This window comes from Phytobacter diazotrophicus, assembly GCF_052061655.1.
Classification (GTDB): Bacteria; Pseudomonadota; Gammaproteobacteria; order Enterobacterales; family Enterobacteriaceae; genus Phytobacter; species Phytobacter diazotrophicus.
The window spans coordinates 569,638-626,014 of the sequence record NZ_CM125428.1 but is presented as its reverse complement, the minus strand read 5'-3'; the positions used below and the strand labels follow the sequence as shown (position 1 = coordinate 626,014).

The following is a 56,377-nucleotide window of genomic DNA, read 5'->3' as shown; positions in this document are numbered from 1 at the left end:
AACTGGTCAACAACCATTGCACGTTCAGCTTCGCGCACTTTCTGCACGATAACCTGTTTTGCCGTTTGGGTGGTAATACGGTCAAAGGTGACAGATTCAATCTGGTCTTCAACAAAATCACCAACATTCATGCTTTCGTCTTCGAAGCGAGCCGCTTCCAGCGTAATTTCGCGCGTCGGCTGGGTAACTTCTTCGACCACAACCCAACGGCGGAACGTATCGAAATCACCGCTCTTACGATCGATCTCTACGCGGACATCAATCTCTTGCTCGTATTTTTTCTTGGTTGCTGTAGCCAGAGCACTTTCCAGCGCTTCGAAGATTTTTTCACGCGGCAGCGCTTTTTCGTTAGAAACAGCTTCAACAACAGCCAAAATTTCTTTATTCATCGGGGGCCTTTCACCTCAATCCAGACTGTTAAAAGTGGGGGACCAGGTTCGCTTTCTGAATGTTGCTCAATGCGAACACTTCATCTTTACCTTCGACCGTAACGGTGATCATCTCGCCATCGACACCTTTGATAACGCCTTGCCATTTGCGACGGTTCTGTACCGCCATACGCAAGACCAGCGACACCTCTTCACCCGTAAAACGCGCGTAGTGTTCCGCTGTAAATAAGGGACGATCAAGGCCTGGTGAGGACACTTCCAGGTTATAAGCAACGGTAATAGGATCTTCAACATCCATCACCGCACTGACCTGATGGCTGACATCGGCACAATCATCAACATTGATGCCATCTTCACTATCAATATAGATGCGCAGTGTAGATGTGCGACCACGCACAAATTCAATACCAACCAGCTCGTAGCCCAGTGCTTCAACCGGTGCTGTGATCATCTCTGTTAATTTTTGCTCTAATGTGGACAAGCCCACCCCCAAGACATAAAAAAAGGGCGTAAAGCCCAGTTATTCCGTAGTCAGATAACAAAAAACCCCGATAAATCGGGGCTTTAAATAACTGAACCCTATAGCCGCAACTGCGGCCTGGAGAACCTTCCGGGAGTATTTTTTTCAAATCCAGCGACGAAGGCGTTAAGTCTTCATAGTATATTTGAAAAAGAACACTTAGGGAAAGTGGTTGCGGGGGCCGGATTTGAACCGACGACCTTCGGGTTATGAGCCCGACGAGCTACCAGGCTGCTCCACCCCGCGCCTGAAACGTGGCAAATTCTACTCGGTTAGCAGAAGATTTGCAAATAATGCTGGGATTTGGTACCGAAGACGGGACGTATAATCTGCGTACATTATATTGATAAACATAACTATCTGTCAACCCTGACAGGTTTGCCTTTTATGCGCCCGGACTTGTATTATCATGCGCAATGGCGGATGCATTTTCAGAGGGCATTATCAGCCATTATTGCGATGAAAATTGCACTCTTCTCTTCCTGTCATCGCCAAAAGATGTTTAAATGAAAACTCATTTATTTTGCATAACCATTCACTATCGTAACAACGGTGAATGGTATTAAACATCATGGCGTGGCTGTTAAGTCTCTCACCATAGGTATATTAAGCAGGGATTTATTTTATGACGACGATTCTCAAGCATCTTCCGGTTGGTCAACGTATTGGTATCGCCTTCTCCGGGGGCCTGGATACCAGCGCGGCATTGCTGTGGATGCGCAAAAAAGGTGCCGTTCCTTACGCATACACTGCGAATCTGGGTCAACCGGACGAGGACGACTATGACGCAATTCCTCGTCGTGCAAAGGAATATGGCGCGGAGAATGCCCGCCTGATCGACTGCCGTAAGCAGCTGGTTGCCGAAGGCATTGCCGCAATTCAATGCGGTGCGTTTCATAACACAACGGGCGGCCTGACCTACTTCAACACCACCCCGCTCGGTCGTGCGGTAACCGGTACCATGCTCGTTGCTGCAATGAAAGAAGATGGCGTTAACATCTGGGGCGATGGCAGTACCTATAAAGGTAATGATATTGAGCGCTTCTATCGTTATGGCCTGTTGACCAACGCCGAGCTGAAAATCTATAAGCCGTGGCTGGACACCGATTTTATTGATGAGCTGGGCGGCCGTCAGGAAATGTCCGAATTCATGATCGCCTGTGGTTTCGACTACAAAATGTCCGTGGAAAAAGCGTATTCCACCGACTCGAACATGCTCGGCGCAACGCATGAAGCGAAGGACCTCGAATTCCTGAACTCCAGTGTGAAGATCGTAAACCCGATCATGGGTGTTAAGTTCTGGGATGAAAATGTAAAAATCCCGGCAGAAGAAGTGACCGTACGTTTTGAGCAAGGCCATCCGGTTGCCCTGAACGGTAAAACGTTTAGCGATGACGTTGAGCTAATGATGGAAGCTAACCGGATCGGTGGTCGTCACGGTCTGGGCATGAGCGACCAGATTGAAAACCGTATCATCGAAGCGAAAAGCCGCGGCATCTATGAAGCGCCGGGGATGGCATTGCTGCATATCGCCTATGAGCGTCTGCTGACCGGTATTCACAACGAAGACACTATTGAGCAGTATCATGCGCATGGTCGTCAGTTGGGTCGCTTGCTGTATCAGGGTCGCTGGTTCGACTCCCAGGCACTGATGCTGCGTGACGGTCTGCAACGCTGGGTTGCAAGCCAGATTACGGGCGAAGTGACGCTGGAACTGCGTCGCGGTAACGACTACTCCATCCTGAATACTGTGTCTGATAACCTGACTTATAAGCCAGAACGTCTGACCATGGAGAAAGGTGATTCCGTGTTCTCTCCGGATGATCGTATTGGTCAGCTGACAATGCGTAACCTGGACATTACCGATACACGTGAAAAACTGTTCGGTTATGCGCAGTCCGGTCTTCTTTCATCCTCTTCTGCGACAGGTCTGCCGCAGGTAGAAAATCTGGAAAAAAAAGCTAAATAAGCGCTGATCAAAAATGAGAAAAGCCGCGAAAGCGGCTTTTTTTATGCCACGCATTTATGCAGTAACATCACGCCGTGGAGACGATAGCCATCAACCCGTGTCCGAGTCACATACATTCAGGTGCATGGACTTTTCTACAGACGAAAAAAAAGACGCTTATTAGCGTCTTTCTTTCGGAATATTGGTACCGAGGATGGGACTCGAACCCACAAGCCCGTTAGGGCACTACCACCTCAAGGTAGCGTGTCTACCAATTCCACCACCTCGGTACGACGACTTCTTATTTCGGGATATCGCTGCTCGGCTGCGCCGGAGCTGCTGGCTGAGTCTGCTCAGTTTGAGCCGGAGCACTCAGTCTTTCCCACTCACTTCCTTTATTGGTTTTGTTGGTATTAATGTTACCCAGCACCAGACTGATGATGAAGAACAGTGTCGCCAACACAGCGGTCATACGGGTCATGAAGTTACCAGAACCACTTGAACCGAACAACGTTGCAGAAGCGCCTGCGCCAAATGAGGCTCCCATATCAGCGCCTTTACCTTGCTGCAGCATGATCAAACCAACAAGGCCAATTGCCACAATAAGGAAAACAACTAAAAGAGCTTCGTACATAATCAACCTGTTCCTTGCGGGGTTGCCGCATGCCAATGCTTCAAACCAATAAAAGTGGGGTTGTTAATGTTTCCCACTGAAGCGGGTGTGAATACTAACCAAAGCGAATCACCTTCGCAAGGCCATTTTAATCGCATTTTATCAAGTGAGGAAAAAAACAGCAAAAATGGAGATGCCGCGCATTAAAAAGGCAGCAAACGCCGCCTTTTTAGACACTTAATGACCGTTAAACCGCTTTAACCGCATCGGCGATACGGTTGGCAAACGCGACAACGTGCTCTTCAACCTCGCCTTCCACCATGACGCGAATCAGTGGTTCAGTGCCGGATTTACGCAACAGCACGCGGCCTCGATTCCCCAGTGCCGCTTCAACCTCCGCGGTCACGCTTTTAACCTGCTCATTTTCAAGCGGATCAATATCACTGGAGGTATAACGCACATTCACCAGTACCTGAGGGAACATTGTCATACCGCTGCACAAATCATGCAGACTCATATGATTACGCACCATCGCCGCCACAACCTGCAAGCCCGCGACAATGCCATCGCCTGTCGTGGTTTTGTCCAGCAGAATGACGTGGCCCGAATTCTCCGCACCAAGGCGCCAACCTTTCTCCTGCAATTTCTCCAGGACATAGCGGTCGCCCACTTTCGCACGTGCAAACGGAATACCGAGCTGTTTGAGCGCCAGCTCCAGCCCCATATTGCTCATCAGTGTACCGACAGCGCCGCCGCGCAGTTGGCCCTGACGCAGGGCTTCGCGAGCGATGATATAGAGAATTTGGTCACCATCGACTTTGTTGCCTTCGTGGTCAACCATGATCACGCGGTCACCGTCGCCATCAAAAGCGATGCCTAAATCTGCTTTTTCATTCAGGACGCGTTGCTGCAATGCCCGGACATCCGTTGCGCCGCAGTTTTCATTAATGTTGACGCCATCAGGCTCGCAACCCATTGCGATCACTTTCGCCCCCAGCTCACGGAAGACACTCGGGGCAATGTGGTAGGTAGCGCCATTCGCGCAGTCCACAACGATTTTAAGCGTGTTCAGGCTGAGCTCGTTCGGGAATGTGGCTTTGCAAAATTCGATATAACGGCCAGCGGCATCCACAATACGGCTGGCTTTCCCCAGCTCTGCAGAATCCACGCAGGTCAGTTCTTTCTCCATTTCAGCTTCAATGGCTTCTTCTACCGCGTCCGGTAGCTTGGTACCGTCGATAGAAAAGAACTTAATGCCGTTGTCATAGAAAGGGTTATGTGATGCGGAGATGACAATCCCCGCCTCCGCACGAAACGTACGGGTCAGGTATGCCACTGCGGGAGTGGGCATCGGCCCGGTAAAAGAGGCTGATAATCCCGCAGCAGCGAGACCCGCTTCGAGTGCAGATTCCAGCATATATCCGGAAATTCGGGTGTCTTTGCCAATAATAATTTTGCGTGAGCCATGACGGGCCAGCACCTTACCAGCCGCCCAGCCCAGCTTAAGCACAAAGTCAGGGGTAATTGGCGCATCACCAACGCGACCACGGATGCCATCGGTGCCAAAATATTTACGATTACTCATAGCGTTTGTTTTCCTTCGCTGACGCTGACAGTGTGGCTTCCACCACCCGCATGGCTTCAACCGTTTCTTTTACATCGTGGACACGAATAATGTGCGCACCTTGCATGGCGGCAATCACCGCACATGCCAGGCTACCACTCAATCTTTCGTTCGGGCCAACATTCAGTAACTGGCCAACCATCGATTTACGCGACATTCCTACCAACAGAGGCAGGTTAAAATGATGAAACTCCGCCAGGCGGGCGAGGAGCGCGTAGTTGTGTGAGAGATTTTTACCGAAACCAAATCCAGGGTCGAGTAACAATTTCTCTTTTGAGATACCTGCCCGCTCGCAACGGGCAATATGATTTATAAAGAAGCTGTGCACATCCGTAAATACGTCATCATACTTAGGTGCTTCCTGCATCGTTTTTGGTTGGCCCTGCATATGCATCAGGCAAACAGGCAAACCTGTTTCTGCAGCGGCTTCCAGCGCGCCGGGTTCAGTCAGCGAACGGATATCATTGATGATATGCGCCCCTACTCTTGCCGACTCACGGATAACGTCGGGTTTAGAGGTGTCGACAGAAATCCACACTTCAAAGCGCTGCGCTATCGCTTCGACGACCGGAATAACGCGCTCGAGCTCTTCCTCTACACTGACATCTGCCGCCCCCGGACGCGTAGATTCGCCACCGACATCTACAATCGTTGCGCCAGCATTAATCATCAGATTGGCATGCCTGACCGCCTCGACCAACGTGTTATGCGTTCCGCCATCGGAAAAAGAATCCGGCGTTACATTGAGAATTCCCATCACATGCGGATGAGAAAGATCGAGGGTGGTGCCCTGGGCATGCAATTTCATGACGTAAAACCTTTTTGAATATTTAGTTGTGCAAAAAAGAAAAACCCCGGAGCAAGCCCCAGGGTTTCAGCAAAAGAACACATTATCGACAATAAAAAACTTACTTGTCGCCCAACTGTTCAGACATCGTGTTACCCGGGTTCGGCGTACGCGGTTCATCTACCGGACGCGGTGCACGCGGAGTGCCATTGCTGTCAGAATTGTTGGTGCCTGGTTCTTCCCAGCCAGCAGGCGGGCGAACATCACGGCGAGCCATCAGATCATCAATCTGCGGCGCGTCGATGGTCTCATATTTCATGAGCGCATCTTTCATCGCGTGCAGGATGTCCATGTTTTCATTCAGGAGCTGACGCGCACGATTGTAATTACGTTCAATCAGCGATTTCACTTCCTGGTCGATGATACGCGCGGTCTCATCGGACATATGTTTGGCTTTCGCGACGCTACGGCCGAGGAATACTTCACCTTCTTCTTCGGCGTACAGCAACGGACCGAGTTTGTCAGAGAAGCCCCACTGCGTCACCATGTTGCGTGCCAGGTTGGTCGCGACTTTAATGTCGTTCGACGCGCCGGTAGAAACATGTTCAACGCCGTAGATGATCTCTTCTGCCAAACGACCGCCGTACAGCGTGGAGATCTGGCTTTCCAGCTTCTGACGGCTGGCGCTGATTGCGTCACCCTCAGGCAGGAAGAAGGTCACACCCAGCGCACGACCGCGCGGAATAATCGTCACTTTATGCACCGGATCGTGTTCCGGCACCAGACGACCAATAATCGCATGGCCCGCCTCGTGGTAAGCGGTAGATTCTTTCTGCGCTTCCGTCATCACCATGGAGCGGCGTTCCGCACCCATCATGATTTTGTCTTTCGCTTTTTCGAACTCAACCATTGAAACGACGCGCTTGTTGCCACGAGCAGCAAACAGCGCTGCCTCGTTCACCAGGTTCGCCAGATCAGCACCGGAGAAGCCTGGTGTACCACGCGCGATAATTGCCGCATCAATATCCGGAGAGAGCGGTACGCGACGCATATGCACTTTCAGGATTTGCTCACGACCGCGAACATCCGGCAGACCCACAACGACCTGGCGGTCAAAGCGGCCCGGACGCAACAGCGCAGGGTCAAGAACGTCCGGACGGTTAGTCGCAGCAATAACGATGATACCTTCGTTACCTTCGAAACCATCCATCTCAACCAACATCTGGTTCAGCGTCTGCTCGCGTTCATCGTGACCACCGCCTAAGCCAGCGCCACGCTGGCGACCGACGGCGTCGATTTCATCGATGAAGATAATGCATGGTGCCGCTTTTTTGGCTTGTTCGAACATGTCACGCACACGGGATGCGCCAACACCAACGAACATTTCCACAAAGTCAGAACCGGAAATGGTAAAGAAGGGAACCTTCGCTTCACCCGCGATAGCTTTTGCGAGCAGCGTTTTACCGGTACCCGGAGGGCCGACCATCAGGACGCCTTTCGGGATTTTACCGCCCAGCTTCTGGAAGCGGCTCGGCTCACGCAGGTACTCAACCAGTTCACCCACTTCTTCTTTCGCTTCGTCACAGCCTGCGACATCGGCAAAAGTGGTTTTGATCTGATCTTCCGTCAACATTCGCGCTTTGCTTTTACCGAACGACATGGCGCCTTTGCCACCGCCGCCCTGCATTTGGCGCATAAAGAATATCCAGACCCCAATCAGCAACAGCATCGGGAACCAGGAAATAAAGATTGAAGCCAGCAGGCTCGGTTCTTCCGGCGGCTCGCCAACCACTTTGACGTTTTTAGTCAGCAGGTTATCAAGCAGTTTCGGATCGTTCACCGGGATGTAAGTCGTGTAACGGTTACTATCTTTCTTGGTAACGTTGATCTCACGTCCGTTGATACGCGCTTCGCGAACCTGGTCCTGATTGACCTCCTGCAGGAAGGTAGAATAATCCACCTTACGGCCATTAGACTCGCTGGGCCCAAAGCTCTGGAATACTGACATCAGCACAACGGCAATGACCAGCCAGAGTATTAGGTTTTTCGCCATGTCACTCAAGGGATTAACCTCATATTACAACTGTGTTAAAAACAGCGTCAGGTTACTATAGTTTTCGCCCGGTCGCTACAATGTACACTTCTCGTGAACGGGCACGGGAAGAGTCCGGCTTACGAACTTTCACTTTCGTAAACAGAGAGCGAATTTCCCTAAGGTACTCATCGAAACCTTCGCCCTGAAAGACTTTCACAACAAAACCACCACCAGGCGCTAACACATCCCGGCACATCTGCAGCGCCAGTTCCACCAGGTACATAGAGCGGGGAATATCAACTGCTGGAGTTCCGCTCATGTTTGGTGCCATATCTGACATGACAACTTGTACTTTACTGTCCCCGACTCGATCCAGTAATGCTTTCAGGACTAATTCATCACGAAAGTCACCCTGAAGAAAGTCCACACCAACGATTGGATCCATAGGTAAAAGATCACACGCGATGATACGGCCTGTGCCCCCGATTTGCGTGACCGCATATTGCGACCAGCCACCTGGAGCAGCACCGAGATCGACAACCGTCATTCCCGGCTTAAAAAGTTTGTCACTTTGCTGTATTTCATCAAGTTTAAACCAGGCACGGGAACGCAACCCTTTTTTCTGCGCCTGTTGAACATATTTATCGCTAAAGTGTTCCTGTAGCCAGCGACTCGAGCTGGCAGAACGCTTCTTACCTGTCATTTCACATTCCGTCTGGGTTCATCGTATACAGCAACGTAAAATTACACGCGGCGATTTGGTGATATATGGGAGATGGCGGTAGAATGACCCGTTTTCAATCCCAACGTAAGCAAAATATACGATGAATCTGAGTACTAAACAAAAACAGCACCTGAAAGGTCTGGCACATCCGCTCAAGCCTGTAGTTATGCTTGGCAATAATGGTTTGACCGAAGGGGTACTGGCCGAGATCGAACAAGCGTTAGAGCACCATGAACTTATCAAGGTCAAAATCGCTACCGAAGACCGCGAGACTAAGACCTTGATCGTGGAAGCTATTGTACGCGAAACCGGCGCCTGTAACGTACAGGTCATCGGTAAAACGCTGGTGCTTTATCGTCCTGCTAAAGAGCGCAAAATCTCGCTGCCGCGCTAAGAATATCCTTAATTGAACACAAAATCTGTGTAAAACGAGGGGTTTTCGCTAACAGACGAGCAAAATGCCATGCTCACTGAGTTGTTAAAAGGCCGCAATGCGGCCTTTTTCTTTTCTTTACAATACGTCAACAACTGCGGTTACCGAAATTATTCAGAGGTATTCCACTTTGATAATTTCGAATTCGACATCACCGCCCGGGGTGCGAATGACAACCACATCGTCTTGCTCTTTACCAATCAGACCACGCGCGATCGGAGAATTTACGGAGATCAGATTCTGCTTAAAGTCAGCTTCGTCGTCACCCACGATGCGATAAGTTTGCTCTTCCTCGGTATCCAGATTAAGCACACTTACCGTACTACCAAAAATCACACGTCCATTGTTCGGCATTTTAGTGATATCGATAACCTGTGCGTTGGACAGTTTCGCTTCGATATCTTTGATACGCCCTTCACAAAAGCCTTGCTGTTCGCGGGCAGCATGGTATTCCGCATTTTCTTTCAGGTCACCATGCTCACGCGCTTCCGCGATCGCGGCAATAATTTCAGGGCGGCGCACTGATTTCAAAAAATCCAGCTCTTCGCGCAGTTTTTCGGCACCACGTAAGGTCATCGGAATAGCTTGCATTTGTTATACCTCTTAAACATTCCTGTAAGGAGCAGTCTCCCGCCCCGGCTGCTATGTCTGCCCGGATTCAGGCGCATAACCCCCGACCAGAAGCAAAAGAAAACTGACCCGGAGACAAAGCCCCAGGTCAGCAGTAATTTTTCAATTTGATACGCATTTTACCCGGAAGTTCACTATGGGTCATCGTTTACTTTCCGGGTCGATGCGCCGTAGTATGACGGCTTGTTTCCAGGTTGTTAGCGCGAGATTATGCGATTTTCCAGATTTTTCATCGGATTGACCACAAGTATAGCCCTGAATGCCCAGGCCGCGAATGTCGACGAGTACATTAACCAACTACCGGACGGCGCAAACCTTGCCCTCATGGTGCAAAAGGTGGGTGCACAAGAACCGGACATTGATTATCACGGCAAGCAAATGGCTTTACCGGCGAGTACGCAAAAAGTCATTACCGCGCTGGCTGCTTTATTACAGCTTGGCCCTGATTTCCGTTTCACCACCACGCTGGAGAGCAAAGGTACGGTTACCGATGGTGTGTTGAAAGGGGACTTAGTGGCGAGATTTGGCGGCGATCCGACGTTAAAACGTCAGAATATCCGCAATATGGTCGCAATCCTGAAAAAATCCGGTGTGCAAAAAATCGAGGGTAATGTTCTTATCGATACATCGATTTTTGCCAGCCATGACAAAGCCCCCGGCTGGCCATGGAACGACATGACCCAGTGTTTCAGCGCCCCGCCCGCCGCCGCTATTGTCGACCGCAACTGTTTCTCTGTTTCGTTATACAGCGCGCAGAAACCCGGCGACCTCGCCTATATCCGCGTCGCATCGTACTACCCCGTGAACATGTTCAGCCAGGTTCGTACGCTGGCACGCGGCTCATCCGAAGGGCAATACTGCGAACTGGATGTTGTACCAGGCGATTTAAACCGCTTCACGCTCACCGGTTGCCTGCCACAACGTACTGACCCGCTTCCCCTGGCTTTTGCTATTCAGGACGGCGCCAGTTATGCGGGGGCCATAATCAAGGCAGAACTTAAGGATGCTGGCATTACCTATACGGGGACCCTGCTGCGCCAGACCCAAGTCAACGAACCTGGTACAGTTATCGCCAGCACGCAATCGGCTCCTTTGCACGATTTGCTGAAAATCATGCTGAAAAAATCGGACAACATGATTGCCGATACCGTTTTCCGCATGATTGGTCATGCCCACTTTGGCGTACCGGGAACCTGGCGCGCCGGTTCTGATGCTGTTCGTCAAATTCTGCGTCAGCAAGCCGGTGTGGATATCGGAAACACGATTATTGCGGATGGCTCCGGCCTGTCGCGCCATAATCTGATTGCTCCTGCCACCATGATGCAGGTACTCCAGTATATTGCCCAGCATGACAGCGAGCTTAACTACATCTCCATGCTACCGCTTGCGGGCTATGATGGCTCATTGCAGTATCGCGCGGGCCTGCATGAGGCTGGTGTGGACGGCAAGGTATCCGCCAAAACAGGTTCACTGCAAGGTGTTTACAACCTGGCAGGCTTTATCACTACCGCCAGTGGGCAGCGAATGGCCTTCGTGCAATATCTGTCAGGTTATGCGGTAGAACCCGCCGATCAGCGTAACCGCCGTATTCCACTGGTTCGCTTTGAAAGCCGTCTGTACAAAGACATCTACCAGAACAATTAATAAAAAAGCCGGGTAGCGTTAACGCTTTCCCGGCTCAGAGTGCCTGTAGCCCCGTCAGGCTTGCGCATGCGGGGAAGTAGCAGAATCAGTGCTTGTAGATGAACTCAACGCCTTCTTCGTCATCTTCATCCCAGTCATCATCATCCAGATCGTCTTCTTCAGTTTCTTCAAGCTGCTGACGGTGGTAATCGTCCCACATAAACTCGACTTTCTCTGGCTGCTTCTCTTCCTGCGCCTGAGTGATCGGATTTTCGATGATAAAGGTCATCACATCCCAGCAGAGATCCTTAACACCTTGCTGACTGGCCGCAGAGATAAGGTAATATTTATCTTCCCAGCCCAATGCTTCGGCGATCTCTTTGGCTTTGGCTTCTGCTGTGGCTTTGTCCATCAGGTCAATTTTATTGAAGACCAGCCAACGCGGTTTAGCCGCCAGTTTTTCGCTGTATTTTTCCAGCTCGCCAATGATGATCCGCGCGTTATCAACCGGATCAGAGCCGTCAATCGGATCGATATCGATCAGATGCAGCAATACGCGGCAGCGCTCAAGATGCTTGAGGAAGCGAATGCCCAGACCGGCGCCTTCGGATGCCCCTTCAATCAGCCCCGGGATGTCCGCGACAACAAAGCTTTTTTCGTTATCCATACGCACGACGCCAAGGCTTGGCACCAGTGTGGTAAACGGATAGTCAGCCACTTTAGGTTTTGCCGCAGAAACCGCACGGATGAACGTCGATTTGCCCGCATTCGGCATACCCAGCATCCCCACATCCGCCAGCAGCATCAGCTCCAGCATGAGGTCGCGTTTATCACCCGGCGTACCCATCGTCTTCTGACGCGGCGTACGGTTAACGGATGATTTGAAACGGGTATTACCCAGACCGTGCCAGCCGCCTTTCGCCACCATCAGACGCTGTCCGTGTTTGGTCATATCGCCCATGGTTTCGCCAGTGCCCTGGTCAATCACACGCGTCCCCACAGGTACTTTCACCGTCACATCTTTACCGCGTTTACCTGTGCAGTCACGGCTTTGACCGTTCTGCCCACGTTCAGCGCGGAAAGATTTTTCAAAGCGGTAGTCAATCAGGGTGTTCAGGTTCTCGTCTGCTTCAAGCCAGACGTCGCCACCATCACCACCGTCACCGCCATCCGGGCCACCGTTGGGAATGTATTTTTCGCGACGGAAGCTCACACAACCGTTACCACCGTCACCCGCCACGACCAGAATGACCGCTTCATCAACAAACTTCATTTTACTCTCCGTAACTCATTCGCCTGAGCGGGGCAAAGTGACAATCACTTCACGCTTGCGCCAGAGTCCCCAAAGACGATGGCCAATGGCGGAATACATTGCTCCCGCAACCACGACAAACGCACCGAGATAACCGATAAGGTTTAACATCGGTCTGGCGAAAACATCGGGCCAGGCCATTGATAATAAATCTGAAAACAACAGCGTAAACAGCGGCGTCAGGGTGATGAGCGCGCTTACCTGCGCGGCCTGCCAGCGCGCCATTGCTTCTGCCAGTGCGCCATAGCCAACCAGTGTATTCAGGCCACAAAAAAACAGACACGCAAGTTGCCAGTTGCTGAGCTGGGAAATCACTCCGGGCCTGGCCAACGGCAGTAACGCTATTGTACATAAAGTGTACAGCAAAAAGAGTATCTGTTGTGAAGCCAGACGCCTCAATAATACTTTTTGCGCGACACCATAACTGACCCAAACCGTTGCCGCCCCGACACCGAAAATAACGCCCCAGGTGTAGTCGGTCAGTTTGGTAAAAATCTCTATCAGGCTGGTATTGAAAAACATGACCAGCCCACAAAGCAACATAATTGCGCCTATCACCTGCGTCCCGCGCATCTTCTCTTTCAGGATAAAGACGCTGGCTACCATCATGCCGACCGGTGAAAGCTGACCAATCACCTGGGACGCCGTGGGGCTAAGATATTGCAGGGAAGAGCTAAACAGGATGAAGTTACCGAACAGACCGCCCGTCGCAATAGCCAGCATTACCAGCCAGCGCGGCTTACGAAAGATACGCAGCGGTGGAAGCTTGCCTTTAACGGCCAGAATGGCCCCCAGACCAATACTCGCCATTAGAAAGCGATAAAACACTACCGTCGGGGGTTCCATCACTGTCAGCACCTGTTTCATTGCAATTGGCAGTGCCCCCCAACACATTGCGGTGGTGAGCGCCAAAAGGATACCAATGCCAGCCTGCTGCTTCATGCCCGTTTACCCTACAGAAACTTTTCCGGACTTCTAATGTAAAAAGCCCCGCAACGTGTTGCGGGGCTTTCATCCGTTACCGGACCACGAAAAACTTACTCAGCAACGATGCTGATGTATTTACGGTTGTTCGGGCCTTTAACTTCAAATTTCACTTTACCGTCTGCTTTAGCAAACAGAGTGTGGTCACGACCGCAACCTACGTTAGTACCAGCGTGGAATTTGGTGCCACGTTGACGAACGATGATGCTACCCGCCAGAACGGATTCGCCACCGAAACGCTTAACGCCGAGGCGTTTAGCTTCTGAATCGCGACCGTTACGAGTTGAGCCGCCAGCCTTTTTATGTGCCATTTAAATCTACTCCTCAGGTCTTAGGCGCTGATGCCAGTGATTTTCACATCAGTGAACCACTGACGATGGCCCTGTTGCTTACGATAGTGTTTACGACGACGAAACTTAACGATTTTAACTTTCTCGCCACGACCGTGAGCAACAACTTCAGCTTTGATTACGCCGCCATCAACGAAAGGAACGCCGATTTTGACTTCTTCACCGTTTGCGATCATCAGAACTTCAGCGAATTCAACAGATTCGCCAGTTGCGATGTCCAGCTTTTCCAGGCGAACGGTCTGACCTTCGCTTACTCGGTGTTGTTTACCACCACTTTGGAAAACCGCGTACATAAAAAACTCCGCTTCCGCGCACATCATCGTGTGATTCAGAGTGCGCTATAAATATTCACAATAGGGCGCGAATATTACGCAAAACGCGAGCCTTTGACAAGAGCGATCGTCAATCCATGCAGAAAAAAAACACAATGCGTAGGGTAACGTTTATCTGGCGCGTTTTTTCAGTACAATCAACAATACTATTCTAACCCGTAACCCTTCGTTATCCCATTTTGATATGTGGTAAACAGGACTGAAAGCCCGGCTTTTGCGATGAATTTAGAAAAAATCAATGAGTTAACCGCGCAAGATATGGCGGGTGTTAATGCGACAATCCTGCAACAGCTCAACTCTGATGTTCAGCTAATCAACCAGTTGGGTTATTACATTGTTAGCGGCGGCGGTAAACGTATCCGTCCAATGATTGCCGTACTGGCAGCGCGTGCCGTTGGCTACGAAGGCAACGCGCATGTGACCATCGCCGCGTTAATCGAATTTATCCACACGGCGACGCTGCTCCACGACGATGTTGTGGATGAATCAGATATGCGCCGCGGCAAAGCCACCGCTAACGCTGCGTTTGGTAACGCGGCCAGCGTACTGGTCGGTGATTTTATTTACACCCGCGCCTTTCAGATGATGACCAGCCTTGGCTCGCTAAAAGTACTGGAAGTCATGTCCGAAGCGGTGAATGTAATAGCCGAAGGTGAAGTTCTGCAGCTGATGAATGTCAATGACCCGAACATCACCGAAGAGAACTACATGCGCGTAATTTACAGCAAGACCGCGCGTCTGTTTGAAGCGGCAGCCCAGTGTTCTGGTTTGCTGGCGGGTTGCAGTGACGCACAAGAAAAAGCGTTGCAGGATTATGGTCGCTATCTGGGTACTGCCTTCCAGCTCATCGATGATTTGCTGGACTACAGTGCAGATGGTGAAACGCTGGGTAAAAACACCGGCGATGACCTCAACGAAGGTAAACCGACTCTCCCCTTGTTGCATGCGATGCACAATGGCACTGCAGAGCAGGCACAGATGATTCGTGAAGCCATCGAGCAGGGCAACGGACGACATCTTCTGGAACCTGTTCTGGAAGCTATGGCAGCCTGTGGTTCACTGGAATGGACGCGTCGTCGCGCTGAGGAAGAGGCGGATAAAGCTATCGCTGCTCTACAGATTCTTCCGGACTCCCCATGGCGCGAAGCCCTCATTGGCCTGGCCCATATCGCGGTCCAGCGCGATCACTGATCATCTCGCTTTCCCGCTAACAACGGGAAAGCGCCATTAAGTTCCTATAAAAATCAATTTACATTCAAAAAACCACGCTTTGCAGCCCTGGTGAATTCTTAAAGCTATCGTTCTTACTTGAACTTTTTAGAGCAAAAGCTCTTATATAAGCATGATAAGTACTCAACATATTGCCATCACGTTTTAATGGCTTTCACCAGGGAGAGAAAATGGAAAGTAAATTCATTGACTGGCACCCGGCGGATATCATTGCCGGACTGCATAAAAAAGGGACATCACTGGCCGCAGAATCACGCAAGTGTGGTTTGAGTTCATCGACGCTGGCGAACGCGCTAACACGCTCCTGGCCAAAAGGAGAGCTCATCATTGCCCGCGCGCTGGATACCGATCCCTGGGTGATATGGCCATCGCGCTATCACGATCCCGTAACCCATGAATTTATCGACAGAACCAGCATGATGCGGCAAAGGAAGCCAAAATAAACAGGATAACCCCCTTCCCGAAACGGGTTGGGGGTTTTAGTGCAAAGAGGGATTATTCGCCTTTTACGCGCTCAATATGGGCGCCCAGCGCACTCAGCTTGTCTTCAATGCGTTCGTAACCGCGATCGATATGGTAAATACGATCCACGATTGTCGTCCCTTCCGCAATACAACCCGCCAGCACGAGGCTTGCAGACGCGCGCAGGTCGGTCGCCATCACTTGCGCGCCGGAGAGTTTTTCAACGCCGTGACAAATCGCGGTGTTGCTTTCGATTTCCGCATGCGCGCCCATACGAATCAGTTCCGGGATGTGCATAAAACGGTTTTCGAAGATCGTCTCGGTGATCACACCCGTGCCTTCCGCAACCAGGTTCAGCAATGTGAACTGTGCCTGCATGTCTGTCGGGAACGCCGGGTGCGGCGCAGTGCGCACGTTGACGGCCTTCGGACGCTTACCATGCATATCCAGGCTTACCCAGTCGTCGCCCACTTCGATTTCCGCACCGGCTTCGCGCAGCTTAGCCAGCACGGCGTCAAGGGTATCGGGTTTCGCGTTACGGCAGACGATTTTGCCACCAGAGATTGCGGCAGCCACCAGGAAGGTACCTGTTTCAATGCGGTCCGGCAGCACACGATAGACACCGCCGCCCAGACGCTCAACCCCTTCAATGGTGACATGGTCGGTACCCTGACCACTGATTTTCGCCCCCAGCGCATTGAGGAAGTTCGCAGTATCAACGATTTCCGGCTCACGCGCAGCGTTTTCGATGATAGTTGTCCCCTCAGCCAGGGTTGCCGCCGTCATAATGGTGACGGTCGCGCCGACGCTGACCTTATCCATGACGATATGCGCGCCTTTCAGGCGACCATTAACGCTCGCTTTGACATAACCTTCTTCCAGCTTAATTTCTGCACCAAGCTGTTCCAGACCCGTGATATGCAGATCTACCGGACGCGCGCCAATGGCACAGCCCCCCGGTAAGGAAACCTGCCCCTGACCAAAACGCGCGACCAGTGGTCCCAGCGCCCAGATAGAGGCACGCATGGTTTTGACCAGATCGTAAGGCGCGCAGAATACGTTAACCTTGCTTGCATCGATCCAGACTGACCCGTTGCGTTCAACTTTGGTACCCAGCTGGCTCAGCAGCTTCATGGTGGTATCAATGTCTTTCAGTTTCGGAACGTTGCGGATCTCTACCGGTTCTTCTGCCAGCAGTGCGGCAAAAAGGATCGGTAACGCGGCGTTTTTAGCACCTGAAATTGTGACTTCGCCCTGGAGCCGGGTTGGCCCCTGTACACGAAACTTATCCATTCATCTGATCTCTGTTAAGAATTCACACGCGCTGCGGGCGTAATACCCGTAGCTCAAAAACCGTTTAGTTTGCGATCGCGTGCCCACTCTTGCGGGGTATACGCTTTGATCGAGAGAGCGTGAATGCGGTTGTCCGCTATATATTCCGCTAATGGACCATACACGGCCTGCTGTTTTTTGACCCGGCTCATGCCGTCAAAAATCTCACCCACAGCAATAACCTGAAAGTGACTGCCGTCGCCAGTGACGTGGGCTTCCTGGAGAGAGAGTGCGTTCATCAGCACTGTCTGAATTTCATGATTTTCCATGGGCGTTAATTTCATCTGATAGTGAAAACAGCCCCACATCTTAGAGGAAAGTGAGGCGGTCTTAAATAAGCAAAAAGCCCCGTTGGTATACCAAACGAGGCTTTAAAGAGTAACGTACTGAAAAAATTAGCGAGGCAATACGTCCGCAGGCAAATTATATAATGCTGCAAGCGTCTGCAAATTCTCGCTGATCCCTTCGAGTGAAACCTGATGACCCTGAATTTTCCCCTGAGCAATCAGGTGAATTAATAGTGCCACACCAGCAGTATCAACGCGCGATACGGCGTGAAGATCGATGCAGGTTGTCCCTTTCATTGCCTCCTGACGAGCATTCCACAGAGGATTCAGCACATCCTGATCAAGCTCGCCTTGCAACACCAGCCGTTCACCTTCACGCACCCAGCTTAATTGCGGCGTCATTATTTCTTCTGGTCCAGAGTAATTTTCTGGTGAGAAATGGACTGCAACTGCGCGGTCAGTCCATCAATACCTTTGGTACGCAACAGATCGCTCCATTCATTTTGCTTGGTGGTGATCATGCTCACCCCTTCGGCAATCATGTCATACGCCTGCCAGTTACCGGACTGCGTGTTTTTGCGCCACTGAAAGTCCAGACGCACTGGCGGACGACCGTTAGGATCGATAATGGTCACACGGATCGGCACGATCGTGGCATCACCCAGCGGTTGCTCCGGGGCAATCTCGTATGTCTGACCGTGGTACATTGCCAGCGCCTGGCCATAGGCCTGTTTCAGATATTCACGGAAAGCAGCGAAGTAGGCTTCGCGCTGCGCAGGCGTTGCGTCTTTATAGTAACGCCCCAGTACCAGAGCGCCGGCATATTTAATCTGGACGTATGGCAGTAATTCCTGGTCAACCACATCACGTAAATAATCAGGATTCGCGCGAATCTTCGGCTGCTCATTTTTGAGGCGATCAAATGTTTTCTTTGCCGCTTCCTGCATTGCTTTGTACGGATTAGCTTGCTCCGCCGCGTTGGCGAGCCCAAGTGGCGCGATAACCAGCATGGCAACCATTAATAGACGTTTAAACATGCGTCAACTCTCCTCGTTAATTCGTCTTACCAGCAGACGGTGCGCTGGAAGTATCATCCTGCGGTTTTGACTGCGCATCGCCAGAATTCTTATTGTCACTGCCTTTACTGTTGTAAAGGAATTGTCCGATCAGGTCCTCAAGCACCATGGCGGATTTCGTATCCTGGATTGTGCTGCCTTCTTTAAGCATAGAAGTTCCCAGCTCAGGATCCTCAAAACCTATGTTCAAAGCCAAATATTGCTCACCCAGCAAACCTGACGTGCGAATAGCCAGCGAACTTGTATCCGGAATCTGGTTATAACGTTCTTCGATATCCATCGCGACGCGCGGCAGATAGGTTTTCGGATCGAGTTCAATATCCGCAACACGGCCAACCACTACGCCACCAATACGGACCGGCGAGCGTGCTTTCAGACCGCCAATGTTGTCAAAGGTTGCGTACACGCGATACGTCGGTTCGGTGCGCATAGAGGCGACATCGGCCGCTTTCAGGCAGATAAACAGCCCCGCCAGCAGCGCCAGTAACAGAAAAATGCCTACCCAAATTTCACTTTTTTTCGTTTGCATGAACTCAATTCCCAAACATCAATGCGGTGAGCACAAAATCCAGACCAAGAACGGCCAGTGAAGAGTGCACAACGGTACGCGTCGTTGCCCGACTGATCCCGGCAGAAGTCGGGATCGCGTCGTAACCATTAAATAAAGCAATCCAGGTTACAGTGATAGCAAAGACGACGCTCTTAATCAGACAGTTCACCAGATCCAGTCGCCAGTCGACGGCATTTTGCATCGCCGACCAGAAGAACCCTGAGTCGATTCCTTTCCAGTTCACACCCACCAGCGAGCCGCCCCAGATACCAACTGCAACGAAGATAATCGTCAGTAATGGCAAGGAGATAACACCCGCCCAAAAGCGAGGGGAAATCACGCGCCGCAGTGGGTCAACAGCCATCATTTCAAGGCTTGAAAGTTGCTCAGTCGCGCGCATCAGGCCAATTTCCGCAGTCAGTGCAGACCCCGCACGCCCTGCATAAAGCAGCGCAGCGACAACGGGCCCCAGCTCACGCAACAAGGAGAGTGCCACCAGCATTCCCAGACTGGTTTCCGCGCTGTAGGTCGTCAGCACCAGATAGCCTTGTAAGCCAAGCACCATGCCGATAAAGACGCCGGACACGATAATAATGAGCATCGACAGGACACCCACATTATAGAGTTGGCGCACCAGCAACGGCGCGTGTTTGCCAAATTCCGGCTTACCGACCAGCGCGTTGAAGAGCATTAAACCAGCGCGGCCAAACGTCGCGATCGTCTTAATCCCGCGATGTCCAAGCGACGCCAGTGCATGTAACAACATGAGTGGCTTAACTCCCTGTCTCAAATAAATCGGATTGATATTGACCTGCGGGATAGCGGAACGGCACGGGTCCGTCAGCAATGCCGTCGAGGAACTGACGGACACGAGGGTCAGCGTTTTCCTGCAAGCCTTGCGCGCTGCCCTGCGCCACAATTTTCCGGTCTGCCACTATATACGCATAGTCGGCGATGCTCAGCACTTCCGGCACGTCATGGGAAACGACAACACAGGTTACGCCCAGCGCGCTATTCAGTTCAGAGATAAGCTTCACCAGCACACCCATGGTAATAGGATCCTGGCCGACAAAAGGTTCGTCGAACATGATTAAATCAGGTTCCAGCGCGATAGCCCTTGCCAGCGCCGCACGACGCGCCATCCCGCCAGAAAGTTCGGAAGGCATGAGTTTTGCCGCACCGCGCAGCCCTACCGCCTCCAGTTTCATCATGACCGTACTTTTCAGCAACGCAGCCGGTAAGTTCGTATGTTCGCGCAGCGGATAGGCGACATTATCGAACACGGTCATATCGGTAAATAATGCGCCGGACTGGAACAACATGCTCATCCGTTTACGCACGGTAAACAGCCGGGAGCGACTCATCTCGGGGATATTCTCGCCGTCAAAAAGGATCTCACCCGCGTCTGGCGGTATCTGTCCACCAATAAGACGAAGCAACGTTGTTTTACCAATCCCGGACGGACCCATGATGGCGGTGATTTTACCGCGCGGCACCGTCAGCGAGATATTGTCGAAAATACGCCGACTTCCACGGGAGAAACTCACGCCACGGATATCGACCAGATTCGCCACAGTCTGGCTCATTCTTTCTTCCTTATAAGCCTTGATTGGGTCTAAGCATGATGCCGGATAACAGCAAGAACCCACCATTTTTACAGAATATTACCCGTATGAGTTAGCGAAAGCTGGCATTTGTTTTACTTTTGAGCCGCATAAAGTCAAAATTAAGAATTCTCTACGCCGCTTAAAATTCCCGGTTTTCCCCGGCAATCGCAGCCTGCGGACCGGCAGATTATACCTCAAGAAAGGACTTTAGATGCTTTTAGCGACGGCGCTGTTAATTATTGGTTTACTGTTAGTAGTATACAGCGCTGACCGATTGGTATTCGCCGCCTCGATTTTATGCCGCAGTCTGGGCGTTCCACCGTTACTCATTGGGATGACAGTGGTGAGTATCGGCACCTCTCTTCCGGAGATGATTGTCTCCGTTGCTGCCGCCATGCATGGTCAGCTTGATCTGGCGATGGGTACGGCCCTCGGCTCTAATATCACCAATATTCTGTTGATTCTTGGACTCGCTGCGCTTCTGCACCCATTTACCGTCCATTCCGATATCCTGCGCCGTGAATTGCCGCTAATGTTAATAACCAGCATGCTGGCAGGGTTCGTCCTGTTTGACGGGCAACTTACCCGGCTGGACGGCCTGTTTTTACTTCTGCTGGCCGTGCTATGGCTTGTATACATTGTTAAAATCGCCCGTCTGGCTGAACTGCAAGGTAGCGATACGCTAACACGTGAACAAGTTGCAGAGTTGCCCCGTGGCGGCAGCCTGTCAGTGGCATTCTTGTGGCTTGGCGTTGCACTCATCATTATGCCGATGTCAACACGCATGGTCGTAGACAATGCCACGGTGGTCGCAAACTATTTCGCGATGAGCGAATTAACCATCGGCCTGACGGTGATTGCCATTGTGACCGGTCTGCCGGAACTAGCGACAGCTATTGCCGGGGCACGTAAAGGAGAAGACGATATTGCGATCGGTAATATCATCGGCTCGAATATTTTCAACATCACGCTGGTGCTGGGTTTACCCGCGCTGATAGCGCCGGGTCATTTTAACAGCCTGGCTTTTACGCGAGATTATGGCGTGATGTTACTGGTGAGCGTCATTTTTGCCCTCACCTGCTGGCGACGTAAGCAGCAGACAGGCAAAGGAACTGGCGCATTATTATTAGGCGGTTTTATCACCTGGTTAGCACTACTGTACTGGGTTACGCCGCGTTTGACAGGATAACTGGACACACATTTATGTCGCATATCGATCTGCAACCGGGCTTCGACTTTCAGCAGGCTGGCCGGGACGTTTTGCAAATTGAACGTGAAGGCCTGGCTCAGCTTGATCAATACATCAATCAGGATTTTGCACAGGCCTGTGAGAAAATTTTCTATTGCAGCGGCAAAGTCGTCGTAATGGGAATGGGGAAATCCGGTCACATCGGCCGCAAAATGGCCGCAACATTCGCCAGTACCGGGACCTCTTCTTTCTTTGTTCATCCGGGAGAAGCGGCGCATGGCGATCTGGGTATGGTCGGTTCGCAGGATGTGGTGATCGCGCTGTCGAACTCCGGTGAGTCGAATGAGATCCTCGCGTTGATCCCGGTGCTCAAACGACTCAAAGTCTTTCTGATCTGTATGACAAGCCGTCCGGACAGCAGTATGGGCCGCGCGGCTGACATTCATCTGTGCGTGAAGGTGCCACAAGAAGCCTGTCCATTAGGGCTGGCACCAACATCCAGTACAACCGCCGCACTGGTCATGGGAGATGCCCTGGCCGTCGCGCTGTTGAAAGCCCGGGGTTTTACAGCAGAAGATTTTGCGCTTTCCCATCCTGGTGGCGCGCTTGGGCGTAAGCTCCTGCTGCGAGTCAATGACATCATGCATACCGGGGATGAAATTCCGCATGTGAGTAAAGAGGCCACGCTGCGTGACGCCCTGCTCGAAATCACGCGCAAGAATTTAGGCCTGACGGTTATTTGCGACGATCTGATGAAAATCGAAGGCATTTTTACTGATGGCGATTTGCGCCGCGTATTTGATATGGGCGTAGATGTGCGAAGTTTAGGTATTGCTGAGGTCATGACGCCAGGCGGTATTCGCGTGCGTCCTGGCACACTGGCGGTGGACGCGCTCAATCTGATGCAGTCCCGCCATATCACCTCTGTTTTGGTTGCCGATGGCGACCAATTGCTGGGTGTGTTACATATGCATGATTTGCTGCGCGCGGGCGTGGTGTGAAAAAGGATCGAAGAATGAGTAAGGTTGGAGCGTCGCTTGCGACATGCTACGGACCCGTCAGTACGCAGGTAATGGCGAAGGCAGAAAAAATTAAGCTGTTAATTCTTGATGTAGATGGTGTTTTATCTGATGGATCTATCTACATGGGTAATAATGGAGAAGAGTTAAAAGCGTTCAACGTCCGCGATGGTTACGGTATCCGTTGTGCATTAACGTCCGACATTGAGGTTGCCATTATTACTGGTCGAAAAGCTAAACTGATGGAAGACCGCTGCGAAACGCTGGGCATTACGCACCTTTATCAAGGGCAATCAGATAAGTTGTTGGCTTATCGCGAGTTATTGAGCAAACTTTCGCTGACGCCGGAACACGTTGCGTATGTGGGAGACGACCTCATCGACTGGCCTGTGATGGCTGAAATCGGTTTAAGCGTGGCGGTGGCGGATGCGCATCCGTTGCTCATTCCTCGGGCGAATTATGTCACCCGTACAGCAGGCGGGCGTGGTGCAGTTCGTGAAGTGTGTGATTTGTTATTGCTGGCGCAAGGCAAGCTTGATGAGGCCAAAGGGCAATCAATATGAGTAAAACCAGACGTTGGGTCATCATTGTGCTGTCACTGGTCGCACTGATACTGATTGGGGTGAACCTGGCCGATCGCGAACAGCCTGAACAAGTGACCGTTAACAATACTGACCCAACGTATAAAAGCGAGCATACCGATACGGTAGTCTACAGTCCGGAAGGTGCCTTGAATTATCGGCTGATAGCCCAGCATGTTGAATACTATTCTGCTGATGCGATCACCTGGTTTACCCAACCGGTGCTAACAACTTTCGACAAAGATAAAATTCCCGAGTGGTCCATTAAGGCGGATAAAGCGAAGCTGACCAATGACCGGATGCTTTATCTTTATGGACATGTTGAGGTCAACGCCCTGACCGCGGATGCTCAACTGCGAAAAATTACGACGGATAATGCACAGATAAACCTGATCACGCAGGATGTCGCCTCTGATGATCAAGTCACGTTATACGGAACAACATTTAATTCCACCGGCCTGAAAATGCGCGGCAATTTACGCAGCAAAAACGCCGAGCTTATTGAAAAGGTTAGAAGCTCCTATGAAATTCAGAACAAACAAACTCAGCCTTAATTTTGCCCTGGCCAGTGTCCTTTTTGCCGCCAGTCTTCCGGCGCTTGCGGTGACCGGCGATACCGAGCAACCGATCCACATCGACTCCGATCAGCAGGCGCTGGATATGCAGGGGAATGTGGTGACCTTCACCGGTAATGTTGTCGTGACCCAGGGCACCATCAAAATCAATGCCGACAAGGTTGTGGTAACACGCCCTGGCGGTCAGCAAGGTAAAGAAATCATTGATGGTTACGGTAATCCTGCCACCTTTTACCAGATGCAGGATAACGGCAAACCCGTGAAAGGCCACGCCTCCCAGATGCACTATGAGCTGGAAAAAGATTTCGTGGTCCTGACAGGCAATGCCTACCTTGAACAGCTTGATAGCAACATCACGGGCGACAAAATTACCTATCTGGTGAAAGAGCAGAAAATGCAGGCTTTCAGCGATAAAGGCAAACGCGTGACGACGGTTCTGGTGCCGTCGCAGTTGCAGGATAAGAGCAACAATAAAACCCCGGCTCCGGCGCAAAAAAAGAGTAACTAATTCGTTATGGCAACATTAACTGCAAAGAATCTCGCCAAGGCCTACAAAGGTCGTCGTGTGGTGGAAGATGTCAGTCTGACAGTCAATTCAGGCGAAATTGTCGGGCTGCTCGGTCCTAACGGTGCAGGTAAAACCACGACGTTCTACATGGTCGTTGGTATCGTGTCGCGTGATGCGGGCAATATCATCATCGATGATGAAGATATCAGTCTGCTGCCGCTGCATGCCCGGGCACGTCGCGGTATCGGCTATTTGCCGCAGGAAGCCTCTATTTTCCGGCGCCTGAGCGTATTTGACAATCTCATGGCGGTACTGCAAATTCGCGACGATCTCACATCCGAACAGCGTGTGGATCGGGCGAACGAGCTGATGGAAGAGTTCCATATTGAACATCTGCGCGACAATATGGGGCAGGCGCTTTCTGGTGGTGAACGTCGTCGTGTCGAAATTGCTCGCGCGCTGGCCGCAAACCCGAAATTTATCCTGCTGGATGAACCGTTTGCTGGCGTTGACCCGATATCGGTAATTGATATCAAGCGCATTATTGAGCACCTGCGTGATAGCGGACTTGGCGTGTTGATTACCGACCACAACGTTCGCGAAACGTTGGCGGTGTGTGAGCGGGCTTATATTGTCAGCCAGGGGCATTTGATCGCGCACGGTACGCCTCAGCAAATCCTTGAAGACGAACATGTTAAGCGCGTATATCTTGGGGAAGACTTCAGACTCTGATAGGGTAGGGTTTATTGACGTGTTTAGTCGGAGAGTACTGCTCTGAATATGAAGCAAGGTTTGCAATTAAGGCTCAGCCAACAGCTAGCCATGACGCCACAGTTGCAACAGGCTATTCGCCTGCTGCAACTGTCCACGTTGGAACTTCAGCAAGAACTCCAGCAAGCTCTGGAAAGTAATCCATTGCTTGAGCAAACCGATCTTCACGAAGAAGTGGATGCACAACAATCCCAGGACAACGAAGGGCTGGACACGGTTGACGCTCTTGAGCAAAAAGAGATGCCCGAAGAGTTGCCCCTGGATGCCAGTTGGGACGAAATCTATACCGCTGGCACCCCTTCCGGTAGCAGCACCGATTATCTTGACGATGAACTGCCTATTTACCAGGGGGAGACCACCCAGTCGCTACAGGATTACCTGATGTGGCAGGTTGAACTCACCCCCTTTTCGGATACCGATCGCGCCATTGCGACCTCCATTGTCGACGCTGTTGATGACACGGGGTATCTCACCGTTCCCCTGGAAGACATCCTGGAAAGCATGGGTGATGAAGAGATCGGTCTGGATGAAGTCGAAGCGGTACTGAAACGTATTCAGCGTTTCGATCCGGTCGGTGTTGCGGCCAGGGATCTGCGCGATTGCCTGTTGATCCAACTCTCTCAGTTTGCCAAAGAGACCCCCTGGTGCGATGAAGCGCGTTTAATCATCAGCGATCACCTGGATCTGCTCGCTAACCATGACTTCCGTACGCTGATGCGCGTAACGCGTCTGAAAGAAGATGTGTTAAAAGAGGCGGTCAATTTAATCCAGTCTCTTGATCCACGCCCTGGCCAGTCAATCCAGACCGGCGAGCCCGAATATGTCATTCCTGACGTGCTGGTGCGCAAGCACAATGGGCGCTGGACGGTCGAGCTGAACTCCGACAGCATCCCACGTTTGCAAATCAACCAGCACTACGCCGCTATGTGCGGTGGTGCGCGTAACGATGCCGACAGCCAGTTTATCCGCAGCAATCTGCAGGAAGCGAAATGGCTGATCAAAAGCCTTGAGAGCCGGAACGATACCCTGTTAAGGGTAAGCCGCTGCATTGTTGAACAGCAGCAGGCGTTTTTCGAGCAAGGCGAAGAATTTATGAAACCGATGGTACTGGCCGATATCGCTCAGGCCGTCGAGATGCATGAATCAACGATTTCCCGTGTCACGACCCAAAAATATCTGCACAGTCCGCGTGGCATCTTTGAGCTTAAATATTTCTTCTCCAGTCATGTGAATACCGAAGGCGGCGGCGAAGCTTCGTCAACGGCTATCCGTGCACTGGTGAAGAAATTAATTGCCGCAGAGAATCCTGCGAAGCCGTTGAGTGACAGTAAGCTGACTACCATGCTCTCAGATCAGGGTATTATGGTAGCGCGGCGAACCGTTGCGAAGTATCGAGAGTCTTTATCCATTCCGCCGTCTAATCAGCGCAAACAGCTGGTGTGACCTAACCGATAAGGAAGACACTATGCAGCTTAACATCACAGGACATAACGTCGAGATAACCGAGGCCCTGCGCGAATTCGTCACCGCGAAATTTGCCAAACTCGAACAATATTTCGAAAGGATCAATCAGGTCTATGTTGTGTTGAAAGTGGAGAAAGTGACTCATATCTCGGACGCGACCCTACACGTAAACGGGGGGGAGATTCATGCAAGTGCGGAAGGACAAGACATGTATGCTGCTATCGACGGTTTAATTGATAAACTGGCGCGGCAGCTCACGAAACATAAAGATAAACTGAAACAACACTAATTGTCCGGGCACTCGTCTGGCGCGTATCACCCTGCCGCAACCCGGCAGGGTGTCTGCACTGGCGACGCTTAGGTGAAATTATGATGAACAACGATTCCGCTCTTCAATTGAGCAATGTCCTTAACCAGGAATGTACCCGTAGTGGCGTTCACTGCCAGAGCAAAAAACGTGCCCTGGAAATTATCAGTGAACTGGCTGCAAAGCAGTTGAGCCTGCCACCACAAGTGGTCTTCGAAGCGATCCTGACGCGTGAGAAAATGGGCAGTACCGGCATTGGTAACGGTATCGCCATCCCTCACGGAAAACTCGAAGAAGATACTCTTCGTGCCGTTGGTGTTTTTGTGCAACTGGAAACACCTATCGCCTTCGATGCCATTGATAACCAGCCAGTCGATCTACTCTTCGCGCTTCTGGTTCCCGCCGATCAGACCAAAACCCACCTGCATACGCTTTCGTTGGTGGCCAAGCGTCTGGCGGACAAAACCATCTGTCGCCGCCTGCGCTCAGCGCAAAGCGATGAGGAGTTGTATCAGATCATCACGCTGACAGAAGGCGAAAATGACGATGCGTAACGCAACAGCCGCCTTTCTGTCGTTGGTTCTGAGGAGAATTGGCTCATGGTCCTGATGATCGTTAGTGGTCGTTCGGGCTCTGGTAAGTCAGTGGCCCTGCGCGCCCTGGAAGATATGGGATTTTACTGCGTCGATAACCTGCCGGTCGTCCTGTTGCCAGAACTGGCAAGAACGCTGGCTGACCGCCAGACGTCAGCCGCCGTCAGCATCGATGTGCGTAATATGCCGGAATCCCCGGAAATTTTTGAGCAGGCGATGAGCAGCCTGCCGGACTATTTCTCACCGCAACTGCTGTTCCTGGATGCCGATCGTAACACCTTGATCCGTCGCTACAGCGACACGCGTCGTCTGCACCCTCTTTCCAGCAAAAACCTGTCTCTGGAAAGCGCCATCGATGAAGAGAGCAATCTGCTGGAGCCACTGCGCTCACGCGCGGATCTCATCGTCGATACATCGGAAATGTCTGTTCATGAGCTCGCCGAAATGCTCCGCACCCGCCTGTTGGGTAAACGCGAGCGCGAGCTGACGATGGTGTTCGAGTCCTTTGGCTTTAAGCACGGTATCCCTATCGATGCCGACTATGTGTTTGACGTACGCTTCTTGCCTAACCCGCACTGGGACCCGAAATTACGCCCAATGACCGGGCTGGATAAACCGGTTGCCGCCTTCCTTGACAGACATACGGAAGTGCACAATTTTATTTACCAGACTCGCAGTTATCTCGAACTGTGGTTACCGATGCTGGAAACCAATAATCGCAGCTATTTAACGGTGGCGATTGGGTGTACCGGCGGTAAACACCGTTCCGTCTATGTGGCTGAACAGCTTGCGGACTATTTCCGCTCGCGCGGTAAAAACGTTCAGTCTCGTCATCGTACGCTGGAAAAACGGAAAACATGACCGTAAAACAAACTGTGGAAATCACCAATAAGCTGGGTATGCACGCCCGCCCGGCGATGAAACTGTTTGAACTGGTTCAGGGTTTTGATGCTGAGGTGCTGCTGCGTAACGACGAAGGAACCGAAGCCGAGGCCAATAGCGTGATTGCGCTACTCATGCTGGACTCCGCCAAGGGTCGGCAGATAGAGATAGAAGCGACAGGCCCCCAGGAAGAAGAAGCGCTGGCGGCAGTCATTGCGCTTTTTATTGCCGGGTTTGATGAAGACTGACTGCACGCGTTTTCCCTCTCCCAATGGAGAGGGTATTGTCAATGCAGTTTATTGCGTTCCAGGAACTCTTCTCCGCCAAGCTGACGCATCTGACGCATAATCCACGCCTGACGGCTGCGCACATACCCTGAGGGCGCATCCGCGCGAAAACGTACCGGATTTGGCAATACCGCCGCCAGCAATGCCGCCTCAGCCATCGTCAACTTGCTGGCGGGTTTATGAAAGTAACGCTGCGAAGCGGCTTCCACACCAAAGATGCCATCGCCAAATTCAGCAATATTCAGATAGACCGTCAGAATACGCCGCTTTGTCCAGACAGCCTCCGTGACCAGCGTTAATCCCGCTTCAAAGCCTTTACGCACCCAGCTTTTACCGTCCCAGAGCAGCAGGTTTTTAATGGTCTGCTGGGAAATGGTTGACGCACCGCGAATACGATTTTCATGCTGTTCATTGTGCGACAAGGCTTTTTCAATCGCGCCAAAATCCAGCCCCCAATGGTCCGGGAAACGCTGATCTTCGGCGGCAATCACCGCCAGCGCCGCCCAGGGTGAGATCTCATCCATACCGACCCAGTCCGAGTGAGCGACATAGCCGAAATCCCCGGTAAGCCACGCCCCAAACTGCCGTTCGACCATCACGGCTGAAAACGGCACCGGCAAAAAACTGAACAGAAGAATACCGCCGCCCCAGAAAATGCCCAGCGCCAGCACCACCCGGAGTAATAGCTTTTTGATTTTCGCCATTAGCGGGCCACGCGCCCCTCTCATTCAGTGAGCACCAGAACGCGAGAGACCAGTTTTTCGATCCCTGCGGCCGCCTCCGCAATATTCTGCGCCAGCATATACGCAGGTGTGGTCACCACTTTGTTGTCCTCATCGACCACAATGTCGTCGACAGGGCAAGGCACGTGTTCAGCCCCCATATCTTCCAGTACCTCAGCGGTATCGATATCCGTGCCAATCGTCAGACGCAGCGGGAAATCAAAGATTTTTGGCAGCATCGCAGGCGCAATACACATAAAGCCGAGCGGTTTCCCCGCCTGGTGCATCTCCAGAGCCAGTCTCTTCAGATCCGGGTCGACCACACTTTCACTACCGAGACTTGCAAAGCTGCTCAGGTTTTTTGCTGCGCCAAATCCGCCAGGAACAATCAGCGCATCCAGATCGTTTATTGATGCCTGCGCGATCGGAAGGATCGCACCGCGAGCGATGCGGGCCGCTTCGATCAGCACGTTCCTGCTTTCCCCCATCGGTTCACCCGTGAGATGATTAATGACATCGGTCTGGGGCTTGTCCGGTGCAAAACATACAGCCTCAGCGCCTTCGCGAGCGATCGCCAGTAGGGTGATGACCGCTTCGTGGATCTCCGATCCGTCATAAACGCCTGATCCGCTGAGAACAACACCGATTTTTTTCATTTTGCTCATCCTTTATGCAACGTACTCGGGATAATTAAAAATTTTGATAAGGGCGCTACGCTTCACACATTTCGCTGATTGATGTAACAAATACTTTAAGATTTGCTATCTTATGTGCGTGCAGTTCAAATTTTCCCGACTGCGCCCTTGATAAAAAAATATATAACTTTACGGCGCAGCCACGATTTCCCTGGTGTTGGCGCAGTATTCGCGCACCCCGGTTAATCCGGGGTCATTTTTTTCCAGCGTTTGCCACCCACGCCTTCAAAACGTCAACATCGTGCTGCCATTCCTGCTTCATCTCTTCAACCCATTCACCGACGTTATCCCACCAGGCTGGCAGGTCGGGTGACTGAATTTGTTGACCCAGTTGTTGCAGATGGCGAAGACCGACCGATCCCGCGGCACCTTTGATCTTATGCCCCTCCTCGACGATCCCTTTTTGATCCCGCGCGGTAAGGTTAGACTCCAGTACACTCAGATAGCCCGGCATCATTTTCTCGAATACCGCCAGCCCATCGGTGATCAGCTTTGGCCCGACCAGCTCGATATACTGTTCAAGCATCGGGATATCCAGCAGATTTTGTGATTTTTGACCCTCGGTAATAGACATTGCGTCTTTCTCCTCTTCTTCGCCCGCATCCCAGAATTTCTTAATCATGGCAGTTAATGCCGGGACCGCCAGCGGCTTGCTTAAGACGTCGTCCATCCCTGCATCCAGATATTCTTTTTTATCTTTCAGTACGTTGGCGGTAAGCGCCACCAGCGGTGGTAAATCGTCGCGGGCAAACTGGCTGGTGAGGATGCGCGAAATATCCAGCCCGGTCATATCCGGCAACTGAATATCCAGCAGTACCAGGTCGTATTCTCCAGGTTTGAACATCTCCAGTGCGGCCTTACCGGTCATCGCCACATCCACACTATTGCCCAGCTTTTCCAGTACGGAACGGGCAACGATCACGTTAAGCTCAATGTCTTCCACCAACAGCACATGCAGCGCTGGCAGCGGCATATCATCGTCTTCAAACGCATCTTCCACTTCCTCTGCTACCGCAGGCGCGTGAACAGTCAGGGTGAAGATCGAACCTTTGCCCGGCTGGCTGGTAACAACAATGTCACCGCCCATGTTTTTCGCCAGGCGACGCGATACCGCAAGACCAATCCCGGTACCGGTAGCAGGCTTGCCGCCATGGCTATCTTTCACCTGATAATACATGGCGAAAATTTTATCCAACTCTTCGCGAGGAATACCAATCCCGGAATCTTCGACCTCAAAGTGCAACATATCGCCTTCGTCATAGCGCACACGGACTGTGACTTGCCCCTCACGGGTAAATTTGACGGCGTTGCTGATAAGGTTCCACAGGATCTGCCGCAAACGCGTGCCGTCAGTGACCACCTTATGCGGTAACGGCAGGGCAGGCTCCATGACAAAGCGCAGACCTTTCTGGTGCGCCTGCAGGCCGGAAAGGTTCTCCAGGTCGGCGAGGAAGCTGGTGAAATCCACCGGCTGATTATCGAGCTGGACTTTACGACGCTCCATTTTATCCATGTCAATAATATCATTGAAGATATTGCCCAGAGTGACGGCGGAGACATGGATTGTTTTCAGGTATTTTTCCTGCTCGGCCGTCAAATCGGTATCCAGCAGAATACGGCTCAGCCCGACGATGCCATTAAGCGGCGTGCGCAGTTCATGGCTGATAGTAGAGATAAAGGTGGTTTTATCGCGGCTGGCACGCTCCAGGGCGTCCTGATAGCGCTTACGCTCGGTGATATCACGCCCGAAACCCATCAAGCCGTGGCGCTTACCTACGCGGTCATAATAGGGCACCTTGCGAATTTCAAAACAGGCTTTGCGCCCATCCGGATAATCCAGCCACTGCTCATAGGTCAGCGAAACATTGTGGCGAAACACCTTCTCATCGGTCTCAATGACCTTCTCCGCCGCTTCCGGCGCGTAGACATCCTGTGGTTTAAGGTTAATCAGTTGCTTCTCACTTTTGCCCGTCAGCAGTTCCATTGCCCGGTTGCAGCCGGAAAATTCTTTGTCTTCGTTGCGATAGAAAACCAGGTCCGGGGAGGCATCGAGGAAAGAGCGTAAAAAGGTGGATTGCTGTTCAAGCTGAATCTGCGTCTGCTCGCGCTCCTGCATCTCCACTTTAAGCTGCTCAAATGTCGCCTGACGTTCAGCTTCGGCTTTCTCGCGATCCGCCATCTCCTGGTTAAGCCGGGTGATGTTGTCTTTAAGCTGGATATTCAGTTTGAGGTCGCGGTCGCGCATCTCTTCCAGCTTGTCCACCAGCCGCGACAGGCGCTGACGTGACTCTTCAAGCTGCTCAACCACAACCGATAAGAAATAGACCGCCCAGGGGGTAATTAACAAGCCAAAAAAGATAGAGCGAATGACGTCGATGCTCGCCACCTGCCCCTGTAAGACCATCGTCACCGCCATTTGTACGACGATAGCCAGTACCACCAGCGCCAGGGCAAGTAACAGGGAGAAACGAACCAACCCGAGCTTCATCATCAGGTCGACGTAATATTGCGCCAGTAAACGGATTTGCTTCATAGCGATTTCCTTAAACAATTCCGTTCAATAATACCCAATTCTGAGCAACACGTTGAAGGTTGTGCGAAAAATGCGGAGCCAGGCAACCGTCACGGTTGGATCCAGGGGCGACCCACTGCGGAACCCTGCACACCATGTTCAGTAAGATAGCGATCCAGCTCAACCATTCCCGTCCAGCGATTTTCGCACCACAACGGCGCCAGAAGCGTCGGGCGACGGGCGCTGGCAGAGACGCGATGGTAAATCACCTCCGCTGGCGTGGCGCGAATCATCTCCCCGGCGGTGACAGTATAGTCTTCCAGTTCAATACCCTGCAGACGACCCGCCTCCCAGGCTTTCGCCATAATGCTGCCCTTCACAATATGCAGGGGATGCAGCTTAATACCGTCTACGCCAGTCTCTACCACGCGATGGAGCGTTTGCAGGCATTCCGACTGCCCTTCCCCCGGCAATCCAACAATAAGGTGGCTACAGACTTTCAGCCCGCGCTCGCGAGCCAGGCGGGTGGTTCGCTGGTAACAGGCGAAATCATGCCCACGGTTAATACGGTGCAGCGTTTTATCGTGCGCGGTTTGCAGACCCAGCTCCAGCCAGACTTCATACCCCTGATCTTTGTATTCGCTTAGCAAATCCAGCACCGCCTCGGGTACGCAGTCCGGGCGTGTACCGACACACAGGCCAACAATGCTGGCCTGGCTTATTGCCTGTTGATACATGGAACGCAGCACCTGTACTTCGGCCCAGGTGCTGGTGTAAGCCTGGAAATAGGCAAGGTAGCGTTTAGCGCGATTCACCAGGTTCGCCTGATGCACCAGTTGTTCGGCAATCGAACGATGCTGCTGCTCTTCGTCGGCGAAAGAAGCGACATTACAGAACGTACAGCCGCCCCGGCCGATGGTGCCATCCCGATTCGGGCAGCTAAAACCACCGTGAAGCGTCAATTTATGAACCTTTTGTCCATGACGACGGGCAAGATCCCCACCAAACATATTGACTAATTTTTGTAACTGCATAATCTGACAGGCCGTGCCTTTGAAAAGAGGCCAAGCCTGCCATTTTTAGCTTTCGACGGCGATGATGTGGATCAATCGCCCGGCAAGGCTTTTATTCATTGCATAACCAGTCAAGATTACCGCAATTTCATTCACTCCTCGGGCAATTACTTTTCCTTATGTTCAGACGATATTTTGCAGAAATAGTGTCACAAGTGAAAAACAGTGCGTTCATATGCTCATAAGAACATTCTCAGAATAATATTCTGAAATCCACATTTCCCTTAGTAGGGTAACGCATTAACAACGCTTCCCGATAGTGAGTCAGATCACATTACTCTGCCGCTCCGCGCTGGGCTTATTGATTGTAAATAAGGTTAAATTCATTTACATATCAATTAATTAAACATCCTTTAGCACATTATTAGATAAATAAGCCTGGCATTTGACCTGTGTACGGATTCCCGATAAGTTGGGAATCCGCTGGAAGCTTTCTGGATGAGTGGTCTGCTCATCATATTTATGCAGTTATTGAGATTCCCTCTTAAGCAAGTCCTCAACACTTGTGTACCGATGCGAAAAGGAAATTAAAGAGGGCGACATGCGAGGCTTTATTTAGCCCCGTCGCCATGCTCTTGCTGTGCCCGCGCGCAATCGGTATCGGATGGGAATCCCGCAGAGCCTGGGGAGGTTCACTGATATGTTGTACGATAAATCCCTTGAGAGGGATAACTGTGGTTTCGGCCTGATCGCCCACATAGAAGGCGAACCTAGCCACAAGGTAGTGCGTACCGCTATTCACGCACTGGCCCGCATGCAGCACCGTGGCGCAATCCTCGCTGATGGTAAAACCGGCGACGGTTGCGGTCTGCTGCTGCAAAAACCCGATCGTTTCTTCCGTATCGTTGCGGAAGAGCGCGGCTGGCGTTTAGCCAAAAACTATGCCGTTGGTATGCTGTTCCTGAATAAGGATCCAGAAAAAGCCAGCACATCTCGCCGTATTGTAGAAGAAGAACTTCAACGTGAGACCCTGTCTATTGTCGGCTGGCGCGATGTGCCAACCAACGAAGGGGTACTCGGTGAAATCGCCCTCTCCTCGCTGCCTCGTATTGAGCAAATTTTTGTTAACGCCCCGGCTGGCTGGCGCCCACGTGATATGGAGCGCCGTCTGTTTATTGCCCGCCGTCGCATTGAAAAGCGTCTGCAGGAAGATAAAGAGTTCTACGTTTGTAGCCTCTCTAACCTGGTGAATATCTATAAAGGTCTGTGTATGCCGGCTGACCTGCCGCGCTTCTACCTGGACCTGGCGGATCTGCGTCTGGAATCGGCCATTTGCCTGTTCCACCAGCGCTTCTCCACCAACACCGTACCGCGCTGGCCGCTGGCACAGCCGTTCCGCTATCTGGCGCATAACGGTGAAATCAACACCATCACCGGTAACCGTCAGTGGGCGCGCGCGCGTACCTACAAATTCCAGACCCCGCTGATCCCGGATCTGCATGATGCCGCGCCGTTCGTCAACGAAACCGGCTCTGACTCCAGCTCCATGGATAACATGCTCGAACTGCTGCTGGCCGGCGGGATGGATATCGTGCGCGCCATGCGCCTGCTGGTACCACCAGCCTGGCAGAACAACCCGGATATGGACCCGGACCTGCGCGCCTTCTTCGATTTTAACTCCATGCATATGGAACCCTGGGATGGTCCGGCGGGCATCGTCATGTCCGATGGCCGTTTCGCAGCCTGTAACCTGGACCGTAACGGCCTGCGCCCGGCACGCTACGTCATCACCAAAGATAAGCTGATCACCTGTGCCTCCGAAGTGGGCATCTGGGATTATCAGCCTGACGAAGTGGTCGAAAAAGGCCGCGTCGGTCCGGGCGAGCTGATGGTTATCGATACCCGTGGCGGTCGCATTCTGCACTCCGCAGAGACCGATGACGATCTGAAAAGCCGCCATCCTTATAAAGAATGGATGGAGAAAAACGTTCGTCGTCTGGTGCCGTTTGAAGATCTGGCCGATGACCAGGTTGGCATCCGCGAAATGGATGACGACCTGCTGACAAGCTATCAAAAGCAGTTTAACTACAGCTTCGAAGAGCTGGATTCTGTTATCCGCGTACTCGGTGAAAACGGTCAGGAAGCGGTCGGCTCAATGGGTGACGATACCCCGTTTGCTGTGCTCTCCAGCCAGCCGCGTATCATTTACGACTACTTCCGCCAGCAGTTCGCACAGGTGACGAACCCACCGATTGACCCGCTGCGTGAAGCCCATGTGATGTCGCTGGCCACCAGTATCGGTCGTGAGATGAATGTCTTCTGTGAAGCAGAAGGCCAGGCACACCGTCTGAGCTTCAAATCGCCGATCCTGCTGTACTCCGATTTCACGCAGCTCACCACCATGAAAGAGGAGCACTATCGCGCAGATGTGCTGGACATCACTTTCGATGTGACCGAAACCTCGCTGGAAGAGACGGTGAGAGCGCTGTGCGATAAAGCAGAACAGATGGTGCGTAACGGCACCGTGCTGCTGGTGCTGTCTGACCGTAACATCGCTAAAAACCGTCTGCCGGTACCGGCCCCGATGGCGGTTGGCGCAGTGCAGACCCGTCTGGTTGAGAAAAGCCTGCGCTGCGATGCCAACATCATCGTAGAAACCGCCAGCGCCCGTGACCCGCACCACTTCGCCGTGCTGCTGGGCTTCGGCGCCACCGCGATTTATCCGTACCTGGCCTACGAAACGCTGGCAAAACTGGTCGATACCAAAGCCATTGAGAAGAATTACCGCACGGTGATGCTGAACTACCGTAACGGCATCAACAAAGGGCTGTACAAGATCATGTCCAAAATGGGCATCTCGACGATTGCCTCTTACCGTTGCTCAAAACTGTTCGAAGCCGTTGGTCTGCACGAAGAGGTTTCCGAACTTTGCTTCCAGGGTGTGGTCAGCCGTATCAGCGGCGCAGGTTTTGCTGACTTCCAGCAGGATCTGCTGAACCTTTCCAAACGCGCCTGGCTGGCACGTAAACCGCTCGAAGCGGGCGGTCTGCTGAAATACGTTCACGGCGGTGAATACCACGCCTATAACCCGGATGTGGTGCGCACCCTGCAACAAGCCGTCCAGAGCGGTGAATACAGCGACTATCAGCAGTACGCCAAACTGGTGAATGAGCGTCCGGCTGCGACCCTGCGCGACCTGCTGGCTATCACGCCGAACGGCGAAACCGTCAGCATCAACGACGTTGAACCGGCAAGCGAACTGTTCAAACGCTTTGATACCGCGGCAATGTCCATCGGCGCATTGAGCCCGGAAGCGCATGAAGCGCTGGCTGAAGCCATGAACAGCCTCGGCGGCTTCTCCAACTCCGGTGAAGGCGGCGAAGACCCGGCACGCTATGGCACCAACAAAGTTTCACGCATTAAACAGGTCGCTTCCGGTCGCTTCGGCGTCACCCCGGCGTATCTGGTCAATGCTGATGTGATTCAGATTAAAGTCGCTCAGGGTGCGAAACCGGGTGAAGGCGGTCAGTTACCGGGCGATAAAGTGACCCCGTACATTGCTAAACTGCGCTATTCCGTACCGGGCGTGACGCTGATTTCTCCGCCGCCGCACCACGATATCTACTCTATCGAGGATCTGGCGCAACTGATTTTCGACCTGAAACAGGTCAACCCGAAAGCGATGATCTCCGTGAAGCTGGTTTCCGAACCGGGCGTCGGCACCATCGCGACCGGTGTGGCAAAAGCCTATGCGGATCTCATCACCATCGCCGGTTACGATGGCGGTACCGGTGCAAGCCCGCTGTCATCGGTGAAATACGCGGGCTGTCCGTGGGAACTGGGCCTGGTGGAAACCCAACAGGCGCTGGTGGCCAACGGTCTGCGCCACAAAATTCGTTTACAGACAGATGGCGGTCTGAAAACCGGCCAGGACATCATCAAAGCGGCAATCCTTGGTGCGGAAAGCTTCGGCTTTGGTACCGGCCCGATGGTGGCGCTGGGCTGTAAATACCTGCGTATTTGCCACCTGAACAACTGCGCAACCGGCGTAGCAACTCAGGATGAAAAACTGCGTAAAAACCACTACCACGGTCTGCCGTTCAAAGTGACCAATTACTTTGAATTTATCGCCCGTGAAGTACGTGAGTTAATGGCGCAGCTCGGCGTGAAACGTCTGGTGGATTTAATTGGCCGTACCGACCTGCTCAAAGAGCTGGACGGTTTCACCGCCAAACAACAGAAGCTGGATTTGTCGAAACTGCTGGAAACCGCCGAACCGCATCCTGGCAAAGCGCTTTACTGCACCGAAAACAACCCGCCGTTCGACAACGGTGTGTTGAACGCGCAGTTGCTGCAGCAGGCCAAACCGTTTGTCGACGAGCGCCAGAGCAAAACGTTCTGGTTTGATATCCGCAACACGGACCGTTCTGTCGGTGCGTCTTTGTCTGGCTACATCGCGCAAACGCATGGCGATCAAGGGCTGGCGGCGGATCCGATTACCGTGCACTTTAGCGGTACCGCAGGCCAGAGCTTTGGCGTCTGGAACGCCGGTGGCGTTGAGCTGTATCTGACTGGCGATGCCAACGACTACGTAGGCAAGGGCATGGCAGGCGGTTTAGTCGCGGTACGTCCGCCGGTAGGCTCTGCTTATCGTAGCCACGAGGCCAGCATTATCGGTAACACCTGCCTGTATGGCGCAACAGGTGGTCGTCTGTATGCCGCAGGCCGTGCGGGTGAACGTTTCGGCGTGCGTAACTCCGGCGCGATTACTGTCGTGGAAGGCATCGGCGATAACGGTTGTGAATACATGACCGGCGGTATCGTCTGTATCCTCGGTAAAACAGGCGTGAACTTTGGCGCAGGGATGACTGGAGGCTTCGCCTATGTTCTGGATGAAGACGGCGAGTTCCGCAAACGTGTGAACCCGGAACTGGTGGAAGTGCTGAGCGTCGATGACCTCGCCATCCACGAAGAGCATTTGCGCGGTCTGATTACCGAGCATGTGCAGCATACCGGTTCATCTCGCGGCGAAGAGATTCTGGCTAACTGGCCAGCCTTCGCGGAGAAATTCGCACTGGTTAAACCGAAGTCCAGTGATGTGAAAGCACTGTTGGGTCATCGTAGTCGTAGCGCAGCAGAGCTGCGTGTGCAGGCGCAGTAAGGGGCAGCAATGAGTCAGAACGTATACCAGTTTATCGACTTACAGCGCGTGGATCCGCCAAAGAAACCGCTGAAGATCCGTAAGATTGAATTTATTGAAATCTACGAGCCATTTTCGGAAGGCCAGGCCAAGGCGCAGGCAGATCGCTGCCTCTCCTGTGGTAACCCGTACTGCGAATGGAAATGTCCGGTCCATAATTACATCCCGAACTGGCTGAAACTGGCCAACGAAGGGCGTATTTTTGAGGCCGCTGAACTGTCTCACCAGACTAACACCTTGCCGGAAGTCTGCGGGCGCGTTTGCCCGCAGGACCGCCTGTGTGAAGGTTCCTGTACGCTGAATGATGAGTTCGGCGCGGTCACCATCGGTAACATCGAACGCTACATCAATGATAAAGCGTTCGAGATGGGCTGGCGCCCGGATATGACCGGCGTGAAGCAGACTGACAAACGCGTGGCGATTATCGGTGCAGGTCCGGCAGGTCTGGCATGCGCCGATGTGCTGACCCGTAATGGCGTCAAAGCAGTGGTGTTTGACCGCCATCCGGAAATCGGTGGCCTGCTTACCTTCGGTATCCCGGCATTCAAGCTGGAAAAAGAGGTGATGACCCGCCGTCGCGAAATCTTCACTGGCATGGGGATTGAATTCAAGCTGAATACCGAAGTCGGTCGCGACGTACAGCTTGATGACTTGCTGAAAGATTATGACGCGGTATTCCTTGGCGTCGGCACCTATCAGTCGATGCGTGGCGGCCTGGAAAACGAAGATGCCGATGGCGTATTCGACGCGCTGCCGTTCCTTATTGCGAACACCAGGCAGATCATGGGCTTTAGTGACTCCGCTGAGGAACCGTATATCAGCATGGAAGGCAAACGTGTTGTTGTTCTGGGTGGTGGCGACACCGCAATGGACTGCGTGCGTACCTCCATCCGCCAGGGTGCGAAGAACGTTATTTGTGCCTACCGTCGCGACGAGGAAAACATGCCAGGCTCTCGCCGTGAAGTGAAAAACGCGCGCGAAGAGGGTGTGGAATTCCAGTTTAACGTGCAACCGCTGGGTGTCGAAGTGAATGCCAACGGTAAAGTCTGCGGCGTGAAAATGGCGCGTACCGAAATGGGGGCGCCAGATGCCAAAGGCCGTCGTCGTGCGGAGATCGTTGCGGGTTCCGAACATGTGGTACCGGCTGATGCGGTCGTGATGGCGTTTGGTTTCCGCCCACACAGCATGGAATGGCTGGCGAAACACAGCGTCGAGCTGGACTCTCAGGGCCGCATCATCGCCCCGGAAGGCAGCGAGAACGCGTTCCAGACCAGCAACCCGAAAATCTTTGCCGGTGGCGATATCGTTCGCGGTTCCGATCTGGTGGTCACCGCCATTGCCGAAGGCCGTAAAGCGGCAGACGGCATCCTCAACTGGCTTGAAGTATAAGGGTTTTTCCGGAAACCCAGGACAGGCAAGAAAAAGCCGGATGGTACACCATCCGGCTTTTTTTATGCCTTAAGCAGACTGGCACAGACCTTAATCACCACCTTCTTAATCTCTTGCGCAGCACCCACCTCGCACCCCGGTTTATGTGGCTCACCGGGCATAAAAATCGCGAACATGCCAGGCGTTAGCGTGACAACCTGCCCGGCACAAATCGCGGCGCAAAGCTGATAATCGTCCTCAACATGCCAGTCATCGCACTGCCGTGCAGACCCTGGAGTGCCATACAAAATGCGCTCCTCACCCGCCAGCAATAGCTGGATATCAATGTACTGCGCATGCAGCTCGGCCTTCTTCTGTTCCGCGGGTTGTGTGGAAAATTGCATGATGTTCATAAAGATAGCGTCACCCTGTAGCGGGTAACTCCCCGGAGGCTTTTCCTGCACGCGCGCATCCAGTGCCAGCGTCAGCGCATTCAGCAGCACCGGATGCAACCCCGAGTGGGCGAGCGACGCCAGTTCACCTGTCATCATTTTTTCACTCCTTGTGCCAGCAGCGCGGCACCCAGTAAGCCTGCGTCATGGCGATAGTGCGCCTCACTTAACACCACCCGATAGACTGATGGCTCCAGGGCCAGACACGCACGCACTAGCGCCAGATATCCCGGTGCAAGGCCAATACTGCCGCCCACCACCACACGTTGGCAGTCCGTGGTCGCCTTCACATCGGCAACGAGGCGCGCCAGCGTCTGCGCCGAGCGCTGAACCAGTTCACGCGCCTGTGCATGCCCATTTGCCGCATGGGCAAAAATGGCCTTCGCATCGCAGCCTGCCAGGTCACCCTGCGCCGCTGCCGCGATACCGCGCCCGGACGCGATCGCTTCAACGCATCCCACTCGCCCACAGCCGCAGCGCGGACCGTTAGGATCGGCAAGCGTATGGCCCAAATGGCCTGCCAGCCCCTCATGACCCATACGCAGCACGCCATCGCTCACCACACCGCCGCCTACGCCAGTGGATACGGTGATAAACACCATATCTTCGATGCTCTCGCCAAGTGCGTGGTACTCCGCCCAGGCAGCGGCCTGCGCATCATTCACCGCCAGCGCAGGCAAGCCCGTTATCTCCGTCAGGCCAGAAGCCAGCGGGAAATGCAGCAGACCGCCCAGATTTTGTGGATTGATCGCCTGCAAGGTACCTTCACGAATAATTCCGGTTGAGGCAACCGCCACCTGCCGGGCCTGAGAGGCAAGCGGGGCGACCAACGTCAGGAGTGCCGCCCGCAGGGCATCCGGGGTTTTGCTGGCGGGCGTGGGCAACTCACGGCGTTTGTGAATCTGCAGGTCACCGTCCACTAGCGCGGCAGCAAGCTTGGTGCCACCGATATCAATCGCCAGCGTGGTCATGTCGCAGCCTCCTGGAGTGCATCGCAATACCACTGGCAAATGTACTCCAGCCGCGTAATGGCTGAACCGACGGTCACCGCCCATGCTCCATGGCGCTTCGCCTGCGCCGCCAGTTCGGGTGTGTTATAGCGCCCTTCCGCCATCACCCGGCATCCGGCCTGATTGAGAGTGCTGACCAGCGCCAGGTCCGGTTCTGCGGGCGTACGTTCGCTGGTGTAGCCAGACAGCGTGGTGCCAATCAGCTCCGCTCCTGCTTGCTGGCAATACAAGCCATCCTGCTCGCATGAGCAATCGGCCATGGCGATAAGCCCGTGGTGATGAATACGCGCCAGTAACTCGCGCACCGCAACCGGGCGAATACGATCGGTACCATCAATGGCGATAATATCTGCCCCTGCCTGTGCCAGCGCATCAACATCCTCAGCGTAAGGGGTAATGCGCACCGGGGAGTCCGTTAAGTCGCGTTTAATGATGCCGATGATGGGTAGTGTTACAGCCTGACGGACGGCACGCAGGTTGTTAATGCCTTCAATACGTACCGCCACCGCCCCGGCCTGCTGGGCGGCCAGTGCCATCGCCGCCACGATTTCCGGCTTATCCAGTGGGCTATCCGGAACAGGCTGGCAGGAGACCACCAGCCCACCCTGGCGGCCAATTTGTGCATCCATTTTCGCTATCAGAGACATGTCTGGTTATCCTTTCGTTTTTAATAACCCGTTCTTACCATCGCTATGGCTGACCGCGCCGCTGAATGGCTTACCATCGATCGCATCATGGGTACGCATCGCTTCGGGACGTAGCCAACGCTGTACGCGCGACGGCATATCCAGCCCAATCAACAGGATCACCACAAATGTCAGGCTAAAGGAGAGCGATCCCAGAGCGGTACCCAGATCCAGACGCTGAGCGATCAGCGCCCCCAGGATTGGTGCCAGTGCGCCGCCCAGGGCCCCAACGTTGTAGGTAAATCCCAAACCTGCTGCACGCTGGTCGGTATCGAAGTAGCCGCCGATCAGTTTAGGCAGAATGCCTGAGATCCCTTGCCCCAGCATTTGCTGGAAGAAGAGCAGAAAACCGAGAACCCATACGCTGGTGCCACCAATGGCAAACACCGGGATGATCAGAATTTGTGAGGCGAGCAGGCTATAGACGTAGGCTTTGCGCGTCCCCAACCAGTCGCCCAGAAAACCGCCAACACAACAGCCCACCGCAGCGCCAAAGCCGCTAAAGAACAGCACCTTAGCTACCGTCGCAGGCGAATAGGCCAGTTCGGTTTTGAGGTAAGTCGGCAACAGCGACTGGATGGGCCAAGAGTAGAGAAACGCAAAGAGCACCACCACCATCAGCATTACGCCGGTTGGCCAGCGTTTTCCGCTGCTTTGCACCATAAAGCTGATAAAGATAAACGCGCACACCAGGCCAAGAATCGCCACCAGCGCGGCATTCTTCATTTCACCGGCAAAGCAGTACCATAATGAAGTCGCGGCAATGAGTGTCATCGCCACGTTAATCACGCGATGTTTGCCGCGATACAGAATATCTACCATCGTGTGTACCGGCGCTTTACCCGCATGTCTCTCTTTCCAGTCTTCCGCTTCCGGAATGTTTTTCCTCAGCCACAGGGCAAAGACGATGGGCAAAATGCCGATGAAAAACAGCGCGCGCCAGCCCCAGACGGGTACCACCAGGCTGTAGACCTGCGCCGCGATAACGGCCCCGACGGAGAAGCCGGAAATCAAAAAGCCGCTGGCTTTGTTTCGCAACTGTCGGGGCCAGCTTTCAATCACATACGTCGCGCTGGAGCCATACTCTCCGGCCATCCCCATACCGATCACCAGCCGGGCGATAAACATGGTGGTGAAGCCGGGGGCCAACCCGCAGGCCAGCGTACCGCATGAGAACAGAAGGATACTGGTGACCATCGCCAACCGTCGGCCGTAGCGGTCACCCATTGCGCCCAACATCAGCCCTCCAAACCAACGGGAGATAAAGGCTGCGGAGATGAGGCTTGCCGCCTGTACCGTCGTCAGACCAAATTCGCTCTGAATTTCCGTTAACACCAACGCGATAAGGACAAAATCAAAACCGTCGAGCAGATAGCCCAGCCAGGCGGCGCAGAAAGCCCGCCATTGCGCCCGATCAAGATGGCGATACCATGGGATATTTTGCATAGCAGTACTCATGTGATACTCCCGCGATGGGTGTTGCCCATCGCTTTTGTAGACCGACAGAGCTAAGAGCGGCTCCGTCTGTCCGGTCAGCGCAGCGCCTCCGGACAGACAGCTCCGGATCACTGTTGTTGTTCTTTCTCTTGTTGCAGTGCTGCCGCCAGCGCTTTAAGTTCTGGCAAATATTTTTCCGCCACCGGTGCGAACGGCTTACGACACAGCGGTACCGCCAGGACATCCATGTAGTGCAGCACCGTTTTCAGGCCGCGGAAAACACCGACTTTGATCAGCAGATCGATAACCTCATTGCATTGCGCCTGCAGACGCTGCGCGGTGGCAATGTCACCCGTTTGCAGCGCGCGAACGATACCCAGATAGCGCCAACCCATGATGTTGTAAGTACTGCCGATACCACCATCCGCGCCCGCCATCAGCCCGGATGCAAAGATCTCGTCATAACCGTTATAGAGCACCAGATCCGGATTCGCCCGGCGGATCTGCTCCATCTGGAAGAGATCGCCCGATGTTTGTTTCAGCGCGCCCACGCCCGGCAGGGTAACCAGCGTGTCGATCTGATCCAGCGTGAGTTTCACCCCACTCAGCGCCGGAATGTTGTAAACCACCATCGGCAGGCCATTAGCGGCGTCGATCACTGCACGATAGTGGTCGCAGTGCTCTTCAAAGCTGAACGGATAGTAGAACGGAGTAACGGCAGAGACGGCGTCAAAGCCATAGCGACTGGCCGCCTGCGCAAGCTGCTGGGTTTCATGGGTGCTGACGGTGCCGACATGGGCAATCAGCGTCAGTTTGCCCTTCGCCTCTTCGGCGACGATCTCCAGTACCTGTTCACGCTCAGCAATGCTTTGCACGAACGCTTCCCCGGTGGATCCCCCCACGTACAGCCCATCGATCCCCTGATTGATATTAAAACGCACCAGACGGCGCAGGCTCTCGGTATCCAGCTTTTCGCTGGCATCAAACGGGGTCAACAGCGCGGCCATCACCCCTCTTAACTGAGCAGTCATCATCTTCTCCTATTGCATGATTGCGTTTTGACTATATACCTTTATACCTATTATACCAGTACAAATGATCGCCATCGGAGTGAGAAAACGCTAAATGGGATCTAACGCACTAAACGATCGCTAGCGCGTAAAAGGGATCGGTCGATCAGTTGCGGGATTTTTGTTGTTTATCGAACGCGTGCCAGGTAGCGAAAACGCTGTTGAGGTGAGCATGCAACGCGCGATCGGCGGCATCGGGATCGCGCTGGCGAATCGCATTGACGATCTCAATGTGCTGCTGATAGCTGAGGTTATTGTGCTGATGCAGCTCTTTTTCCGGCACCGTGGGGCGAGCGGCAATCAGCCAGTCCAGCAGGGCAACATGGATCGTCAGAAAGATAGGATTACCGGGAATTTCAGCCAGTACGCGATGGAATTCAACATCGGAGCGAATAAATAACGCGTTGTCGTCCAGCGACTGACTGTTTAGCTCCAGCGCCTTACCGAGACGTTCAATTTGTTCATCCGTGGCGTGTTCCGCCGCATGGCGCACCAGGCTGGATTCGAAAAACAGGCGTAACTGCTCAAAATGGGCAATACCGCCGGGACGGGAGAGAAAATCTTTCGCCATGCCGGAAAGCTCGCCAATGATGGTATCGGCAGATGGGCGGGAAACGCGGGCGCGTTCACCGTTGCTGATTTGCACTAATCCTTTACGCTTGAGCGCCGCCAGCGCTTCGCGCACCGAGGGGCGGCCCACATTGAAAAACGCCATCAGCTCACGCTCGGAGGGCAGCACATCGCCTTCGGCAAACTCCCGGCGACGGATCATCTGTTCGAGCTCTTCTTCCACCATCTCGGATAATTTTTTGCGCGCCAACGGACGGCGACGCAACGTGCGCCCGACATTTTCAGCAGTGTTTTCAGCGTGCAAATCTGATGATTTCATAGCGCTCATGGCAGTGGAGTATGACAAATGTGATAGCAACTTCATCATATCACAGGAATATCTGACTGGCGAAGTTAGCGCCAGAGGGGGAAGTCGGTGAGTGATGAGTGGGGATATTCCCGGATGGCGCTTCGCTTACCCAGGCTACTCGCACTAGTGTAGCCCGGGTAAGGTACTAACGTCGGTAGATCTCCTCCGTCAGATAATCTGGCCAGTTCTTTTCAAAGAAGATCGTCGAGAGGTCATCAAGTGTACGTAATGGCCGCTGCTCGACAACAAACTCGCCGTTGCGCCATGTCACCTGTATTTGCTCCTGCCGGTGCTCCGCCTTTTCAGAAATGAAACGAAACTCAGACAATACCCCTTCACGTGTTTGCGGTGCGACGTCTCCCTGTGCAGAGCACAACATCCGTGCGCCACGGCTACCGCCACCACGGGCAATATAGCTTTCCAGTGCCACCAGTAACGCTTCCGATGCCAGCGCCATCTGACGCCACTGGAGGCTAAACGCCGTCTGGTTCGGATGGGTTATAGCCACCCCGTTTTGCGCAATACGTTGATTGAGTCGACGGGCCGCCTGAACGGCGTCAGGTACCTGCCCGGCATCACAGACAAACCCGGCACGCTCACTCATGCGCTGCTGGATTTCGTCGCGAATATCTTCAATCCGCAACGCCTGAGGATGGCTGCTGTCACGCTGGATTTGCTGCAAAAGTTCGACCGTTTCACGGGCAAAAAGAGACTCTGATGCGGCCCGTGGCGTCGCCGCGATATGCTTCGCGCAGCGCAGCCCAAAGACCTGTCCGGCATTGAGCGCCGCACCGCCGGGGCGCGTTACCCCGTGCGTGCCCGCCGCTTCGCCAATCGCATAGCAGCCACGTAACGAAGAATGACCCCATGTATCCACCGCAATCCCGCCATTCATATGCTGGTGATTGACGTTAAACGGCAGCGGCTGTGTTGTCAGGTCATGACCATGATGTTTATAAAGCTCAATGGCCAGTGGGTTCATCCGCTGCAGGCGCGCAATCGGTAGCTCCAGACAGGCATCGTTATTGCGCAGATAGTGGTAAACATCCTCGTCCAGATTGCCAAGGGCAAAGGGTTCATCGCCCGGTACTGGCAGTGGATTGCGGTTAAAATCCATATAGATCGTGCGTCCGGCCTGCGACTCATTGTAGATAGCCAAATCCACCAGGCTGGAGCCAAAATCCAGCATTCGCGTGGCGTGAATCGGCCACTGATATCCCTTACGGAAGATATTCGAGGCCAGCTCCCGCGTGGTGCGATAGTAGCGGGCAAGAAAGTTATGCTCCTGACCCTGCGCATCTATCGAGTAGATATAAGGCATGCTCTGCACGTAGGTACCGGAGAGGTTCCAGGGGAACTCATCGCGCCGCGTACCGATACCAAACTGATGTTCCGTCAGGTTGACCGTCGCGATCCCCGCCTCCAGTGCCAGCCCCAGCGAACCAAAACAGCGCTTCGGGTAGACGCTGTCGCGGAACAGTTCACCCGGTCCACCGGCCGCCAGGACTACAGTCGCGCTACGCAGCAGACATAGCCCCCACGGGTTATCCTCTTGCCGTGCGCCTTTCACAATGGCCAGCACTCCGGCGACCCGGCGCTGCTCTCCTTCCCCTTCGGTGAGCAGACGTACGGCTGTCGCGTGATCGACAAACGGCACACCCAGCAGTACCGCCTCTTCCGCCAGCACTTTGACCATCAGGCGGGAAGTACGTGGCCCACAACTGGTTGCCCGGCCCACTTCATCGTGATCGGTCTGATAGCGCAATACGGCGCCGTAGCGGTCCTCAGGTAAGGGAAGCCCCATGCTTTTCAGGCCGATAAATGCCTCCACCGAACCGACCGCTTCAACATACGCCGTATCGGCATCCATCGCCCCACCCGCGCCGATAGCACTGGCGAGGGCTGTAAAATTATCGCCCCGAAAACTGGTCGAGGCGGTATGCAGGGTCTGTTTATCCGATCCGGAGCAGGCCGATGTTCCCCAAAACAAGGTTTGGGTCGCCACCAGAACATCCACTTTGCGGCGACGCAATTCCACCGCCGCACGCAGCCCGGCGGCACCGCTGCCAATCACTAACGCCTCGCTGTGGTAGAGCGGAATACGGTATCCCGCCACGTCCAGCGTCTGTTGCGGCTGCGCCATCGTGACATGGCGCGGCATGGAGACATTCGTAAGCGCTTCCAGGATCGATTGCGGGATCGCTGTGGTCATGTTTTACCTCGTTAAACGCGTGATGACAGCCCGGATATTTCCATCTCTTTCACTGGTCTGGGCGCTTTACGCACCCCCAGCAGCAATACCGAACTGACGACCATCACGCAGGCCGCAACAAACCAGACGGCAGACATGGAATATTTATCCGCGAAATAGCCCGCCAGGACGGGTGAAATCCCACCGGCCGTCATGCCGACATTCATCACAAAGCCAATGGCGGAGCCGCGAAGTTGTGGTGGTACCAGTTCGGCGGTAAATGAGAGGACCAGTGGTGTGATGGGATAACCGAGCAGCCCCAGGAACAACACCAGAATCACCACGGCGAAGACCGGCAGTTGCAGCACCATCGCGGCCATCAGCAGGCTGCTGGCGAGCGTGATGCCAATCAACACCGCACGCTTACGCGAGAAGTTGCCACGGTCACATAAACGCCCAAGCAGGAAGCCCCCCAGCGCCCCGGTCAGCCCCAGCAGGCTGGCAATGGTTCCTGCGGTACTGATTGGCAGTTGTTTTACATTCATCAGGAAGGTCGGTGCCCACAGCAACACAATCCACCAGCCGCTCAGCAGCAGGAAGTAATAGAACGCCATCAGCATGACGGACTGGTTACGAAACAGTTGTTTTAATGGCACTTTTTCTTTTGTCGTAGCGACAACCACTTTTTTCGGCTCGTTTTTCACCATGAAGGCGTACGCCAGCGCTACCAGCAGACCCAGCGCCCCGGCTACATAGAATACGACGCGCCAGCCGTACACCGGGCCGAGCATTGCGCCGAGCCAGGTACCGAAGAAGCCACCAATCGGATAACCCATCCAGTAAAGGGACATCACCGTCGTGCGCTGTTTCTCGGTGGTAACGTTGGCCACTTCCAGCGATGCGGCGGGCCAGAAGACACCCTCGCCGATACCGGTCATCACGCGGTAAAAGATCAGCGACGTCAGGCTACCCGCCACCCCCGTCAGGATCGTCGCGAGCGAGAACATAACTAAACCAAGAATGAGCACCGGTTTGCCGCTGAGTTTGTCGGCGATAATCCCGGAGATAAATAAGAAACCAATAAAGCCATAGAAGAATGAACTCATCAGGATCCCGGACTGCGCTCTACCGAGCCCAAAATCCGTCGCGATAAGTCCAATGGCGGAGGAGACAGTCATACGGTCGACGGAGTACATCATGTAGCCAAGGCCACACAGCACCGACACCAGTATCATCTTTTTTGTATCTGTATTCATAATTCCCTCGACTAACCTGGTAAGACTGACGAGACATCAGATACAGCCAAAATCTGATTAACAATGCGTTAAATGACGCGCTTTGCAGGTAGCGAGCACCGTATCCGGGTCACGTTGCCACCAGTCGTGTTCGGAGAAAATCTCCACTTCATGCGCCCCCTGATACCCCAGCGCCTCCACCGCCTGACGGGCCGCGCGAATGTCGATCACCCCATCCCCCATCATGCCGCGATCGAGCAGCAGATGCTGTGTCGGCACCAGCCAGTCGCAGATGTGAAAACCCAGGATACGTTTCCGTCCGGCGCGTTCGATCTGCTGGAAAAACTTTGGATCCCACCAGGTGTGGTAGAGATCGACAGCCATTCCTAACCCATCATCACCGAGCTCATCACACAGATCGTTGGCCTGCTCAAGGGTGTTTATGCAGGCGCGGTCCGCGGCATACATCGGGTGTAGCGGCTCAATCGCCAGCGGCATTCCCACCTTGCGCGAATACTCCAGCAGGCGGCCCAGACCATCCCGCACCTGGCTACGCGCGCCGGCAATATCTTTCGAATCACCCGGCAGGCCGCCCACCACCAGCACCAGACAGGCGGCATTCACTGCCAGTGCTTCATCTACCGCCCGGCGGTTATCGTCATCCGCCGCACGGCGTGCCGCCTCATCGATGCCGGGAAACATCCCGCCGCGGCAATAACCGCTGACGGTCAGTTCGTTACTGCGGATCATCTGCGCGGTACGTTCTAACCCCAGCGCCTGAACCTGATCGCGCCACGGCGAGATGCCGCGAATGTCATGACGGGCGCAGCCGTCGATGATCTTATCCAGCGTCCACTGCTTACGCACGGTGGCGGTATTCATCGATAAACGACGTGGATCGGGCTGTTGCATACGGCCTCCTTAGCGCACCAGTGACGGAACATCGACCCAGCGGCGTTCTTTCCAGCTTTGCAGCGCCAGTTCAACCAGTTGCACCCCTTTTGCCCCTTCCAGCAGGTTCCAGCGGAAGTCGATTTCACCGTGAACATGGCGCAGGAAGAGCTCCCATTGCACTTTGAAGGCGTTGTCATAGGTGGTGGTATTGGGTACTGGCGCCCAGTCTTCGAAGAAGTCATGTGTCTGGCGAACATCCGGGTTCCAGACAGGTTTCGGGGTGTTCACACGTGATTGCGTGAGACAGTCGGTCAGGCCTGCGACCGCAGAACCGTTCACGCCATCGACCTGGAAAGTCACCAGGTCATCGCGGCGCACCCGGACACACCAGGAGCTGTTGATTTGCACAATTGTGCCATTGTGCAGTTCAAATGTGGCGTAGGCGGCGTCATCAGCGGTGGCTTTGTAGGCGTTCCCCTGCTCATCAAAACGTTCCGGAATATGGGTCGCGCCCAGGCAGCTGATGCTTTTGATTTCGCCAAACAGGTTGTCGACGACATAACGCCAGTGGCAGATCATATCGAGGATAATGCCGCCGCCATCTTCCTGACGGTAGTTCCATGACGGGCGCTGGGTCGGCTGCAAATCACCTTCAAACACCCAGTAACCAAACTCGCCGCGAACCGACAGCACCTGACCGAAGAAGCCCGCCTGATTGAGCATTTGCAGTTTACGCAGCCCCGGCAGCCAAAGTTTGTCCTGTACCACACCGTGGCAAACGCCCTGCTGCTCTGCATAGTGATATAACTCGACGGCTTCTGACAGGCTGACCGCTACCGGTTTCTCGCAGTAAATATGCTTACCGGCGGCAATGGCTTTTTTCAGTAGACCGGGGCGCGCCTGCGTCGTGGCGGCATCAAAGAAGATAGTATCGTTTGGGTTGGCCAGCGCCGCATCCAGATCCGTGCCCCAACGGCTGATACCGGTTTGTTTCGCCAGTGCGGCAATTTTTTCTTCATTACGACCAATCAGGATCGGGTCCGGCATGAGTCTGTCGCCGTTTGCCAGCTCAACGCCGCCCTGTTCACGAATTGCCACGATGGAGCGGATCAGATGCTGATTTTTGCCCATCCGCCCGGTTACGCCATGCATGATGATGCCAACGGAAATTGTCGCCATTGCTGTGCCTCGCGATTAAAAGTGGGATTTGTTCAGGCCGCCGTCGACATCAATAATTTGACCGACAGTGAAAGGTAAGTTGCCGTTTGCCAGCGCATCGACGACTACGGCAATGTCCGTCGGCTGGCCCCAGCGTTTCATCGGCACCAGACCGCCGCCGATCAACTGGTCGTACTTCGGTTTCACACCGCTGGTCATGTCAGTTTCGATGATACCAGGGCGAATTTCATAAACACCGATGCCTTCTTCCGCCAGGCGCAGCGCAAAGAGTTGCGTCACCATGCTGGCGGCTGCTTTCGATACGCAATATTCCCCGCGAGAAATCGATAAGCTGTGGGCGCTACAGGAAGTGATGTTGATAATAGAGCGGTGCTGATTATTGAGCTCACCCTGCGAAAGCATGGCGCGCGCCGCTTTTTGGCAAAAGAAGAACATTGCCCTGGTGTTGACGTCCTGACAGTACTGGTAATTCTCCGGCGTGACCTCAAGCAGATCGCCACGCTGCTTTGCCGCCGTCCCGGCGTTGTTGACAAGGCAGTCCAGTCGCCCCCAGCGTTGCAAAACGGTGTCCAGCATCCCTTGCTGAAGAATTAAATCTGAAACATCACCCGGTAACGCCAGAGCTTCGATGCCAAATTGTTCTAATTCCGCTACCATGGCTTGTTGTCGGGCGCGACCTTCTTCGTTATCGCGTCCGTTGATTGCGACGTGAAACCCGGCTCTGGCAAGCGCCAACGCGCACGCTTTACCAATTCCCCGTGTCGAGCCTGTCACTAATGCTACCGGACGTTGCGAATGGATCATGAGCATACTCCCTGATGAGTGCCAAACATTTCAACTAAACAGTTGAAACTGTAAAAGCAGTATAGAAAGAGAGAAAAATTAAATTCATGATCGACTTCTCAAAATCAACCAACTGGTTGATTTATTTAAAACTACAATTAAAACAATAAATTGAATGGAGGATCTATGAAAGGGGAAGCCAGAACAAAGCGCAGGCATGATCCAGATCTCACAAAAAGCCTGATCCTTGATGCAGCCAAAAAGGAGTTCGCTGAAAAGGGTTTTGACGGGGCGAGGATTGATCAGATCGCCGCGACGGCAAACGTGAACAAGCAGCTGATTTACTATTACTTCGATAACAAAGATACGCTGTTTACCCATGTTTTGCAGGCCGCGTACCAGGATATTCGTACCAAAGAGGCCGCACTGGAACTCGATCATCTGCCTGCCCGCGACGCGGTACTTGAACTGATGGATTTCACCTGGCACTACTACCTTGAGAACCCGGAATTTATCCAGTTACTCAACAGTGAAAACCAGCTCAAGGCGCGTCACCTTAAGGAAGTGGATACGATTGTCCCCATCAACAGTAGCTGGCTTTCGATAACCCAGCGCATTCTTGAACGCGGTCAGCAGGATGGGACGATCCGCCCAGGTATTGATGCGATGCAGCTAAACATCACAATGTCGGCTTTGGGGTTTTTCTATCTGATTAACCAGTCGACGCTGTCGATCATCTATCAGCAGGATCTTAAGCGTCCGGAAGCGCTGGCAACAAGGCGGAAGGTAATGCGCGAAACGATCGCATGTTGGCTGGCGCCGGGGTTGCTGCCGTAAAAAAAGCAGGGTCGATTGACCCTGCCTTTGTGTTACTTCACGACACGCAGCGATGGACGCCCGCCGCGTGGTGGGGGATCATCATCCGGATCGTTATCGTCCGCATGATCGGGTTTGTCGCCATCGATAACCGACATCACCGTCTCGCCATCCGGCAGAGAGGTTTCGTCATCATTCACCGTGACCACGTCTTCATCGTATGCCGTTTCAGGTTCGAACATCGTACCCGCGCCGTTCTCACGTGCGTAGATAGCAAGAACAGCAGCAAGCGGCACAGCAACCTGACGCGGGACGCCACCAAAGCGCGCGTTAAAACGCACTTCATCATTCGCCAGTTCAAGGTTACCCACGGCTCGCGGCGCAATGTTCAACACGATCTGCCCGTCGCGCGCATACTCCATGGGCACGCGCACACCCGGCAACGTTACGTCGACGACCAGATGCGGGGTGAGCTGGTTATCGAGCAACCACTCATAAAAAGCCCGCAACAGGTAAGGACGGCGCGGTGTCAGTTGCGACAAGTCCATTCGATTAACCCCGGCCCAGGCGCATTTCGCGCTCGGCTTCTGTCAGAGACGCGAGGAATGAATCGCGTTCGAAAACACGTGTCATGTAGCCTTTCAGCTCCTTAGAGCCTGCGCCGCTGAGTTCAATACCCAGAATCGGCAAACGCCACAACAACGGCGCGAGGTAGCAATCCACCAGGCTGAATTCATCACTCAGGAAGTACGGCTTCTGGCCGAACACCGGAGCAATCTGCATCAGTTCTTCACGCAGTTGACGGCGGGCGTTATCGGCCTGCGCGCCACTGCTGGACATGATCACTTCCATCAGCGAGTACCAGTCTTTCTCAATGCGATGCATGTAAAGACGGCTTTCACCACGCGCAACCGGATAAACCGGCATCAGCGGCGGATGAGGGAAACGCTCATCCAGGTATTCCATGATAATGCGTGATTCCCACAGAGTGAGTTCACGATCGACAAGAGTCGGTACGCTTTGATTCGGGTTGAGGTCAATCAGATCCTGAGGAGGATTATCCTTTTCCACGTGCTCAATTTCGAAGCTGACACCTTTTTCTGCCAGCACGATACGGACCTGATGGCTATAGATGTCAACAGGACCAGAAAACAGCGTCATTACCGAACGTTTGTTGGCAGCGACAGCCATGAAAACCTCCAGGTATATTCAGTATTTTTACTGCTACCAGTCTTACTTTGACCGGCGAGATGTTGGTAACCCACCCACGCGCACAGTCACTCTCGTTTAAACATCAAACAAAAAATGAACAATCCCAGGCATTTGGGCAGAAAATTGGATGATAGTTTACCAGATTTTGCGGGCTTTGTGGTGAGGGGATTCTGGAAATGCTGAAAAAGAAGAGAGAATCAACTCATTACTGTGGATAACGTGATTTTTATCCATAAAAAAACCCGGTAGAAACCGGGTTTTTCGCCAATCGTTCTGCTTTCGCAGAAAGCAATTAACGTTTGGAGTACTGCGGACGGCGACGTGCTTTACGCAGGCCGACTTTCTTACGTTCAACCTGACGAGCGTCACGAGTGACGAAGCCAGCTTTACGCAGTTCAGAACGCAGGGACTCGTCGTACTCCATCAGAGCGCGGGTGATACCGTGACGGATCGCACCAGCCTGACCAGAGATACCACCACCTTTAACAGTGATGTACAGATCGAGTTTCTCAACCATGTCGACCAGTTCCAGCGGCTGACGAACTACCATGCGGGCAGTTTCACGACCGAAGTACTGTTCCAGAGAACGCTGGTTGATTACGATTTTACCGTTGCCCGGTTTGATGAACACGCGAGCAGCAGAGCTTTTGCGGCGACCAGTGCCGTAGTATTGATTTTCAGCCATTGCCTATAATCCCGATTAGATGTCAAGAACTTGCGGTTGCTGTGCCGCGTGGTTGTGCTCGTTGCCAGCGTAAACTTTCAGTTTACGGTACATAGCACGACCCAGCGGGCCTTTTGGCAGCATGCCTTTAACCGCGATTTCAATCACACGCTCAGGACGGCGGGCAATCATCTCTTCAAAGGTCGCTTCTTTGATACCACCGATGTGGCCAGTGTGGTGGTAGTACATTTTGTCTTCGCGCTTGTTGCCGGTTACAGCAACTTTTTCTGCGTTCAGAACGATGATGTAGTCACCAGTATCAACGTGCGGAGTGTATTCCGCTTTATGCTTACCGCGCAGGCGACGTGCCAGTTCAGTAGCCAGACGGCCCAGAGTTTTACCTGTCGCGTCAACAACATACCAGTCGCGTTGTACGGTTTCTGGTTTAGCTGTAAAAGTTTTCATTAAAAGCTTACCCAAATAATAAGTTACACGTTGGTGAACACCCAAACGTTTAGTCAGTTGAGGTTCACACGACATTGTCCAGCAAACCTACCCCTTCGAATAGCCTATGCCGGCGCAGAGAAAGTTTTGGGAAAAAAACCTTCTTGTAACGTGGGGTCGCAGGATTATAGAGAAGTCGGGGTCAAAGATCGACCCCTATTTGTGATTTGAAGAGGGTTTTTCGGTGTTGGGGTTGTACGGTCTGATGCCCTCACCCCCAGCCCTTTGCCCACAGAGAACCGGGCAGTTATGGCATATGTTGCCGCTTGAGGTACTCCTCGCTCTGCATCTCCTGCAGACGAGACAGACAGCGCTGGAACTCGAACTTCAGTCGCTCGCCCTGATAAATCTCGTACAGCGGAACAGCCGCGCTCACCACCAGCTTCACATGCCGTTCGTAGAATTCATCCACCAGTGCGATAAAACGTCGCGCCTCACTCTCCATTAATGGTGTCATGACCGGGACATCAAATAGCATGACGGTGTGATACAGACGAGAGAGGGCAATATAGTCGTGCTGACTGCGGGCATCCACACACAGCGTGGCGAACGATACCGCCAGCGTCTGATTTTCCACCCCCAGCGTCGCCAGCGGACGGTGATTGACCTCTAATACTGGAGAATGAGTCCGTTTTGCCCCTGCCAGCGCTTGCCAGAGTTTATCCATCTGCTGCTGCGTCTGTTCATTTAATGGCGAAAGCCACAGGTGGGCCTGGGTCAATGTACGCAGACGATAATCCACACCCGCATCGACATTCATCACATCGCAGTACTGTTTGATGGCATCAATG

The 56,377-nt window shown here is 53.3% G+C and carries 58 protein-coding genes and 2 tRNA genes (2 of these 60 running past the window's edge); 19 read left to right on the top strand and 41 right to left on the bottom strand.

The window, feature by feature from the left end:
* The 3 genes from nusA to ACS0RQ_RS03060 all read right to left on the bottom strand — a co-directional run.
* Positions 1-389, bottom strand: partial view of a transcription termination factor NusA gene (gene nusA, locus ACS0RQ_RS03070; RefSeq protein WP_039077477.1) — the 5' end (the start) only. Its footprint begins 1,099 nt before the window's first position; only the first 389 of its 1,488 coding nucleotides appear in the window; it begins with the start codon at positions 387-389; its stop codon lies off the left edge, out of view.
* Between the two features lie 28 nt (positions 390-417).
* Entirely contained in the window at positions 418-870 is a 453-nt protein-coding gene (gene rimP / locus ACS0RQ_RS03065; protein ID WP_047373469.1) for a ribosome maturation factor RimP, read from the bottom strand.
* Positions 871-1,078: 208 nt separating this feature from the next.
* A tRNA-Met gene (locus tag ACS0RQ_RS03060) sits at positions 1,079-1,155 on the bottom strand.
* A 379-nt stretch (positions 1,156-1,534) separates the two neighbouring features.
* Between ACS0RQ_RS03060 and argG the strand changes: the two genes are divergently transcribed.
* Complete coding sequence (gene argG, locus ACS0RQ_RS03055; RefSeq protein WP_271849915.1) at positions 1,535-2,878, top strand: argininosuccinate synthase; 1,344 nt, start codon at positions 1,535-1,537, stop codon at positions 2,876-2,878.
* 182 nt (positions 2,879-3,060) lie between these two features.
* Here argG and ACS0RQ_RS03050 read toward each other — a convergent pair.
* The 6 genes from ACS0RQ_RS03050 to rlmE form a co-directional block, all read right to left on the bottom strand.
* Positions 3,061-3,147 (bottom strand) — tRNA-Leu (locus ACS0RQ_RS03050).
* 11 nt (positions 3,148-3,158) lie between these two features.
* Complete coding sequence (gene secG, locus ACS0RQ_RS03045) at positions 3,159-3,491, bottom strand: preprotein translocase subunit SecG (RefSeq protein WP_071194444.1); 333 nt, start codon at positions 3,489-3,491, stop codon at positions 3,159-3,161.
* A gap of 226 nt (positions 3,492-3,717) precedes the next feature.
* On the bottom strand, positions 3,718-5,055 hold the full coding sequence (gene glmM, locus ACS0RQ_RS03040; protein ID WP_271849914.1) for a phosphoglucosamine mutase: 1,338 nt from the start codon (positions 5,053-5,055) through the stop codon (positions 3,718-3,720).
* Positions 5,048-5,902 carry a dihydropteroate synthase gene (folP, locus tag ACS0RQ_RS03035; protein ID WP_271849913.1) on the bottom strand — a complete coding sequence of 285 codons (855 nt, stop codon included), beginning with the start codon at positions 5,900-5,902 and terminating at the stop codon, positions 5,048-5,050. Before folP ends, glmM begins: the two co-directional genes overlap by 8 nt.
* A gap of 100 nt (positions 5,903-6,002) precedes the next feature.
* Positions 6,003-7,934, bottom strand: a complete 1,932-nt coding sequence (ftsH, locus tag ACS0RQ_RS03030; protein ID WP_039077472.1) for an ATP-dependent zinc metalloprotease FtsH — start codon at positions 7,932-7,934, stop codon at positions 6,003-6,005.
* A gap of 55 nt (positions 7,935-7,989) precedes the next feature.
* Complete coding sequence (rlmE, locus tag ACS0RQ_RS03025) at positions 7,990-8,619, bottom strand: 23S rRNA (uridine(2552)-2'-O)-methyltransferase RlmE (protein WP_039077471.1); 630 nt, start codon at positions 8,617-8,619, stop codon at positions 7,990-7,992.
* A 121-nt stretch (positions 8,620-8,740) separates the two neighbouring features.
* Here rlmE and yhbY point away from each other — a divergent pair, with 121 nt between their 5' ends.
* Positions 8,741-9,034 carry a ribosome assembly RNA-binding protein YhbY gene (yhbY, locus tag ACS0RQ_RS03020; RefSeq protein ID WP_039077470.1) on the top strand — a complete coding sequence of 98 codons (294 nt, stop codon included), beginning with the start codon at positions 8,741-8,743 and terminating at the stop codon, positions 9,032-9,034.
* A 153-nt stretch (positions 9,035-9,187) separates the two neighbouring features.
* Here yhbY and greA read toward each other — a convergent pair whose 3' ends face one another.
* Entirely contained in the window at positions 9,188-9,664 is a 477-nt protein-coding gene (greA, locus tag ACS0RQ_RS03015) for a transcription elongation factor GreA (protein ID WP_039077469.1), read from the bottom strand.
* 249 nt (positions 9,665-9,913) lie between these two features.
* Between greA and dacB the strand changes: the two genes are divergently transcribed.
* Complete coding sequence (dacB, locus tag ACS0RQ_RS03010) at positions 9,914-11,347, top strand: serine-type D-Ala-D-Ala carboxypeptidase (protein WP_039077468.1); 1,434 nt, start codon at positions 9,914-9,916, stop codon at positions 11,345-11,347.
* An 85-nt stretch (positions 11,348-11,432) separates the two neighbouring features.
* Here dacB and cgtA read toward each other — a convergent pair whose 3' ends face one another.
* The 4 genes from cgtA to rplU form a co-directional block, all read right to left on the bottom strand.
* Positions 11,433-12,599: an Obg family GTPase CgtA gene (cgtA, locus tag ACS0RQ_RS03005; RefSeq protein WP_271849912.1), complete on the bottom strand. Its 1,167-nt coding sequence runs from the start codon at positions 12,597-12,599 to the stop codon at positions 11,433-11,435.
* A gap of 15 nt (positions 12,600-12,614) precedes the next feature.
* On the bottom strand, positions 12,615-13,580 hold the full coding sequence (locus ACS0RQ_RS03000; RefSeq protein WP_271849911.1) for a DMT family transporter: 966 nt from the start codon (positions 13,578-13,580) through the stop codon (positions 12,615-12,617).
* A 95-nt stretch (positions 13,581-13,675) separates the two neighbouring features.
* Positions 13,676-13,933 (bottom strand): 50S ribosomal protein L27, encoded by a 258-nt coding sequence (gene rpmA, locus ACS0RQ_RS02995; protein ID WP_003861831.1) that lies wholly within the window; start codon positions 13,931-13,933, stop codon positions 13,676-13,678.
* A 20-nt stretch (positions 13,934-13,953) separates the two neighbouring features.
* Positions 13,954-14,265, bottom strand: a complete 312-nt coding sequence (gene rplU, locus ACS0RQ_RS02990; protein ID WP_003025032.1) for a 50S ribosomal protein L21 — start codon at positions 14,263-14,265, stop codon at positions 13,954-13,956.
* A gap of 258 nt (positions 14,266-14,523) precedes the next feature.
* On the opposite strand from rplU, the gene ispB reads away from it, so the two are divergent.
* Both ispB and sfsB read left to right on the top strand, forming a co-directional pair.
* A complete protein-coding gene (gene ispB, locus ACS0RQ_RS02985; protein ID WP_039077465.1) occupies positions 14,524-15,495 on the top strand; it encodes an octaprenyl diphosphate synthase in 972 nt (323 codons plus the stop codon).
* A 209-nt stretch (positions 15,496-15,704) separates the two neighbouring features.
* Positions 15,705-15,977, top strand: a complete 273-nt coding sequence (gene sfsB / locus ACS0RQ_RS02980) for a DNA-binding transcriptional regulator SfsB (protein ID WP_039077464.1) — start codon at positions 15,705-15,707, stop codon at positions 15,975-15,977.
* A 52-nt stretch (positions 15,978-16,029) separates the two neighbouring features.
* On the opposite strand, the gene murA is transcribed toward sfsB, so the two are convergent.
* From murA to mlaF, 7 genes are all read right to left on the bottom strand, one after another.
* Positions 16,030-17,289: a UDP-N-acetylglucosamine 1-carboxyvinyltransferase gene (gene murA, locus ACS0RQ_RS02975; RefSeq protein WP_271849910.1), complete on the bottom strand. Its 1,260-nt coding sequence runs from the start codon at positions 17,287-17,289 to the stop codon at positions 16,030-16,032.
* A gap of 53 nt (positions 17,290-17,342) precedes the next feature.
* Complete coding sequence (ibaG, locus tag ACS0RQ_RS02970; protein WP_039077462.1) at positions 17,343-17,597, bottom strand: BolA family iron metabolism protein IbaG; 255 nt, start codon at positions 17,595-17,597, stop codon at positions 17,343-17,345.
* A 126-nt stretch (positions 17,598-17,723) separates the two neighbouring features.
* A complete protein-coding gene (mlaB, locus tag ACS0RQ_RS02965; RefSeq protein ID WP_039077461.1) occupies positions 17,724-18,017 on the bottom strand; it encodes a lipid asymmetry maintenance protein MlaB in 294 nt (97 codons plus the stop codon).
* Positions 18,017-18,652 carry a phospholipid-binding protein MlaC gene (gene mlaC, locus ACS0RQ_RS02960; protein WP_039077460.1) on the bottom strand — a complete coding sequence of 212 codons (636 nt, stop codon included), beginning with the start codon at positions 18,650-18,652 and terminating at the stop codon, positions 18,017-18,019. Before mlaC ends, mlaB begins: the two co-directional genes overlap by 1 nt.
* Before the next feature lie 16 nt (positions 18,653-18,668).
* The gene (mlaD, locus tag ACS0RQ_RS02955) at positions 18,669-19,220 is read right to left on the bottom strand and encodes an outer membrane lipid asymmetry maintenance protein MlaD (RefSeq protein WP_039077459.1); all 552 of its coding nucleotides are present in this window, start codon (positions 19,218-19,220) and stop codon (positions 18,669-18,671) included.
* Positions 19,221-19,224: 4 nt separating this feature from the next.
* Positions 19,225-20,007 (bottom strand): lipid asymmetry maintenance ABC transporter permease subunit MlaE, encoded by a 783-nt coding sequence (mlaE, locus tag ACS0RQ_RS02950; protein WP_039077458.1) that lies wholly within the window; start codon positions 20,005-20,007, stop codon positions 19,225-19,227.
* Positions 20,008-20,014: 7 nt separating this feature from the next.
* Positions 20,015-20,827, bottom strand: coding sequence for a phospholipid ABC transporter ATP-binding protein MlaF (gene mlaF / locus ACS0RQ_RS02945; protein WP_108700569.1), 813 nt, complete (start codon positions 20,825-20,827; stop codon positions 20,015-20,017).
* A 232-nt stretch (positions 20,828-21,059) separates the two neighbouring features.
* Between mlaF and ACS0RQ_RS02940 the strand changes: the two genes are divergently transcribed.
* The 11 genes from ACS0RQ_RS02940 to npr all read left to right on the top strand — a co-directional run bounded on the left by ACS0RQ_RS02940 (position 21,060) and on the right by npr (position 28,985).
* On the top strand, positions 21,060-22,037 hold the full coding sequence (locus ACS0RQ_RS02940; protein WP_271849909.1) for a calcium/sodium antiporter: 978 nt from the start codon (positions 21,060-21,062) through the stop codon (positions 22,035-22,037).
* A 14-nt stretch (positions 22,038-22,051) separates the two neighbouring features.
* A complete protein-coding gene (kdsD, locus tag ACS0RQ_RS02935; RefSeq protein ID WP_271849908.1) occupies positions 22,052-23,038 on the top strand; it encodes an arabinose-5-phosphate isomerase KdsD in 987 nt (328 codons plus the stop codon).
* 14 nt (positions 23,039-23,052) lie between these two features.
* Positions 23,053-23,619, top strand: a complete 567-nt coding sequence (gene kdsC / locus ACS0RQ_RS02930) for a 3-deoxy-manno-octulosonate-8-phosphatase KdsC (RefSeq protein WP_039077454.1) — start codon at positions 23,053-23,055, stop codon at positions 23,617-23,619.
* Positions 23,616-24,191 carry an LPS export ABC transporter periplasmic protein LptC gene (gene lptC, locus ACS0RQ_RS02925; RefSeq protein ID WP_039077453.1) on the top strand — a complete coding sequence of 192 codons (576 nt, stop codon included), beginning with the start codon at positions 23,616-23,618 and terminating at the stop codon, positions 24,189-24,191. Before kdsC ends, lptC begins: the two co-directional genes overlap by 4 nt.
* A complete protein-coding gene (lptA, locus tag ACS0RQ_RS02920) occupies positions 24,160-24,720 on the top strand; it encodes a lipopolysaccharide ABC transporter substrate-binding protein LptA (RefSeq protein ID WP_271849907.1) in 561 nt (186 codons plus the stop codon). Before lptC ends, lptA begins: the two co-directional genes overlap by 32 nt.
* 6 nt (positions 24,721-24,726) lie before the next feature.
* The gene (gene lptB, locus ACS0RQ_RS02915; RefSeq protein WP_039077451.1) at positions 24,727-25,452 is read left to right on the top strand and encodes an LPS export ABC transporter ATP-binding protein; all 726 of its coding nucleotides are present in this window, start codon (positions 24,727-24,729) and stop codon (positions 25,450-25,452) included.
* Between the two features lie 48 nt (positions 25,453-25,500).
* Complete coding sequence (rpoN, locus tag ACS0RQ_RS02910) at positions 25,501-26,934, top strand: RNA polymerase factor sigma-54 (protein ID WP_071194438.1); 1,434 nt, start codon at positions 25,501-25,503, stop codon at positions 26,932-26,934.
* Positions 26,935-26,956: 22 nt separating this feature from the next.
* Positions 26,957-27,244: a ribosome hibernation promoting factor gene (hpf, locus tag ACS0RQ_RS02905; protein WP_039077449.1), complete on the top strand. Its 288-nt coding sequence runs from the start codon at positions 26,957-26,959 to the stop codon at positions 27,242-27,244.
* An 80-nt stretch (positions 27,245-27,324) separates the two neighbouring features.
* Positions 27,325-27,816, top strand: coding sequence for a PTS IIA-like nitrogen regulatory protein PtsN (gene ptsN, locus ACS0RQ_RS02900; protein WP_039077448.1), 492 nt, complete (start codon positions 27,325-27,327; stop codon positions 27,814-27,816).
* A 45-nt stretch (positions 27,817-27,861) separates the two neighbouring features.
* On the top strand, positions 27,862-28,716 hold the full coding sequence (gene rapZ / locus ACS0RQ_RS02895; protein ID WP_039077447.1) for an RNase adapter RapZ: 855 nt from the start codon (positions 27,862-27,864) through the stop codon (positions 28,714-28,716).
* The gene (npr, locus tag ACS0RQ_RS02890; protein WP_039077446.1) at positions 28,713-28,985 is read left to right on the top strand and encodes a PTS phosphocarrier protein NPr; all 273 of its coding nucleotides are present in this window, start codon (positions 28,713-28,715) and stop codon (positions 28,983-28,985) included. Before rapZ ends, npr begins: the two co-directional genes overlap by 4 nt.
* A gap of 38 nt (positions 28,986-29,023) precedes the next feature.
* Here npr and mtgA read toward each other — a convergent pair whose 3' ends face one another.
* From mtgA to mnmL, 4 genes are all read right to left on the bottom strand, one after another.
* Positions 29,024-29,728, bottom strand: coding sequence for a monofunctional biosynthetic peptidoglycan transglycosylase (gene mtgA / locus ACS0RQ_RS02885; RefSeq protein ID WP_223878759.1), 705 nt, complete (start codon positions 29,726-29,728; stop codon positions 29,024-29,026).
* A 20-nt stretch (positions 29,729-29,748) separates the two neighbouring features.
* Positions 29,749-30,402: an isoprenoid biosynthesis glyoxalase ElbB gene (gene elbB, locus ACS0RQ_RS02880; protein WP_271849906.1), complete on the bottom strand. Its 654-nt coding sequence runs from the start codon at positions 30,400-30,402 to the stop codon at positions 29,749-29,751.
* Between the two features lie 232 nt (positions 30,403-30,634).
* Positions 30,635-32,974: an aerobic respiration two-component sensor histidine kinase ArcB gene (arcB, locus tag ACS0RQ_RS02875; RefSeq protein WP_271849905.1), complete on the bottom strand. Its 2,340-nt coding sequence runs from the start codon at positions 32,972-32,974 to the stop codon at positions 30,635-30,637.
* Between the two features lie 89 nt (positions 32,975-33,063).
* The gene (mnmL, locus tag ACS0RQ_RS02870) at positions 33,064-33,987 is read right to left on the bottom strand and encodes a tRNA modification radical SAM protein MnmL/YtqA (RefSeq protein WP_271849904.1); all 924 of its coding nucleotides are present in this window, start codon (positions 33,985-33,987) and stop codon (positions 33,064-33,066) included.
* A gap of 679 nt (positions 33,988-34,666) precedes the next feature.
* Here mnmL and gltB point away from each other — a divergent pair.
* Together gltB and ACS0RQ_RS02860 are read left to right on the top strand one after the other, a co-directional pair.
* Positions 34,667-39,127 carry a glutamate synthase large subunit gene (gltB, locus tag ACS0RQ_RS02865; RefSeq protein WP_271849903.1) on the top strand — a complete coding sequence of 1,487 codons (4,461 nt, stop codon included), beginning with the start codon at positions 34,667-34,669 and terminating at the stop codon, positions 39,125-39,127.
* 9 nt (positions 39,128-39,136) lie between these two features.
* Positions 39,137-40,555 carry a glutamate synthase small subunit gene (locus tag ACS0RQ_RS02860; RefSeq protein WP_271849902.1) on the top strand — a complete coding sequence of 473 codons (1,419 nt, stop codon included), beginning with the start codon at positions 39,137-39,139 and terminating at the stop codon, positions 40,553-40,555.
* A gap of 62 nt (positions 40,556-40,617) precedes the next feature.
* Here the strand turns inward: ACS0RQ_RS02860 and nanQ are convergent, their stop codons facing one another.
* The 11 genes from nanQ to ACS0RQ_RS02805 form a co-directional block, all read right to left on the bottom strand.
* Positions 40,618-41,085, bottom strand: coding sequence for an N-acetylneuraminate anomerase (gene nanQ, locus ACS0RQ_RS02855; RefSeq protein ID WP_271849901.1), 468 nt, complete (start codon positions 41,083-41,085; stop codon positions 40,618-40,620).
* The gene (gene nanK, locus ACS0RQ_RS02850; protein WP_271849900.1) at positions 41,082-41,957 is read right to left on the bottom strand and encodes an N-acetylmannosamine kinase; all 876 of its coding nucleotides are present in this window, start codon (positions 41,955-41,957) and stop codon (positions 41,082-41,084) included. Before nanK ends, nanQ begins: the two co-directional genes overlap by 4 nt.
* The gene (locus ACS0RQ_RS02845; RefSeq protein WP_271849899.1) at positions 41,954-42,643 is read right to left on the bottom strand and encodes an N-acetylmannosamine-6-phosphate 2-epimerase; all 690 of its coding nucleotides are present in this window, start codon (positions 42,641-42,643) and stop codon (positions 41,954-41,956) included. Before ACS0RQ_RS02845 ends, nanK begins: the two co-directional genes overlap by 4 nt.
* A gap of 6 nt (positions 42,644-42,649) precedes the next feature.
* On the bottom strand, positions 42,650-44,140 hold the full coding sequence (locus tag ACS0RQ_RS02840) for an MFS transporter (RefSeq protein WP_271849898.1): 1,491 nt from the start codon (positions 44,138-44,140) through the stop codon (positions 42,650-42,652).
* Positions 44,141-44,247: 107 nt separating this feature from the next.
* Entirely contained in the window at positions 44,248-45,150 is a 903-nt protein-coding gene (nanA, locus tag ACS0RQ_RS02835; RefSeq protein ID WP_271849977.1) for an N-acetylneuraminate lyase, read from the bottom strand.
* A gap of 145 nt (positions 45,151-45,295) precedes the next feature.
* The gene (gene nanR, locus ACS0RQ_RS02830; RefSeq protein ID WP_420372482.1) at positions 45,296-46,078 is read right to left on the bottom strand and encodes a transcriptional regulator NanR; all 783 of its coding nucleotides are present in this window, start codon (positions 46,076-46,078) and stop codon (positions 45,296-45,298) included.
* Positions 46,079-46,253: 175 nt separating this feature from the next.
* Entirely contained in the window at positions 46,254-48,320 is a 2,067-nt protein-coding gene (locus ACS0RQ_RS02825; RefSeq protein ID WP_271849897.1) for an FAD-binding protein, read from the bottom strand.
* Between the two features lie 11 nt (positions 48,321-48,331).
* Entirely contained in the window at positions 48,332-49,555 is a 1,224-nt protein-coding gene (locus ACS0RQ_RS02820; protein ID WP_271849896.1) for an MFS transporter, read from the bottom strand.
* 57 nt (positions 49,556-49,612) lie between these two features.
* Complete coding sequence (locus tag ACS0RQ_RS02815) at positions 49,613-50,446, bottom strand: sugar phosphate isomerase/epimerase family protein (protein ID WP_271849895.1); 834 nt, start codon at positions 50,444-50,446, stop codon at positions 49,613-49,615.
* Between the two features lie 9 nt (positions 50,447-50,455).
* Positions 50,456-51,607, bottom strand: a complete 1,152-nt coding sequence (locus tag ACS0RQ_RS02810) for a Gfo/Idh/MocA family protein (RefSeq protein ID WP_271849894.1) — start codon at positions 51,605-51,607, stop codon at positions 50,456-50,458.
* A gap of 15 nt (positions 51,608-51,622) precedes the next feature.
* Positions 51,623-52,411 (bottom strand): 3-ketoacyl-ACP reductase, encoded by a 789-nt coding sequence (locus tag ACS0RQ_RS02805; protein ID WP_271849893.1) that lies wholly within the window; start codon positions 52,409-52,411, stop codon positions 51,623-51,625.
* Between the two features lie 165 nt (positions 52,412-52,576).
* Here ACS0RQ_RS02805 and ACS0RQ_RS02800 point away from each other — a divergent pair, with 165 nt between their 5' ends.
* On the top strand, positions 52,577-53,227 hold the full coding sequence (locus ACS0RQ_RS02800) for a TetR/AcrR family transcriptional regulator (RefSeq protein WP_079497045.1): 651 nt from the start codon (positions 52,577-52,579) through the stop codon (positions 53,225-53,227).
* A 32-nt stretch (positions 53,228-53,259) separates the two neighbouring features.
* On the opposite strand, the gene sspB is transcribed toward ACS0RQ_RS02800, so the two are convergent.
* The 5 genes from sspB to zapE all read right to left on the bottom strand — a co-directional run.
* A complete protein-coding gene (gene sspB / locus ACS0RQ_RS02795; RefSeq protein ID WP_222556541.1) occupies positions 53,260-53,754 on the bottom strand; it encodes a ClpXP protease specificity-enhancing factor in 495 nt (164 codons plus the stop codon).
* A 4-nt stretch (positions 53,755-53,758) separates the two neighbouring features.
* Positions 53,759-54,397 (bottom strand): stringent starvation protein SspA, encoded by a 639-nt coding sequence (gene sspA, locus ACS0RQ_RS02790; protein WP_039077427.1) that lies wholly within the window; start codon positions 54,395-54,397, stop codon positions 53,759-53,761.
* Positions 54,398-54,710: 313 nt separating this feature from the next.
* Positions 54,711-55,103: a 30S ribosomal protein S9 gene (gene rpsI / locus ACS0RQ_RS02785; RefSeq protein WP_002437466.1), complete on the bottom strand. Its 393-nt coding sequence runs from the start codon at positions 55,101-55,103 to the stop codon at positions 54,711-54,713.
* 15 nt (positions 55,104-55,118) lie between these two features.
* Positions 55,119-55,547: a 50S ribosomal protein L13 gene (gene rplM / locus ACS0RQ_RS02780; protein WP_013364512.1), complete on the bottom strand. Its 429-nt coding sequence runs from the start codon at positions 55,545-55,547 to the stop codon at positions 55,119-55,121.
* Between the two features lie 286 nt (positions 55,548-55,833).
* Positions 55,834-56,377, bottom strand: the end of a protein-coding gene (zapE, locus tag ACS0RQ_RS02775; RefSeq protein WP_271849892.1) for a cell division protein ZapE. Its footprint extends 581 nt past the window's final position; 544 of the gene's 1,125 nt are visible here — the last part of the coding sequence; its start codon lies off the right edge, out of view — the gene reads right to left on this strand; the stop codon is at positions 55,834-55,836.

Excerpts from the sequence above, each read along its gene's own strand:
- argG (WP_271849915.1), top strand. The coding sequence starts at position 1,535 with ATGACGACGATTCTCAAGCATCTTCCGGTTGGTCAACGTATTGGTATC.
- secG (WP_071194444.1), bottom strand. The coding sequence starts at position 3,491 with ATGTACGAAGCTCTTTTAGTTGTTTTCCTTATTGTGGCAATTGGCCTT.
- glmM (WP_271849914.1), bottom strand. The coding sequence starts at position 5,055 with ATGAGTAATCGTAAATATTTTGGCACCGATGGCATCCGTGGTCGCGTT.
- folP (WP_271849913.1), bottom strand. The coding sequence starts at position 5,902 with ATGAAATTGCATGCCCAGGGCACCACCCTCGATCTTTCTCATCCGCAT.
- ftsH (WP_039077472.1), bottom strand. The coding sequence starts at position 7,934 with ATGGCGAAAAACCTAATACTCTGGCTGGTCATTGCCGTTGTGCTGATG.
- rlmE (WP_039077471.1), bottom strand. The coding sequence starts at position 8,619 with ATGACAGGTAAGAAGCGTTCTGCCAGCTCGAGTCGCTGGCTACAGGAA.
- yhbY (WP_039077470.1), top strand. The coding sequence starts at position 8,741 with ATGAATCTGAGTACTAAACAAAAACAGCACCTGAAAGGTCTGGCACAT.
- greA (WP_039077469.1), bottom strand. The coding sequence starts at position 9,664 with ATGCAAGCTATTCCGATGACCTTACGTGGTGCCGAAAAACTGCGCGAA.
- dacB (WP_039077468.1), top strand. The coding sequence starts at position 9,914 with ATGCGATTTTCCAGATTTTTCATCGGATTGACCACAAGTATAGCCCTG.
- cgtA (WP_271849912.1), bottom strand. The coding sequence starts at position 12,599 with ATGAAGTTTGTTGATGAAGCGGTCATTCTGGTCGTGGCGGGTGACGGT.
- ACS0RQ_RS03000 (WP_271849911.1), bottom strand. The coding sequence starts at position 13,580 with ATGAAGCAGCAGGCTGGCATTGGTATCCTTTTGGCGCTCACCACCGCA.
- rpmA (WP_003861831.1), bottom strand. The coding sequence starts at position 13,933 with ATGGCACATAAAAAGGCTGGCGGCTCAACTCGTAACGGTCGCGATTCA.
- rplU (WP_003025032.1), bottom strand. The coding sequence starts at position 14,265 with ATGTACGCGGTTTTCCAAAGTGGTGGTAAACAACACCGAGTAAGCGAA.
- ispB (WP_039077465.1), top strand. The coding sequence starts at position 14,524 with ATGAATTTAGAAAAAATCAATGAGTTAACCGCGCAAGATATGGCGGGT.
- sfsB (WP_039077464.1), top strand. The coding sequence starts at position 15,705 with ATGGAAAGTAAATTCATTGACTGGCACCCGGCGGATATCATTGCCGGA.
- murA (WP_271849910.1), bottom strand. The coding sequence starts at position 17,289 with ATGGATAAGTTTCGTGTACAGGGGCCAACCCGGCTCCAGGGCGAAGTC.
- ibaG (WP_039077462.1), bottom strand. The coding sequence starts at position 17,597 with ATGGAAAATCATGAAATTCAGACAGTGCTGATGAACGCACTCTCTCTC.
- mlaB (WP_039077461.1), bottom strand. The coding sequence starts at position 18,017 with ATGACGCCGCAATTAAGCTGGGTGCGTGAAGGTGAACGGCTGGTGTTG.
- mlaC (WP_039077460.1), bottom strand. The coding sequence starts at position 18,652 with ATGTTTAAACGTCTATTAATGGTTGCCATGCTGGTTATCGCGCCACTT.
- mlaD (WP_039077459.1), bottom strand. The coding sequence starts at position 19,220 with ATGCAAACGAAAAAAAGTGAAATTTGGGTAGGCATTTTTCTGTTACTG.
- mlaE (WP_039077458.1), bottom strand. The coding sequence starts at position 20,007 with ATGTTGTTACATGCACTGGCGTCGCTTGGACATCGCGGGATTAAGACG.
- mlaF (WP_108700569.1), bottom strand. The coding sequence starts at position 20,827 with ATGAGCCAGACTGTGGCGAATCTGGTCGATATCCGTGGCGTGAGTTTC.
- ACS0RQ_RS02940 (WP_271849909.1), top strand. The coding sequence starts at position 21,060 with ATGCTTTTAGCGACGGCGCTGTTAATTATTGGTTTACTGTTAGTAGTA.
- kdsD (WP_271849908.1), top strand. The coding sequence starts at position 22,052 with ATGTCGCATATCGATCTGCAACCGGGCTTCGACTTTCAGCAGGCTGGC.
- kdsC (WP_039077454.1), top strand. The coding sequence starts at position 23,053 with ATGAGTAAGGTTGGAGCGTCGCTTGCGACATGCTACGGACCCGTCAGT.
- lptC (WP_039077453.1), top strand. The coding sequence starts at position 23,616 with ATGAGTAAAACCAGACGTTGGGTCATCATTGTGCTGTCACTGGTCGCA.
- lptA (WP_271849907.1), top strand. The coding sequence starts at position 24,160 with ATGAAATTCAGAACAAACAAACTCAGCCTTAATTTTGCCCTGGCCAGT.
- lptB (WP_039077451.1), top strand. The coding sequence starts at position 24,727 with ATGGCAACATTAACTGCAAAGAATCTCGCCAAGGCCTACAAAGGTCGT.
- rpoN (WP_071194438.1), top strand. The coding sequence starts at position 25,501 with ATGAAGCAAGGTTTGCAATTAAGGCTCAGCCAACAGCTAGCCATGACG.
- hpf (WP_039077449.1), top strand. The coding sequence starts at position 26,957 with ATGCAGCTTAACATCACAGGACATAACGTCGAGATAACCGAGGCCCTG.
- ptsN (WP_039077448.1), top strand. The coding sequence starts at position 27,325 with ATGATGAACAACGATTCCGCTCTTCAATTGAGCAATGTCCTTAACCAG.
- rapZ (WP_039077447.1), top strand. The coding sequence starts at position 27,862 with ATGGTCCTGATGATCGTTAGTGGTCGTTCGGGCTCTGGTAAGTCAGTG.
- npr (WP_039077446.1), top strand. The coding sequence starts at position 28,713 with ATGACCGTAAAACAAACTGTGGAAATCACCAATAAGCTGGGTATGCAC.
- mtgA (WP_223878759.1), bottom strand. The coding sequence starts at position 29,728 with ATGGCGAAAATCAAAAAGCTATTACTCCGGGTGGTGCTGGCGCTGGGC.
- elbB (WP_271849906.1), bottom strand. The coding sequence starts at position 30,402 with ATGAAAAAAATCGGTGTTGTTCTCAGCGGATCAGGCGTTTATGACGGA.
- arcB (WP_271849905.1), bottom strand. The coding sequence starts at position 32,974 with ATGAAGCAAATCCGTTTACTGGCGCAATATTACGTCGACCTGATGATG.
- mnmL (WP_271849904.1), bottom strand. The coding sequence starts at position 33,987 with ATGCAGTTACAAAAATTAGTCAATATGTTTGGTGGGGATCTTGCCCGT.
- gltB (WP_271849903.1), top strand. The coding sequence starts at position 34,667 with ATGTTGTACGATAAATCCCTTGAGAGGGATAACTGTGGTTTCGGCCTG.
- ACS0RQ_RS02860 (WP_271849902.1), top strand. The coding sequence starts at position 39,137 with ATGAGTCAGAACGTATACCAGTTTATCGACTTACAGCGCGTGGATCCG.
- nanQ (WP_271849901.1), bottom strand. The coding sequence starts at position 41,085 with ATGATGACAGGTGAACTGGCGTCGCTCGCCCACTCGGGGTTGCATCCG.
- nanK (WP_271849900.1), bottom strand. The coding sequence starts at position 41,957 with ATGACCACGCTGGCGATTGATATCGGTGGCACCAAGCTTGCTGCCGCG.
- ACS0RQ_RS02845 (WP_271849899.1), bottom strand. The coding sequence starts at position 42,643 with ATGTCTCTGATAGCGAAAATGGATGCACAAATTGGCCGCCAGGGTGGG.
- ACS0RQ_RS02840 (WP_271849898.1), bottom strand. The coding sequence starts at position 44,140 with ATGAGTACTGCTATGCAAAATATCCCATGGTATCGCCATCTTGATCGG.
- nanA (WP_271849977.1), bottom strand. The coding sequence starts at position 45,150 with ATGACTGCTCAGTTAAGAGGGGTGATGGCCGCGCTGTTGACCCCGTTT.
- nanR (WP_420372482.1), bottom strand. The coding sequence starts at position 46,078 with ATGAAATCATCAGATTTGCACGCTGAAAACACTGCTGAAAATGTCGGG.
- ACS0RQ_RS02825 (WP_271849897.1), bottom strand. The coding sequence starts at position 48,320 with ATGACCACAGCGATCCCGCAATCGATCCTGGAAGCGCTTACGAATGTC.
- ACS0RQ_RS02820 (WP_271849896.1), bottom strand. The coding sequence starts at position 49,555 with ATGAATACAGATACAAAAAAGATGATACTGGTGTCGGTGCTGTGTGGC.
- ACS0RQ_RS02815 (WP_271849895.1), bottom strand. The coding sequence starts at position 50,446 with ATGCAACAGCCCGATCCACGTCGTTTATCGATGAATACCGCCACCGTG.
- ACS0RQ_RS02810 (WP_271849894.1), bottom strand. The coding sequence starts at position 51,607 with ATGGCGACAATTTCCGTTGGCATCATCATGCATGGCGTAACCGGGCGG.
- ACS0RQ_RS02805 (WP_271849893.1), bottom strand. The coding sequence starts at position 52,411 with ATGATCCATTCGCAACGTCCGGTAGCATTAGTGACAGGCTCGACACGG.
- ACS0RQ_RS02800 (WP_079497045.1), top strand. The coding sequence starts at position 52,577 with ATGAAAGGGGAAGCCAGAACAAAGCGCAGGCATGATCCAGATCTCACA.
- sspB (WP_222556541.1), bottom strand. The coding sequence starts at position 53,754 with ATGGACTTGTCGCAACTGACACCGCGCCGTCCTTACCTGTTGCGGGCT.
- sspA (WP_039077427.1), bottom strand. The coding sequence starts at position 54,397 with ATGGCTGTCGCTGCCAACAAACGTTCGGTAATGACGCTGTTTTCTGGT.
- rpsI (WP_002437466.1), bottom strand. The coding sequence starts at position 55,103 with ATGGCTGAAAATCAATACTACGGCACTGGTCGCCGCAAAAGCTCTGCT.
- rplM (WP_013364512.1), bottom strand. The coding sequence starts at position 55,547 with ATGAAAACTTTTACAGCTAAACCAGAAACCGTACAACGCGACTGGTAT.